Raw genomic sequence first — 55,405 nt, 5'->3', positions numbered from 1 at the left:
CAAAGCGTTCCGGTCGCTGACGGCATCGACCCATGGAAAGCCGGATTTGATCAGCACCGCGTTGCCGGGGCCATGGGCGCTGAGGTTCAGTGAGTCCCCGCCGCGGGCGTAATACATGTAGATGTGGCCACCGTCGAGAAACATCGCTTTGCGCTTTTCGGTGTAGCCGAGGGAGGAGTGGCTGCCTTTTTCGGCCAGGAAGTAGGCCTCGGTCTCGATGATCCGCGCCGCCAGCCAGTAGGGCCCTTGGCGGTGGCGGATGACCTTGCCGAGGAGTTCTCGGGCAACCAGCAGAGCATCGCGATCGAAAAAGGCATCGGGCAGGGGAGTTATAGCGGGCATGTCACCGACCGTTGGGGAAGTAAGGCAGATGATAGCAAGGCCACTGGAAAGGTTTCATCGCGTCAACGGCGCTTGTTTGTAACCATCTGCCCGGCACCGCTGTTAGTCATTACCCGTCGCAGCTATAATCAGCGGCTTTCCTCTTTTCCAAGCCGTGGAATCATGACTGAGCCTGTTCTCGACTACATGCACCGCCTCGGGCACGCCGCGCGCGATGCCGCGCGGGTCATCGCGCGTGCCAGCACGGGGGTCAAGAACCACGCCCTGCTGGCCACCGCCGAGGCGCTCGACAGCGCGCGCGCGGAACTGGCCGCCGCCAACCAGCTGGACCTGCAGAACGCCCGCGCCAATGGCCTGGAGCCTGCGCTGCTGGATCGCCTGGCGCTGACCCCGGCGCGTATCGACGGCATGATCGCCGGCCTGCGCCAGGTCGCTGCCTTGCCGGACCCTATCGGCGCCATCCGCGACATGAGCTACCGCCCGTCGGGCATCCAGGTCGGCAAAATGCGCGTGCCGCTCGGGGTGGTCGGGATCATCTATGAGTCCCGCCCCAATGTGACCATCGATGCCGCCAGCCTTTGCCTGAAGTCCGGCAACGCGACCATTCTGCGTGGCGGCTCCGAGGCGATTCATTCCAACCGCGCCATCGCTGCCTGCATCGGCCGCGGCCTCGAAGCCGCCGGCCTGCCCGCGGCGGTGGTACAGGTTGTGGAAACCACCGATCGCGCGGCCGTTGGCGCCCTGATCAGCATGCCCGAATACGTCGACATCATCGTGCCCCGTGGCGGCCGTGGGTTGATCGAGCGGATCAGCCGCGACGCGCGGGTTCCGGTGATCAAGCACCTCGATGGCATCTGCCATGTGTATGTGTCGGCCCATGCCGACCTGCCCAAGGCGCAGCGCATTGCCTTCAATGCCAAGACCTATCGCTACGGCATTTGCGGGGCGATGGAAACCCTGCTCGTAGACGCCGCCGTGGCTGCGGCCTTCCTGCCGGCCATGGCTGTGCAGTTGCGTGAGAAGGGCGTGGAGCTGCGCGGTTGCGAGCGCACCCGCGAGCTGATCGAGGCGTTGCCGGCCACCGATGAGGACTGGCGTACCGAGTACCTGGCCCCGGTGCTGGCGATCCGCGTGGTCAGCGGCCTGGATCAAGCCATCGAGCACATCAATCACTATGGTTCGCACCACACCGATGCGATCGTCAGTGAGCACCAAGGCGAAGCCCGGCGGTTCCTGGCCGAAGTGGATTCCGCCTCCGTCATGCTCAATGCGCCCACCTGCTTCGCCGATGGCTTCGAGTATGGCCTGGGCGCGGAGATCGGTATTTCCACGGACAAGCTACACGCCCGTGGCCCGGTTGGCCTGGACGGGCTGACCTGCGAGAAATATGTGGTCGTCGGTGATGGCCAACTGCGTGGCGAGTCGAGCGCCCATTGAGTGTTTCCGGGCTATCGAGGAGCGCGCCCAGGCGCGTAGGCCTACTGGGAGGGACGTTCGATCCCGTGCATATCGGGCATCTGCGCGGTGCATTGGAAGTGGCTGACATCCTTGCGCTGGATGAGCTGCGCGTAGTGCCCAACGCCCGCCCGCCACACCGTGGCCAGCCGCGGGTAAGCCCCGAACAGCGGTTGGCGATGGTCCAGCTGGCCGTACAGGGGGTGTCGCCGTTTCAGGTGGATGGGCGCGAGCTGCTCCGCGAGCGGCCGTCATGGACCATCGAAACCCTGGAGGCGGTGCGCGCCGAGCTGGCCACGGATGACCAGCTGTTCTTGCTGCTGGGGTGGGATGCGTTTTGCGGCCTGCCGGGCTGGCATCGCTGGAGCGAACTGCTCTGGCACTGCCATATCATCGTGCTGCAGCGGCCGGATGCCGACAGCGAGCCGCCCGATGCCTTGCGTAACCTGCTGGCCGCCCGTGCGGTCAGCGCTCCCGCGGCCCTGCACGGGCCGGCGGGGCAGATTGCTTTCGTCTGGCAGACACCCCTCGCGGTGTCCGCTACCCAGATCCGCCAGCTGCTGGCCAGTGGCAAGTCGGTTCGTTATCTGGTGCCGGACGCAGTATTGGCCTATATCGAGGCTCACGGGCTGTACCGTGAGCCGAATTGACCGGGCAGCGACGGAATACCCCGCGCCCCGAACACACGAGTTGATGAGTTTTATATGAAGAACCCTGTAATGAAGAGCGAAGACCTGGTCCAGCTGGCCACCGCGGCCCTGGAAGACATCAAAGGCCAGGACATCCTCAAGATCGATGTTCGCGACAAGACCAGCATCACCGACTACATGCTGATCGCCACCGGTACTTCCAACCGCCAGCTCAACGCCATGGTCGAGAAGGTCCGTGAGAGCGTGAAGGCGCAGGGCGTGCAGCCACTGAGCGAAGAAGGCAAGGGCGACAGCGACTGGGTGCTGCTGGACCTCGGCGACGTGGTAGTGCACGTGATGACCGCCGCCGCGCGCCAGTTCTACGACCTCGAGCGCCTATGGCAAGGGGCCGAGCAAAGCCGCGCGCTGCACGCCCCGGATCAGCACCTCTCCGACCAGGAGTAAGCGCCGCCGTGCGTTTGCGTCTGATCGCGGTCGGCTCGCGCATGCCGAAGTGGGTCGAGGATGGCTGGCAGGAATACGCCCGCCGGTTACCGGCGGAGCTGCCGCTGGAGCTGGTCGAGATTCCCCTCAACACCCGGGGCAAGAACGCCGACGTGGCGCGGTTGATACGCCAGGAAGGCGAGGCGATGTTGGCCAAGGTGCAGCCAGGCGAGCGCGTGGTCACCCTGGAGGTGCACGGCAAGCCCTGGAGCACCGAGCAGCTGGCCGTTGAGCTGGACCGCTGGCGGCTCGACGCGCGTACCGTGAATTTCATGGTCGGGGGGCCGGAAGGCCTGGCGCCGGAAGTGTGCGCGCGTGCCGACCAGCGCTGGTCGTTGTCGGCGCTGACGCTGCCGCATCCGCTGGTGCGGATTCTGATCGGCGAGCAGGTCTATCGGGCGTGGACGGTGTTGTCCGGTCATCCTTACCATAAATAAGCCTTACAAAGCCCTCGTCGATGTCGCAGCCGATCCGCCTCAAGGACCACGAAAAAGACGCCCGCCTCGTGCGTGGGCGCGTGGTGGTGGGCGCTATAGCGGTAATGGTGCTGATTTGCGTGCTGGTGGCACGCCTGTATTTCCTGCAGGTGGTGCAGTACGAGTATCACTCGACCCTCTCGGAGAACAACCGGGTCCACGTGCAGCCCATTCCGCCTAGCCGCGGGCTGATCTACGACCGCAACGGGGTCATCATTGCCAACAACCGTCCCAGCTTCAACCTGAGCGTCACCCGCGAGCGTGCCGGCGACTGGGAAGGCATCCTCGACCGAATCGTTGAAGTGCTGGAGCTGACCCCGGAAGACCGAGCGCTGTTCGAAAAGCGCATGCGCCAGGGCCGCCGCCCTTTCGAACCGGTGCCGGTGATGCAGGAACTGACCGAGGAGCAGATCGCGCGGATCGCCGTGAATCAGTTCCGCCTGCCGGGGGTAGAGGTGGTTGCCCAGCTTACCCGCCATTATCCCCAGGGAGCGCACTTCGCCCATTCGGTCGGCTATATGGGCCGCATCAACGAAAAAGAGCTGAAAACCCTCGATCCGGTCAATTACAGCGGCACCCACCAGATCGGCAAAACCGGCATAGAGCGATTCTACGAGGCCGAGTTGCATGGCCAGGTGGGCTACGAGGAAGTCGAAACCAACGCCCGGGGCAGGGTGCTGCGGGTGCTCAAACGCACTGACCCGGTGCCTGGCAAGGACATCGTGCTGACGCTGGATATCCAGTTGCAGCAAGCCGCTGAGGCGGCGCTGGGCGGGCGGCGTGGCGCGGTGGTGGCGCTGGACCCGAGCAACGGCGAAGTGCTCGCCATGGTCAGCCAGCCGAGCTTCGACCCCAACCTGTTCGTGACCGGCATTCCGTTCAAAACCTACTCCGAGCTGCGTGACTCGATCGACCGCCCGCTGTTCAACCGGGTGCTGCGGGGCCTGTACCCGCCCGGCTCCACGATCAAGCCGGCCGTGGCCATCGCGGGCCTGGACAGCGGCGTGGTGACCCCGACCACCCGTGTATTCGATCCCGGCTACTACACACTGCCCAATTACGACCACAAGTACCGTAACTGGAACCGCACCGGTGACGGCTTCGTCGACCTGGACACCGCGATCATGCGGTCCAACGACACCTACTTCTATGACCTGGCCCACAAGCTGGGTATCGACCGCCTGGGCGACTACCTGTCGCGGTTCGGCATCGGCCAAAAGGTATCCCTGGACATGTTCGAAGAATCCCCCGGGCTGATGCCGTCGCGGGAATGGAAGCGAATCACTCGCCGGCAGGTCTGGTACCCCGGCGAAACCCTGATCCTCGGGATCGGCCAGGGCTATATGCAGGCCACCCCTCTGCAACTGGCCCAGGCCACCGCGCTGATCGCCAACAAAGGGCGCTGGAATCGCCCGCACCTGGCCCGCACGATCGAGGACCAGCCGCCTCAGGACCCGAACCCGATGCCGGATATCGTGTTGCGTGACCATGCCGACTGGGCCCGGGTGACGCACGGCATGGAGCAGGTGATGCAGGGCGCCCGGGGCACCGCGCGCAAGGCGGCGCTGGGCTCGGTGTACCGGATTGCCGGCAAGAGCGGTACCGCCCAGGTGGTTGCTATTCGCCAGGGCGAGCGGTATGACCGCAACAAGCTGCAGGAGCGCCATCGTGACCATGCGCTGTTCGTAGGCTTCGCCCCGGCCGAAAGCCCGAAGATCGTGGTAGCGGTCATGGTCGAAAACGGCGAGTCCGGCTCTGGCGTGGCCGCCCCGGTGGTGCGCCAGGTCATGGACGCCTGGTTGCTGGGCCCGGACGGGCAGCTCAAACCTGAATACGCCAGCGCAACGGCCCCGGAGATTACGGCCCGTGAAGAATAATTTCGACCGCATCCTGTCCAGCGAAGACGTGATGCGGCGTCGCGCCACCCTTTTGCAACGCATCCACATCGATGGCCCGCTATTGATCCTGCTGCTCACCCTGGCGACCGGCAGCCTGTTCGTGCTGTATTCGGCCAGCGGCAAGAGCTGGGACCTGCTGATCAAGCAAGCCACCTCGTTTGGCATCGGCCTGGTGTCGATGTTCGTGATCGCCCAGCTGGAGCCACGCTTCATGGCGCGCTGGGTGCCGTTGGCCTACGTGATCGGCGTGGTGCTGCTGGTGGTAGTGGACGTCATGGGCCACAACGCCATGGGCGCTACCCGCTGGATCAACATCCCCGGGGTGATCCGCTTCCAACCGTCGGAGTTCATGAAGATCATCATGCCGGCGACCATTGCCTGGTACCTGTCCAAGCGCACGCTGCCGCCGCACCTCAAGCATGTGGTCATCAGCCTGGGGTTGATCGGGGTTCCGTTCGTGCTCATCGTGCGCCAGCCAGACCTGGGTACCTCGTTGCTGATCCTGGCGTCGGGTGCCTTCGTGCTGTTCATGGCCGGGCTGCGCTGGCGCTGGATCCTCAGCGTGATCGCCGCTGCCGTACCGGTGGCCGTGGCCATGTGGTTCTTCATCATGCACGACTACCAGAAGCAACGAATCCTCACCTTCCTCGACCCCGAAAGCGACCCGCTCGGCACCGGCTGGAACATCATCCAGTCCAAGGCGGCAATCGGTTCTGGCGGGGTGTTCGGCAAGGGCTGGCTGCTGGGCACCCAATCGCACCTGGATTTTTTGCCCGAGAGCCACACTGACTTTATTATCGCGGTCCTTGGCGAAGAATTCGGCCTGGTGGGGATCTGTGCGTTGCTGCTGATCTACCTGCTGTTGATCGGCCGCGGGCTGGTCATTACCGCGCAGGCCCAGACCCTGTACGGCAAGCTGCTCGCAGGCAGCCTGACGATGACGTTCTTCGTTTATGTGTTCGTGAACATCGGCATGGTAAGTGGCCTTCTACCCGTAGTTGGGGTGCCCTTACCCTTCATTAGTTACGGCGGAACTTCGCTTGTGACGCTACTGTCAGCGTTTGGGGTTTTGATGTCGATCCATACCCATCGCAAGTGGATCGCTCAGGTTTGATTAAGGTGATGATTTCAATGCAAGTAATGCGTGGCTGGGTCGCTCGATACGCTCCTTGGGTCGGCCTGGCGGGCATCCTTGGTAACCCCGCCTCCTCGGTGGCCGGGGACTATGAAGGTTCACCTCAGGTCGCTGAGTTCGTTGGCGAAATGACCCGCGACTATGGCTTCGCTGGCGAGCAGCTGATGGACATGTTCCGCGAGGTCGAGCGCAAGCAGCCGATACTCGATGCCATCTCGCGGCCCGCCGAGCGGGTCAAGCCCTGGAAGGAATATCGCCCGATCTTCATCACCGATGCGCGCATCGCCCGCGGCGTGGACTTCTGGCGCCAGCATGAGGCCGCCCTGGCCCGCGCCGAGCAGGAATACGGTGTGCCAGCGCAGGTGATAGTCGCGATCATCGGCGTGGAAACCTTCTTCGGCCGCAACACCGGCAACTACCGGGTGATAGACGCGCTGTCCACCCTGGGCTTCGACTATCCTCCCCGTGCCGATTTCTTCCGCAAGGAGCTGCGCGAGTACCTATTGCTGGCGCGGGACGAGCAGGTCGACCCGCTTTCACTCAAGGGCTCCTACGCCGGCGCGATGGGGCTGCCGCAGTTCATGCCGAGCAGCTTCCGCGCCTATGCGGTGGATTTCGACGGAGATGGGCATATCAATATCTGGAGCGACCCGGTCGATGCCATCGGCAGCGTTGCCAGCTATTTCTCCCGCCACGGCTGGGTCAATGGCGAAGCGGTAGTCAGCCGCGCCGACATACGCGGCGACCGTGCCGACGAGGGGCTCAGCCCTGGGCTGGATCCTTCCAAAACCGTCGGGGAGTTGCGAGCCCTGGGCTGGTCGAGTCATGATGCGCTGCGCGACGACCTGCCGGTCGTGGCCTTCAAGCTCGATGGCGAGGCCGGGCCGGAGTACTGGATGGGCCTGAAGAACTTCTACGTGATCACGCGGTACAACCGCAGCGCGATGTACGCCATGGCGGTTCACCAACTGGCGCAAATGCTGGTTCAAGCACGGGGCAACAAGTAAATGTGGGCTTTGCCGTTTCGCACACCACTGAAGCTGACGTTCTATGGGGCGATGGCCTTGCTGGTCGCCAGCTGCTCCAGCAGCCGCGCGCCCGAGCCCACTTATACGGTGCGCGCGCAACCAGGCCTGGACATCAACCGCGCCCACAAGGATGGCGCGCCCTGGTGGGACGTGGACGTGTCGCGCATCCCCGACGCCGTCCCCACCCTGCATACCGGCCCTTACAAGGCCAACCCCTACACGGTGCTGGGCAAGACCTACTTCCCTCTTCAGCAGGCCAGTAGCTACTCGGCCGTTGGCACCGCTTCCTGGTATGGGACCAAATTCCATGGCCAGAACACTGCCAACGGCGAAGTCTACGACCTGTATGGCATGAGTGCGGCGCACAAGACACTGCCGCTGCCCAGCTACGTGCGCGTCACCAACCTGGACAACAACCGCAGCGTCATCCTGCGGGTGAACGACCGTGGCCCCTTCTACTCCGACCGCATCATCGACCTCTCTTATGCCGCGGCGAAGAAGCTCGGCTATGCCGAAACCGGCACGGCCCGAGTCAAGGTCGAAGGGATCGACCCGCAACAGTGGTGGGCCCAGCGTGGCCAGCCGGCGCCAATGGTGCTGCAGCAGCCGCCGGTTGACGTCGCCCAGGCGCGCCCGGCGCTGACCCCTGATACCGGGACCATCGAACAGTACACCCCGCCGCCGCAGCAGCATGCCGTGGCGACGGCACCGGTCAGCATCGACCCAAAAAAAAACGCTTCTGCGCAGGCAACTGGCCTCTATCTCCAGGTGGGAGCCTTCGCCAACCCGGACGCTGCCGAACTGCTACGGTCGAAGCTGAGTACCATGGTCAAGGCCCCGGCCTTTACCAGCCCTACGGTCCGCAACCAGCAAACGCTTTATCGCGTGCGGCTGGGGCCGATCGGAACCCAGGGTGAAGCCCAGCAGGTGCAGAACAGCATTCGCCTGGCCAACCTAGGCTCCCCGAGCGTGGTCACCGCGGACTGACCTGTACTTGCATCCCCTGGTGCTCCATGCCAGCGGGCGCCACGGACGGCAACCCACGTAAGCCCTGACACGGCTTTGAAAAAAGATTTGCCCACAGGGCCTGTGCCATCAGTAATCTCGAGAGACGGATGAACATCACCAACTTTGCCAAACGCCTGTGCCTGCTTGTTCCCTTGCTTCTTTCGCCTGCCGCCTGGGCCGCCGACCAAATGGTTCCGGCCGCACCCCAGCTGGCCGCGCGTGCTTACGTGCTGATGGAAGCCTCCAGCGGCAACGTGCTGATCAACAGCGATGGCGACGAGCGCCTGCCGCCGGCCAGCCTGACCAAGCTGATGTCTGCCTACATCGCCACCTTGGAAATCCGGCGCGGCCAGATCGGCGAGAATGACCTGGTCACCGTCAGCGAGAACGCCTGGCGCACCGGCGGCTCGCGGATGTTCATCAAGGTCGGTTCGCAGGTGACCGTCAGTGACCTGCTGCACGGGATCATCATTCAGTCCGGGAACGACGCGACCGTCGCCCTGGCCGAGCATATCGCCGGCAGCGAAGACGCCTTCGCCGACATGATGAACGCCACGGCGAAGAAGCTGGGCATGGAAAACAGCCACTTCATGAACCCGACCGGCTTGCCGGACCCAGCCCATTACGCTTCGGCCCACGACATGGCAATCCTGGCGCGGGCGATCATCCACGAAGACCCAGCCCACTATGCGATCTACTCGCAGAAAGAGTTCTTCTGGAACAACATCAAGCAGCCCAACCGCAACCTGTTGCTGTGGCGTGACAAGACCGTCGACGGTCTGAAAACCGGTCACACCCAGGAAGCCGGCTACTGTATGGTGGCCTCGGCCGTGCGCGACGGCACCCGCCTGATCGCCGTAGTCTTCGGTACCGCCAGCGAAGCAGCCCGCGCGGCCGAAACCCAGAAGCTGCTGACCTACGGCTTCCGCTTCTTCGAAACCCAGACCTTCTACAAGGCAGGCACCGAGCTGAACAAGGCGCCGGTTTGGAAAGGCACCACCAATGAAGTCAAGGCCGGCCTGGCCGAAGACCTGACCATGACCCTGCCACGCGGCCAGCTGAAGAACCTGCAGGCGAGCATGAGCATGAACCCACAACTCACTGCGCCGATCGAAAAAGGCCAGGTCGTGGGCAAGGTGGAAGTGAAGAACGGTGACAAAGTGGTGGAGACCAAAGACCTTATCGCCCTCGAGGCGGTCGAGGAGGGTGGCATCTTCCGTCGGTTGTGGGATAGCATTCGCCTATTCTTCTACGGCTTGTTCAACTGACGCTCCGTCGGTTACCCCTCCCCAGCCCCTGGCTGCGGGAGGGGTAGCTTTTTTCCACGGCTTGATGAGGCCGTCACTGCCATGACAGACACAGATGTAAAGTCTCATATCATTGAGTTTCCTTGCCCCGATTACCCGATCAAGGTCATTGGCGACACCGGTGTTGGGTTCAAGGATCTCGTCATCGAAATTCTCGCCAAATACGCCAAGCTCGATATGAACACCCTGGCGGAACGGCAAAGCAGCAATGGCAAGTACACCACCATACAGCTGCACATCATCGCCACCGGTCAGGAGCAGCTGTACGACATCAACAGTGCGCTGCGTGCCACCGGTCACGTTCACATGGTGCTTTGATGCCAGGCTGCCTGGGCTTTCGCGAGCTCGGCCTGAAACCTTACGAACCGGTATGGCAGGCGATGCGCCGGGTGACCGACGAAGCCCGCGAGCGCAACGTGGGCGACGAGGTGTGGCTGGTTCAGCACCCTCCGGTATTCACCCAGGGGCAGGCCGGTAAGCCTGAACACCTGTTGCTGCCGGGGGACATTCCGGTGGTGCAGGTCGACCGTGGCGGCCAGGTGACCTACCACGGGCCAGGGCAACTGGTGGCCTACCTGCTGCTGGACCTGCGCGAGCGAGGCTTCGGCGTGCGTGAGCTGGTCAGCCGCATCGAGAACGCCCTGATCGCCGTGCTGGCGAGCTACAACGTAGCCGCCGCGGCCCGGCCCGACGCGCCAGGTGTTTACGTGAAGGGGGCGAAAATCGCCTCGCTGGGCCTGCGCATACGCCATGGCCGTTCGTTCCATGGCTTGGCCCTGAACGTGGACATGGACCTGCGCCCGTTCCAGAGAATCAACCCGTGCGGCTACGCCGGCCTTGCCATGACGCAACTGGTCGACCATGCCCCCGGGGCCGAATTTTCCGAGGTTTGTGCCCGGCTGCGTGCGCAGCTCGTCGAACACCTCGATTATGCTGAGCAGACGACCCTCACGGGCGGAATCGACTGATATGACTACTGCGCAAGACACTGTCGCCAGCCCCGAGGCGGCGCTTTTGAAGCCGCCCGCGCCGAAAAAGGTAGAAGCGGGCGTGAAATTGCGTGGCGCCGACAAGGTAGCCCGCATCCCGGTGAAGATCATCCCCACCGACGAGCTTCCGAAAAAACCAGACTGGATTCGCGTGCGCATTCCGGTATCGCCGGAAGTCGACCGTATCAAGCAATTATTGCGCAAGCACAAGCTGCATAGCGTGTGCGAAGAGGCTTCCTGCCCCAACCTAGGCGAGTGCTTCTCTGGCGGCACCGCGACCTTCATGATCATGGGGGACATCTGCACCCGGCGCTGCCCGTTCTGCGATGTTGGCCATGGTCGGCCGAAGCCGCTGGATGTAGACGAACCCCATAACCTGGCCGTCGCCATCGCCGACCTGCGCCTGAAGTACGTGGTCATCACCTCGGTGGACCGCGACGACTTGCGCGACGGCGGTGCCCAGCACTTCGCCGACTGCCTGCGGGAGATCCGCAAGCTGTCGCCGGGCGTTCAGCTCGAGACCTTGGTGCCCGATTACCGTGGCCGCATGGACATCGCCCTGGACATCACCGCGCAAGAGCCGCCGGACGTGTTCAACCACAACCTGGAAACCGTCCCGCGCCTCTATCGTGCTGCCCGTCCTGGCTCGGATTACGACTGGTCCCTGGACCTGCTGCAGAAATTCAAGCAGCGCGTGCCCCATGTGCCGACCAAATCCGGCCTGATGCTGGGCTTGGGCGAAACGGACGAAGAAGTCATCGAAGTGATGCACAAGATGCGTGAGCACGAGATCGACATGCTCACCCTGGGCCAATACTTGCAGCCGTCTCGTAGCCACTTGCCGGTGCAGCGCTTTGTTCACCCGGACACCTTCGCCTGGTTCGCCGAGGAAGGCTACCGGCTGGGCTTCAAGAACGTGGCGTCCGGCCCACTGGTGCGCTCGTCCTACCATGCCGATCAGCAAGCCCACGAGGCGAAGATCAAGCTTTGACCGGGGCATTCGGCAAGCCGGTGCCGGCGCTGCGGCCCGGCGATTGCCTGGGGCTGATCGCGCCCGCCGGCCCCGCTGAGTTCGATACCCAAGCCGCCCATGCCTGGGCGCATGGCCATGGCTATCACCTGAAAATCTTCCCGGGGGTCAGCCAGGCGACCGGTTACCTGGCGGGCAGCGATGCGGTACGCCTGGCGGACCTGCACGCAGCCTTCGCCGACCCCGCTATCGCCGCGGTGTTGTGCGTGCGCGGCGGCTACGGTAGCCCCCGTTTGCTCGACCAGATCGACTATTCCCTTATCGCCGCCAATCCCAAGCCATTCGTAGGCTACAGCGACCTTACCGCGCTGCATCAGGCGCTGTGGCAGGAAACAGGCTGCATCAGCTTTCATGGCCCCATGATGCGTCCAGACCTGCTAACGCCGCGCCTGGCGCCGACCGAGGCGCTGTTCCTGCAGATGTTGCGGGGGGACCTCAAAGAAGGCGATGCGATCAGCCATCCTCTGGCCTGGCCGCTTGCAACGCTGAGGGCGGGTGTGGCCCGAGGCCGGCTGGTAGGGGGCAACCTGACCATGATCGGGGCCTCGCTAGGCACGCCCTGGCCGATCGACACCGACGACGCCGTGCTGTTTATCGAAGACGTCAACGAGCCGCTGTTCCGCATAGACAGGACCCTCAACCAATTGCGGTTGGCCGGAAAGCTACGCGGGGTACGCGGGGTGCTGTTGGGGGATGTCGCCAAGGTGGAGCCGGGCCCGCTTTACGAGCTGGTCGGTGCTACATTCGCCGAGGCGGGCATCCCGGTGCTCGCCGGCTGGCGCAGCGGCCATTGCGACCCGAACCTGACGTTGCCGCTCGGTGCGCAGGTAATCCTTGACGCCGACAACCAGCGGCTGTTGCTGGCGCAAGCTATCACCCGTTAACGCATTGCTGCGGTAGGAGCTGCTGACGAAGCCTGCGAGGGCATACTCACAGGTGGCATCCTGTTCGAAAGCTTCTACCGCTCCTGCCTCTCATTGGCCCTGGCGTAGGCTGTCGAGCAACTTGTGCGTCGGGTAGCCATCCGCCGGCCAACCACGGGCTTGCTGGGCACTGCGGATTGCCTTGCGGGTATTGGCCCCGATAATCCCATCTGCGGTGCCAGCATCGTACTGAGCCGCGCTGAGCAGCGTTTGCAGTTCAATGCGCTCGGTTCGGCTCAAGGGCAGGTCATCCTTGGGCCAGCTGCCCAGCACGTAGCCGCCAGAAGCAAAGCGCTGCGACAGCAGGCTGACGCCCAGGGCGTAGGACGAAGAATTGTTGTACTTGAGGATCGCCCGGAAGTTGTCCAGCACCAGGAAGGCCGGGCCCCGATAACCGGCAGGGAGCAGCAGATTGGCCTGCAGCTGGGCTAGGCCGGGCTGCAGGACAGTGCCTGGCGGTAGCTTCACGCCTTGGGCTAGCCACTCACTCACCGGCTTGCGCAGGCTGCCGTCCGCCTGCGCGTAATCGAACCCCTGCGGCAGCTGCACCTCCAGACCCCATGGCTGGCCATGCTGCCAGCCGGATGCTTGAAGGTATTGCGCGGTGGATGCCAGTGCATCGACCGCGCTGTTCCAGATGTCGCGGCGGCCATCGCCGTCGAAGTCCACCGCATGGGCGTTGTAAGTCGTGGGGATGAACTGCGTCTGACCCATGGCGCCCGCCCAGGAACCGAGCATGTGTTCCGGGTCGATGTCGCCGTTTTGCAGGATCTGCAGTGCGGCGATCAATTGCTCTTGCGCAAAGGCCGGGCGTCGCCCTTCGTAACCGAGGGTCGCCAGGGAGCGGATCACGGACTTGTCGCCCTGGAACTGGCCGAAGCTACTCTCCATGCCCCAAACGGCTACCAGCGCCTGGCGGTCTACGCCGTAGCGCTGCTCGATGCGTTGCAGGGCGTCGGCGTATTGGCCGAGCAGCGCCTGGCCCTTGCGCACCCGTACGGGGGAAATCGCGCTGTCGAGGTATTCCCACACCGGCCGGGTGAACTCGGGCTGGCTGCGGTCGGCCTGGATCACCGAAGGGTCTGGGCTGACGCCATTGAACGCGCTGTCGATCACCTCGCCCCGGATGCCGGCCTGTAGTGCCTGGGCGCGGAAGGCTGCCTGCCATTGCTCGAAGCTTTGAGGCTGATCGGCCTGGGGGATGACCTCGGTAGCGGCCGCTGCCGGGCTGCCCGGGAGGGCATCGGCGGCGGTAGGGGCTTGCGAGCAGGCGGCGAGAAGAAACAGGCTGGAGGCGGCGACGAGCCGACTGGAGCGGCGGCGGCAGATACGGCTAACAAGCATGCAATTGCCCAAGCATTGAAAATATTGGAAAACCATAACACGGCGGGGCCGACGGCCGCCAAGGGGCTATTGCGCTGGAAGCGAGAAACGCTGGCCAGCCATCAACAGTACCAGCCTGGAAAGGCCTACCCAGACGGAGCCGGGCGCCTGCCCCTTGATCTGCGCATCGAGGGTTTGGGCGTCTTGTAACAAGTGGTTCCAGCGGGCGGCTGTATAGCGCTGCATGGCCTTGCTCACCAAAGGCCGGCGCTTGTCCCACACTGGCGGTTTCATCTGGCTGAAGGCTTTGTCCAGCGGCACGCCCTGGCTGAACTGCTGCGCTACGCCTGCGAGCGTGCGCAGCTCGCGCGCAAGCGCCCAGAGGATGACCGGCGCTTCGACACCTTCGCCACGCAGCCCTTCGAGCACTCGCAGGGCATGGGTGGCATCGCCAGCGAGCACGGCATCCACCAGCCCAAAAACGTCGAAGCGCGCGCTGTCGGCCACGGCAGCCTGCACCGTCTCCAGGGTGACCTGATTGCCTTCGGCGAGCAGCTTGAGTTTTTCGACCTCCTGAGCGGCAGCCAACAGGTTGCCCTCCACCCGGGCGGCGATCAGCTCAAGTGCTTCGGGCTGCGCCGCGAGGCCCGCCTGGGCCAGGCGTTGGCTGATCCACTGCGGCAATTGGCTGGCATCCACCGGCCATACCTGAACGAACTGTGCATGCTGGGCGTTGATCAGGGCCGATGCCCATTTGCTTTTCTGCGTGCTGGCGTCCAGTTTGGGCAGGCTGATCAGCAGCACCGTGTCTTCGGCCGGGCGCGCGCAATACTCGAGCAGAGCGGCGGCGCCTTTGTCTCCGGGCTTGGCGCCAGGCAGGCGCAATTCCAGCAGGCGCTTTTCAGCGAACAGCGAAAGGCTGGCGCTGGCTTGGAGCAGGCCGCCCCAATCGAAGTTGGCGTCGGCGTTGAACACCTGACGCTCGTCGAAGCCTTGCTTGCGGGCCGCGGCGCGAATGGCGTCCGCCGCTTCCTGGCACAACAGCGGCTCATCGCCGCTGACGATATAGATCGAGGCCAGGGTGCCCTGCAAGTGCTTGCCCAGTTGGGCAGGCGCCAGTTTCATCGCAGGGCCCGGCGGCAGTTACCAGCGGCAATCACTGGGCCGGAACTTCCACTGGCGATTGCTGAGGGGTTTCGTCGCGAATGCGCTGCGCTTCGGCTTCTGCCGCGGCATCGGCGCGGGCCTTGGCGTCGGCCTGTGCTTGCAGTTGCTCCAGTTGCGCGGGGGTGATCCGGCTCAGGCTCAGCATCATCCGCTGGATCAGCTCGCGATGCATTTCGGAGCGAACCCGGGCGGACTCCTGGTCGGAACCGGCCAGGTTGTTGCTGTCGTGCACGTAGATCTTCTGCACATCCATGTGATCGCCTATCAGCACCCGCTGCTGATCGCCGGTAATGGTGTAGTCCAGGCGCAAGCTGAGTTCGATCTCCGAGGAGCGAGCTGAACCGGTATAGGTCGCGCTGCGTTGGTTTTCGTCTTCCTTGGTCAGGTTAAGCGTGTAGGGGGCGCCGGCAACCACCTTCACACCGCTGCGCTCAAGGGCGCTGCGCAGGTCGTTAACGGTCTGGCCGTAGGCGTCGCGGGCCTTGATGTCCAGTTCCTTGATACCCATTTCATTGGTGCCGGTACCACGCAGGTGGAAACCGCAGGCGCTCAGCAACGTGGCGAGCCCCAGTACCAGCAGGTTACGTTTGATCATGCTTGTTGCTCCTTCAAACCTTTTTAGCCGAAGCACCCCGCGGCGCCCGATGGCGCCCGGGGCCGGGATCAGTTGGCGACGATATTGACCAGCTTGCCGGGGACCACGATGACCTTGCGGATGGTCTGGCCTTCGGTGAAGCGCAGCACGTTTTCGTTGGTGCGCGCGGCCGCTTCGACCTCCTCGCGGCTGGCGTCGGCGGGCATGTCGATCTGCCCACGCAACTTGCCGTTCACCTGGATCACCAGGGTGAGGGTGTCTTGCACCAACGCGGCTTCGTCATGGCTCGGCCACGCGGCATCGATCACCGCTTCGGCATGGCCGAGGCACTGCCACAGCTCGTGGGACAGGTGCGGAGTGATCGGCGCCAGCAGCAAGGTCACGGCCTCGAGGCCTTCTTGCAGCAGCGCGCGATCCTGCTCGTTGGCCTGGGGGGCCTTTTCCAACACGTTCATCAGCGTCATCACCTGGGCGATGGCGGTGTTGAACTTGTGATGCAGGCCCACATCCTGGCTGGCTTGGCGGATGGCCAGGTGGATGGCGCGACGCACCACCTTCTGCCCGTCGTCAAGGCCGGCGGCCTGCAACGGGCCGGGCAGGCCCTGAGCGACATGGGCCTGGGCCAGGCGCCAGACGCGCCGCAGGAAACGGTTGGCACCTTCAACGCCAGCGTCCGACCATTCGGCGCTCATGTCGGGCGGCGAGGCGAACATCATGAACAGGCGGCAGGTATCGGCGCCGAACTGGTCGATCATCGACTGTGGGTCTACGCCGTTGTTCTTGGACTTGGACATCTTCTCGGTGCCACCGATTTCCACCGGCAGGCCATCGCTGCGCAGCTTGGCGCTGATGACCTTGGCCTTGGCATCGCGCTCCAGGTCGACGTCGGCCGGGTTGAACCAGGTCTTGCCGCCATTGGCTTCGGTGCGGTAGTAGGTTTCGGCGATCACCATGCCCTGGGTCAGCAGGTTTTGGAACGGCTCGTCGGAGGTCACCAGGCCCTCGTCGCGCATCAGCTTGTGGAAGAAGCGCGCGTAGAGCAGGTGGAGGATCGCGTGTTCGATGCCGCCGATGTATTGATCCACCGGCAACCAATGGTTGGCCGCGGCAGGTGCGACCATGCCTTCCTGATAGTGCGGGGAGGCATAGCGGGCGTAGTACCAGGACGACTCCACGAAGGTGTCCATGGTGTCGGTCTCGCGCCGGGCTGGCTGGCCACAGCGCGGGCAGCTGCATTCGTAGAACTCGGGCATGCGCGCCAAGGGCGAGCCGGCGCCGTCTGGAACCACGTCCTCGGGGAGCACCACCGGCAGTTGGTCCTCGGGGACTGGAACGTCGCCGCAGGCATCGCAGTGGATGATCGGGATCGGGCAACCCCAATAGCGCTGGCGGCTGATGCCCCAGTCGCGCAGACGGTACTGCACCCGGGATTGGCCCAGGTTCTTCTTCAGCAGTGCCACTTCGATGGCATCGAACGCGCCTTCGAAATCAAGGCCATCGAATTCGCCCGAGTTGATCAATTGGCCGTGCTCGCCATACGCCGCCTGCCAAGGGGCAGGGGTAAGGTCGCCAGCGCTGGTGCGGACCACCGGCTTGATCGGCAGGTCGTACTTGCTGGCGAACTCGAAGTCGCGCTCGTCGTGGGCAGGCACTGCCATGACCGCGCCGTCACCGTAATGCATCAATACGTAGTTGGCGACCCACACCGGCAGCTTCTCGCCGGTCAGTGGATGTTCCACGAACAGCGCCGTGGCGCGACCCTTCTTCTCCTGGGTGGCCATGTCCGCCTCGGCGACGCTGCCTGCCTTGCATTCAGCGATGAACGCTTGCAGGTCTGCATCGTCGCGGGCGGCCAGGGTCGCCAGGGGATGTTCGGCGGCGACGGCTACGTAGGTGGCGCCCATTAGGGTGTCGGGGCGCGTGGTGAAGACCTTCAGCACGCCTTCTTCGCCAATCGACGCCTGGTCGTAAGGGAAGCGAACCTCCATCCCTTTGGACTTGCCGATCCAGTTGCGCTGCATGGTCTTGACCTGCTCGGGCCAGCCCGGCAGGTCGTCGAGGCCTTTGAGCAGCTCCTCGGCGTAGGCGGTGATCTTGAAGTAGTACATCGGGATTTCCCGCTTCTCGATCACTGCGCCGGAACGCCAGCCGCGGCCGTCGATCACCTGCTCGTTGGCCAGGACGGTCTGGTCGACCGGGTCCCAGTTCACAGTGCCGTTCTTGCGGTAGATCACGCCTTTTTCGAACAGGCGGGTGAACAGCCACTGCTCCCAGCGGTAGTAGTCAGGCTTGCAGGTGGTGACTTCCCGCGACCAGTCGATGGCCAGGCCCAGGCTCTTGAGCTGGGTCTTCATGTAGGCAATGTTTTCGTAGGTCCATTTGGCCGGGGCGACGTTGTTCTTCATCGCGGCGTTTTCCGCCGGCATGCCGAACGCGTCCCAGCCCATAGGCTGCAGTACGTTTTTGCCCAGCATGCGCTGGTAGCGAGCGATCACATCGCCGATGGTGTAGTTGCGCACGTGCCCCATGTGCAGCTTGCCGCTGGGGTAGGGGAACATCGACAGGCAGTAGTAGGTCGGCTTGCCGGGCTCTTCACTGACTTCGAAGGACTTGCGTGCGTCCCAGAAGGCTTGGGCGGCGGCTTCAATTTCGCGAGGCTGGTAGTGTTCGTGCATGGCTACTTTTGGCTGGGGAAGTGCAGGCTCGGGCTGGAGGGCGCAGCGGCCCACGATCCAGTGCGTTGATGAACGCCGTAGCATACATGACCCCCGCGGGGCCTGTGAAACGCTGATTTGCCCGGATTCTCCGTTGGTCGCAGCGCCGAGCCTGCGTGGCGGGCGGCGCTAAGCTGTTGGGTGGGGAATGAAGTTTCGTCAGCAGAGAGGTGAGCGGATGGTGGAAACACATCTCACAGCCATTAAACCGGAGCTTTACGACCGTTTGATCGACCGCCTGGGCTTGGCCCTGGATGCAATGCGCACCTCTGTACACCTGCGCAATGAAGTGCCGGCCGAGCTTGAGCTCAAAGGTCTTAGCCGTGCCGAATTCGATTGGCTCAAAGCCTACTTGCATGCGAGCGCCGCCAACGTTCCGGCCCCTGTGGTCCGGGCGGTCGCGGAGCGTGGCAGTAATGTGTTGTGGCTCAAGGACAGGCGTCGTCGGGGCAACCGAGGCGGCGCCCAGGCGATGCCGTTCGAGTAATGCTGTAGGCTTCGGGCACTCAACCAAGGAACGGTGCCCGATGCTTCCTCGCTACATCCTCAAGCAACTGTTCTTCCCCCCTGGCATTCTGATTCTTCTGCTGCTGCTCGGTTGGCTGCTGCGCCGTCGCGCACCGCGGGCGGCTGCCGGCTGTTTCGTGCTGGGCTTGCTGGGGCTTACGCTGATGAGCCTGCCGGTGGTGGTGCAACAAACAGCAACGGTGCTGGAAACCGAGCCGCCGCTGTCGCTCCAAGCCTGGCCGGGCCTGGCCCAGCGTGCCGAGGTCATTGTGGTGCTGGGTGCAGGCCGCGAGCGCGGCGACCCGGCCTGGGGCGGCGAAGACCAACCCACGGGTATCGCGCTGGAGCGTATGCGTTATGCAGCGGCCCTGGCCCGCGCCAGCGGATTGCCGCTGCTCACCTCTGGGGGCTTGCACTACGGTGAACCGCCGAGCGAGGCCGAGATCATGGCCAGGTCCCTCAAAAGCGACTTCAACGTGGACACCCGCTGGGTTGAACCGCGCAGCCGTACCACCTGGGAAAACGCCACCCTGAGCGCTGAACTGCTCAAGGCCCAGGGTATACACAAGGTGGTCGTCGTGACCCAGGCCTGGCATATGCCGCGTGCCCGCTGGAGCTTCGAGCGGGCGGGGCTGGAAGTAGTGAGCGCGCCGGTGGGCTTCCTCGGTCGTAGCAGCGGCCGGCCGCTGGGCGGCTGGGTGCCCGATGCCAAGGCCGTGTGGCAGAACGGCCAATTGCTCAACGAAGTGATTGGCCAGCTCGGCTACCGGTTGTTTTATTGAACAGCCGTGGCTGCAGGTAGCTGCTGCCCGGCTTTGCGGCGATGCCAGAGTGCCCAGCCGAAGATCACCGCGCACAGGCCGATCAGTGGCCACGACCGCCAATGCAGGTAAGGCGTGAGGCCCGCCATGGGCACAACCTCGCCATACATTACGCCGACTTCGAACGAGGGCAGGCGCTCGGTAATGCGCCCTTGCGGGTCGATCAGGGCAGTGACCCCACTATTGGTCGCGCGGATCATCCAGCGGCCCGCTTCCAGGGCGCGCATCTGCGCCATCTGCAGGTGTTGTAGCGGGCCGATGGAGGTGCCGAACCAGGTGTCATTGCTGATGGTCAGCAGCAGGTCGCTGCGGGCGGCCATGCCAGCGGCAAATTCCGGGTACACCACTTCGTAGCAGATGAACGGCGCTATCTGGTAACCCTTGGCCTGCAACAGAGGCTGGTCCGCCGGGCCGCGGGCGAAGTCTGACATTGGCAGGTCGAAGAAGGCGATCAGCCCACGCAGAAGCTCTTGCAGGGGCACGTACTCGCCGAAAGGCACCAGCTTTTGCTTGAGGTAGGTGCCTTCTCCAACCCCGGTGACGGTAATCCCGTTGAAGTACCGCCGCTGGTTGTCCACTTCCTGGCGGATCGGTACGCCGGTGATCAGCGCCGACTGACGATTGCTGGCGAAGTCTCCCAAGCGGCTTAGGTAGCCGCGGGCGTTGTCCAGCAGCACCGGCACTGCAGTCTCCGGCCAGATGACCAGGTCGGTGCGGCGCGCCCGCAGCGTGAGGTCTCGATAGAGCTCCAATTGGGCGTCGATCTGCGCGGGGTCCCACTTCAGGCTTTGGGCAATGTTGCCCTGGAGCGCGGCGACCGTCAGCGGTTTGCCGGCGGGTTGCGTCCAGGCCCTGCCTTGCAGCAGTTGGGCCGCCAGCCAAGGCGCCAGCAACAGCAGTGCGGCCGCTGTCAGCGAGCGCCTGTGGCTGCGCAGCCGTGGCAGGTTGCACAAGGCTGCGGCGCTCAAGGCCAGGCTGAAGGACACCAACCATAGGCCGCCCAGCGGAGCGAGCCCGGCGAGCGGGCCGTCAAGTTGGCTGTAACCCATGTACAGCCAGGGGAAACCGGTCAGGAACCAGCCGCGGAAGGCTTCCTGGCCCGCCCAGAGGGCGGCGAACCCGAGGGTATCGGCCAGTGGTGCTTCGTTGCGACGCAGCAGGCGCGCCCATAGCCACGCGGGCAGGGCGAAGAACAGCGCTACGCCGGCGATGAAGCCGAGCATCAACAGGCCCGCCAGCAGCGCCGAAGCGCCGCCGTAGGTGTGAATGCTCACGTAGATCCAGCTGGTACCGGCTGCGAAGGTGCCGAACCCGTAGCACCAGCCTCGCAGTAGGGCCTGGCGCGGGCTCAGGTGACGCAGGCCAACGTAGAACAAGGCAAGCGACACCACGGCCAGGGGCCAGATGTTGAATGGCGCCAGGGCCAGCGTCGTCAGGGCGCCGGCCACCGCGGCCAGCAGGTTACCGGGCCAGCCGGGGTGGGTAATCCAACGCATGTGTCTCGTGGCGTCCTTAGCGGTTGATCGGGGTCAGGCGCAGCAGGTGGATGCGCCGGCTGTCGGCGTTGAGGATGCGGAAACGGTAGTTGCCGATCTCGGTGGTCTCGTTGCGCTTGGGCAGGTGGCCGAAGGCGCTCATCACCAGGCCGCCGATGGTATCGAACTCGTCGTCGGAAAACCCGCTGTCGAAACACTCGTTGAAGTTCTCGATCGGCGTCAGTGCCTTGACCAGGAAGTCTCCGCTCGGCAGCGGCTTGATGTAGCTGTCTTCCTCAACGTCATGCTCATCTTCGATGTCGCCCACGATTTGCTCGAGCACGTCTTCGATGGTAACCAGGCCAGCGACTCCGCCGTATTCATCGATCACGATCGCCATGTGGTTGTGGTTGGCGCGGAATTCACGCAACAACACATTGAGGCGCTTGGACTCAGGCACGAAAGTGGCCGGGCGCAGCAGGTCCTTGATGTTGAAGCCGTCGGTGCTGCCCTGGAGGATCAGCGGCAGCAGGTCCTTGGCCAACAGCACGCCGAGCACCTCGTCATGGTTCTCGCCCATGACCGGGTAGCGCGAGTGGGCTGCCTCGATCACCGAGGGGAGAAAATCCTTGGGGGTTTGCACCGCCTTGATGGTGATCATCTGCGAGCGCGGGACCATGATGTCCCTGACCTGCAGGTCGGCGACCTGGATGGCGCCTTCAACGATGCTCAGGGCTTCGCTGTCCAGCAATTTATTGCTGTGGGCTTCTCGCAGGAGCTCCAGCAGCTCCTGACGGTTTTTCGGCTCATGGACAAAAGCCTGGGTGATTTTTTCCAGCCAGGACTTCTGCCCGTTGCTCGATCGATCTTCGCTCATGGCGTTGTTACTCGTGTTCCTTGATACAGCGGCTTAAGGGGTGAGGGGCGTGGTGACGGTTTCAGCATAGGGATCGGGATGCCCCAGTTCTGCAAGCAACTCCCGTTCCAGGCTTTCCATTTCCTCGGCTTCGTCGTCGTCGAGGTGGTCGTAGCCCAGCAAGTGCAAGCAGCCATGGATCACCATGTGCGCCCAGTGGGCTTCAGCCGGTTTGCCTTGTTCGGCCGCTTCGCGCTCGACCACCGCGGCACAGATCACCAGGTCGCCCAGCAGCGGGATGTCCAACAGATCGTCCGGCACATCTGCCGGGAACGACAATACGTTGGTGGGGTAGTCCCGCTGGCGGTAGGTCTTGTTCAGCGCCTGCCCTTCCGCTTCGTCAACGATGCGGATCGTGAGTTCCGAGTCGGCGGTGCGTTGGCGCAAGGCAAGCTCGCACCACCGGCGCAGCTGCGCCTCTGTAGGCGTCTGCCGCGAACTGGCTTGTTGCAGGTCGAGTTCAACCATGAGGGGCGGCATCCCGCGCCTTGGCGTCCTCGAAGCGCTCGTAGGCCTCCACGATTCGCTGCACCAGCGGGTGGCGAACCACGTCCTTGGGCTTGAAGTGCGTGAAGCTGATGCCCGGCACGTCCTTGAGCACTTCCATCACATGGGCCAAGCCCGAACGGGTGCCCTTGGGCAGGTCGACCTGGGTGATGTCACCGGTGATGACCGCAGTGGAGCCGAAGCCAATGCGGGTGAGGAACATCTTCATCTGCTCGGTGGTGGTGTTCTGGCTTTCGTCGAGGATGATGAAGCTGTTGTTCAGGGTACGCCCGCGCATATAGGCCAAAGGCGCGATTTCAATCACCTGGCGCTCGATCAGCTTGGCCACGTGCTCGAAGCCGAGCATCTCGTAGAGCGCATCGTAGAGCGGTCGCAGGTAGGGGTCGATCTTCTGCGCGAGGTCCCCGGGCAAGAAGCCAAGCTTTTCTCCGGCTTCCACGGCTGGCCGCACCAGCAGAATGCGCCGCACTTGTTCGCGCTCGAGCGCGTCCACCGCGCAGGCCACGGCCAGGTAAGTCTTGCCAGTGCCCGCCGGGCCAATGCCGAAGTTGATGTCGTTGGCGAGAATCGCCTTCACATACCGCTGCTGATTCAGCCCGCGTGGGCGAATCATCCCCTTGCGGGTACGCAGGGTGACGGCAACTTCATTGTTGGCGGGGTTGTCCAGCTCCTCTACCGCCGACTCCTGCAGGAACAGGTGAACCAGGTCAGGCGACAGCTCGGTCGCCTTGGTTTCCCGATACAGGCGGCGCAGAAGAAGCTCAGCGGAGTGGGTATGCCCGGGCTCGCCGATCAGCTCGAACTGGTTGCCCCGGTTGCGGATTTCCACATCCAGGCGCTGTTCGAGCAGGCGCAAGTGCTCGTCGAATTGGCCGCAGAGGTTGGCGAAGCGGCGAGCTTCAAAGGGCTCCAGGGTGAAACGATGGGGTTCTATGGGTGCGTTCAAGGTCGTTTTGTGGCCGCTCTACGGCGAAGAAAGTGGGGCCAAGGATAACCCCAGTAACCGGCAGGGGAAAGCGCAACGCTGTTTCCCGGCGACCGAGGGGGCTTCTCCATGAACACCGCTGAGTTCATTCGCAGGCGTTGCCCGGCCCTCAAGTGGCTGGCGTCGGCCTGCGAACCCTCGAGCGCAGCTGGTTCGCGGGCGTTGCCCGCCTCCCACAGGGCCAAGCCTGGATTCATGCTATGATCGCCGCCCTTTTCTTGTCCGATTGTTTCCCTGGCCCAACGATGACCAAGCGCGACGCACCCATTTTCAAAGTGATTTTCCTCAACCAGGGCCAGGTCTTCGAGATGTATGCCAAGCACATCTACCAGAGCGAGCTGTGGGGCTTTCTCGAGGTGGAGGAGTTCGTGTTCGGCGAGCGCACGCAGATGATCGTCGATCCCAGCGAAGAGAAGCTCAAGGCGCAGTTCGAGGGCGTGGTGCGCAGCTTCGTGCCGGTGCATTCGATCGTACGCATCGACGAGGTCGAGCGCCTGGGCATTGCGAAGATTTCCGAAGCCAGGGCGGTAGGGAACGTGATGCCATTCCCGGTACCGATGCCAGATAAATAAGCTGCAAGTGGCACGCTATGCGCCATAGCGTCACGGCAAGGGCGAGAAGGGGGTGCGACCGTCGGCGGTCTGCAGTTCCAGCAGGTATTTACGGAAAATCTGCCCCAGCACGAGCGTGGCTCGCTCCAGGTCTTCGTGGCTCATGCTGGCCGACACTTCGTCGGCTGAGTCCAGCGCGTCTTCAGCGCCGTTGACTGCCGCCATCTTCAGCACGATGTAAGCCTGCACGTTATTGGCTGGCACCCCTTCGCCGCGAAAGAACATCAACCCCAGGTGATATTGCGCCTCGGCATGCCCTTGCAACGAGGCTTGCTCGAAGTAGCTCAACGCCTGGTTGAGGTCGCGCTCGGTCTGCTTGCCGTCGTAATAGAACCGCCCCAGCTCGTACTGAGCCTGGGCGTCGCCCGCCGATGCCGATTGCTGGCAGGTCGCGATGGCCTGGGCCAGATCCGCCGCGGCGCCGTCGAGCGTGCAGCGGCTAGGCGCGGGCACCAGCAACGAGTTGCCGCCGGCCTGGGCCAGCAGCGGTTCGAGGAGCAACAGGCAGCCCATGGCGAGGGCGCGGCCGGTGCGGTTCATGGGGATCGATTTACCTCTGAGCGGGTGGGCGGGGCCACCCTCGGGATAACAATGCACACATTATGAAATAAGCCGGGGACACCTTACAAAGTGTTTACTAGGATTTTTCCTTGCAATAGCCGCGCCGGCCCCTTGCTGGCACCGGCGGCGCCCGGATTACAGGCGGGTGAACGCGCGTTCGGCGGCGTCCAGGGTGATCTTCAGCTCGGTCTCGCCATGGGCAATGGAGGTAAAGCCTGCCTCGAACGCGCTGGGTGCCAGGTAAACGCCACCTTCCAGCATCAGATGGAAGAAGCGCTTGAAACGTTCCGCGTCACTGGCCATCACGTCCTGGAAGGTCACGATGTCATCCGCACCGCTGAAGTAAAGGCCGAACATGCCTCCCGCCTGGGTCGTCACGAAGGGGATCTGTGCGGCGTCCGCGCGTTGTTGCAGGCCGTCGAGCAGGTTGCTGGTGTAGGTGCTCAGCTCGTCGTGGAAGCCTGGGCGGCTGATCAGCTTGAGCGTGGTGAGGCCGGCGGCCATGGCCAGCGGGTTACCCGAGAGGGTGCCGGCCTGGTACACCGGGCCTAGTGGCGCGATATACGACATGATCTCGCGCTTGCCACCGAAGCAGCCCACCGGCATGCCACCGCCGATGATCTTGCCGAACGTGGACAGGTCTGGGGTGACCCCGTAATACGCCTGGGCGCCGCCGAGCGCTACGCGAAAGCCGGTCATCACTTCATCGAAGATCAGCACTACGCCATGGCGGTCGCACAAGGTGCGCAGGCCTTCAAGGAAGCCTGGTGCAGGAGGCACGCAGTTCATGTTGCCGGCAACCGGCTCAACGATGATGCAGGCCACTTCCCCGCCTTGCTCGGCAAGGGTTTTCTCGACCTCTTCAAGGTCATTGAAGGGCAGGGTAAGGGTATGCCGGGCAAAGGCCGCCGGCACGCCGGGGGAGCTCGGTACGCCCAGGGTCAGCGCGCCGCTGCCCGCCTTGACCAGCAGGCTGTCGGAATGGCCGTGATAGCAGCCCTCGAACTTGATGATGCTGTCGCGACCGGTGTAGCCCCGGGCCAGGCGGATCGCGCTCATGGTTGCCTCGGTGCCGGAGCTGACCATGCGCACCATGTCCATGGAAGGCACCAGCGAGCAAACGAGCTCGGCCATGCGGGTTTCCATCTCGGTTGGGGCGCCATACGACAACCCGTGTTCGAGTTGATCGCGAACCGCCTGGAGCACGTCTGGATGGCTGTGGCCGAGAATCATCGGCCCCCACGAGCCTACGTAGTCGACATAACGCTTGTCGTCTTCGTCGGTGACATAGGCACCAGCGGCATGCTTGAAGAACAGCGGCGTGCCGCCAACGCTCTTGAAGGCGCGCACAGGCGAGTTGACGCCACCGGGGATGTGTTTCTGGGCGGCGGCGAAGAGGTTTTCGGAGCGGGACATGGGGCGGGTTCTCTCAAGTCGATTCAGGCGTTGAACAGCGCATTGAAGGCGCGGGCGCGACGGGTCACTTCAGCGGCGCTGTCGGCAGCGAAGAGCGCGTGCACCACGGCAAGCAGGTCGGCGCCGCGTTCGAGCAGCAGGGGCGCGTTTTCGAGGGTGATACCGCCGATCACGCAGATCGGCAGCTTCAACTGGCGGCGTGCGTCGCAGAGCAGATCGAGGCTCGCCGGCGGCGCTTCGGGTTTGGTCATCGAGCTGAAAAACCGCCCGAATGCCACATAACTCGCCCCATCGGCCGCGGCCTGGCTGGCGAGGTCGAGGCTGGCGTGGCAGGTCGCGCCAATGATTGCCTTGCGGCCAAGCAAGCTGCGCGCCGGGGGCAAGGGGCCATCGGTTTGGCCCAAGTGAACCCCTACGCCCAGGCGGGCGGCGAGCTCCGCGTCGTCGTTGATGATCAGCCGGGTGTTATACGCCTCGCACAGGCGGTTGAGCGCTTCGGCCTCACGTAGGCGACGGGCATCCTCGCGGCGCTTGTCGCGGTATTGCAGCAAGGTGATGCCACCGTCCAGCGCCGCTTTCACGTAATCGAGAAAGTGCCCATCGAGGAGCTGGTGGTCGGTGATGGCGTACAGGCCGCGTAGTTTCATCTCTTACCTCTCACGCCCGTGGCGGGCTCGGCGCGGCCGGGCAGGCATGGCCCGGCCAGCGCGGCTCAGGAGCAAAAATCCAGGGGCAGCCGACGCGGAACATATTGGCCTTGGCCGAGGCGCTCGGCGTCACGCAGCGTGCGCCAGGTGTAGTCCAGGGCCGAGTTCACTGCGCTGGCCAGGCCCTCGCCCAGGGCCAGGCGGCCGGCCAAGGCGCTGGCCAGGGTGCATCCAGAGCCATGGTAGCTGCCGGGTAGGCGCTCGCAAGTGCGGGTATCGCGCAGGCCATCGCGGCCATACAGCCGGTTATGGATCTGCTGTTCGTCGCCGTGGCCGCCGGTAATCAATACATTGGCGCAATGAACCAGCAGCTTCTGGGCGCAGGCCTCGGCGCTGCCCTCGGGCAGCTCGGCGAGGATCCGCGCCTCTGGGAGGTTGGGCGTGGTGATGGTCGCCAGCGGCAGGACCTTCTCGCGGATCGCATAACCGACTTCATCCTTGCCCAGGCGCCCGCCACCCCCGGCGCGCAGCACGGGGTCGCAGACCACCGGCACGCCCGGGTTGGCGAGGATCAGCTCGACCACCGTGTCGACCATCTCGAGCGAGCCAAGCATGCCCAGCTTGATCGCCGCGATCGGTGAGTCGGCCATCACCGCTTGAGCCTGGGCCAGCACCCAGGCACGGTCGAGCACGCGAAAATCCGTAACGTCCACGGTGTTTTGCACCGTCAACGCGGTCACGGCGGGCGCGGCATGGCAGCCTTGTGCAAGCAGCGCTTCGATATCGGCTTGAAGGCCGGCGCCACCGCTTGGGTCATGGCCGGAGAGGCAGAGAACGACAGGGCGAGAAGTGTAGGTATTCATGGGCCGCGAGCTTATCACCAAACCCTCGCCCGGGCCCATGGCGGCCGGGGAATTTCACCCCGTGAAAGCAGCGCGACCGACGGCTGCGCGATGGCCGTCGGCAATTGTAGCAAGCAGGATGCAGAGGCCAGCGGCTATGGTAGGATGCGGCAAAATTGATAACAGGTTGCCAGCACGTCGACTCAAAGGGAAATTGGGGGCTTCCCGATGCTGCAGGTGGCTTTGGCCGGGGCCGTATGCGCTACATTCTCCTTTTGCTGCTGTGCTGGTTGCCGTCGCTGGCAACCGCTATCGACTTCGACGACAGTACCCGTAATCTCCCTCTGGGGCAGGAACTGACGTATTTCGAAGACAAAACCGGTGCCGCTACCCTAGACCAGGTGCTGGCTCAACCGTTCCGCGCCAATACCACCAGTGTGCTCAACGCGGGGTATTCCAGCTCGGCATTCTGGCTGAAAGCAGACCTGCGTTACCTGCCCCGCCACGACCAAAGCGGTGCGCGCACCTGGCTGCTGGAGCTGGCCTATCCGCCAATGGACCACGTGGACCTCTACCTGCCCGATGGCGACGGTGGCTGGCACTTGGAGGCACAGACCGGGGACGAACTGCCCTGGGCCAGCCGGCCCATCCGGCAGAACAACTATGTGTTCAACCTGGCCTTCAAGCCCGGCGAAGCGCGCACGGTCTTGCTGCGCGTGCAGAGCGAGGGCTCGGTACAGGTACCGCTGTCGCTGTGGTCGGCCGAAGCCTTCCTCGAGGCGCAGCCAGAGCGGTTCTACGTCTTCGGGCTGATCTACGGCGTGCTGCTGGTGATGCTGGTTTACAACCTGTTCATTTACCTGAGCGTGCGAGACACCAGCTACCTTTATTACATCCTCTATATCGCCTCGTTCGGTTTGTATCAGGTGTCGGTCAATGGCGCCGGCATACAGTTCTTCTGGCCGAACAACCCCTGGTGGGCGAACGCCGCCACGCCGTTTTTGATCGGCGCGGCCGCCTTCTTTGGCTGCCAGTTCTCGCGCACGTTCCTGCGTACCGCTAAGCACGGGCGCTGGCTGGACCGCCTGCTCAAGCTGTTGATGGGCGCGGGCGTCGTGGTGATGGCGATGTCGCTGATGGCCGGTTACGGCCTTGCCCTGCGGCTCGCCACCGCGCTGGCGCTGGTTTTCACCGTGGTGATCTTCAGCGCGGGTATCACCGCCTGGCTCAAGGGGCAGCGCCAGGCTCGGTATTTCATGATCGCCTGGTCGGCCTTCCTGCTGGGCGGCATCGTCAATACGCTGATGGTGCTCGGGCTGCTGCCCAATATGTTCCTGACCATGTACGCCAGCCAGTTGGGCTCCGCGCTGGAGGTGGCACTGCTGTCGTTGGCACTGGCAGACCGCATTAACGCTATGCGCGAACAACAGGCCCAGGTGCTCCTCGACGCCGGGCACAAGCTTGAAGTGCTCAACCAGCAACTCTCGGAAAGCAACCGCTTGAAAGATGAGTTCCTGGCCACGGTGACGCATGAACTGCGCACCCCGATGAATGGCGTGATCGGCTCGCTCGAACTGATGCAGACCGTGCCCATGAATGGCGAGCTGACTTCGTACCAGCAAACCGCGTCGCGTTCGGCCCGGGACATGATGCGCATGGTCGACGACATTCTGATCCTCACCGAGCTGCAGGCTGGCCGCTTGAAACCACGGGTCGAGCCGTTCCGCCTGCAGGTGCTGCTCGACAGCCTGCACATGCAGTTCATTGGCCAGGCCAACGAAAAGGGCCTGGCATTGCGCAGCGAGGTGGTGCCGGGCGTTCCCGATATCCTGCGTGGTGACCTGAAGAAAATGGCCCTGTGCCTTGGGCGCTTGCTGGACAACGCCATCAAGTTCACCCGTGAAGGGTCGGTGACCCTCGCCGTGGAAGCGGTCGAGCACCAGTACAGCGAAGTGCGGGTGGTGTTCCGGGTAATCGACACCGGCATCGGCTTGAGCCTGCCTGGGGATTCGCTGTATCAGCAGTTCTATCAAGTGGATGGCTCCATGACCCGCGAGCATGGCGGGCTGGGTATCGGGCTTGCCATTTGCCGGCAGTTGGCGACGCTGCTCGACGGCACGCTCAGCCACCAATCCACGCCCGGCCAGGGCAGTTGCTTTGAGCTGGCGGTCAGCCTGGGCGTGGAGGACGTACCAGTCATCGAACCTGTGCGGCCTCGCCCTACGGCGTCGGCAGCGGGCCGCCAGCCTGGTGAGTGCACGGTGGTGTTGATCGAGAGTGAGCGGGTCGACCAACTGGTGATCCGCGGCATGCTCTTGCGGCTTGGCTATCAAGTGCGCGGCGTCGTCAACGAAATCGCCGCGGTGGAGGCACTGCGCTCGCTCCCTGGGGCGGCCCTGCTGCTCGATGGCAGCGGACCTTTGCCCGCGCTGCTGGAGCAGGTACAGCGCCTGCGGCAATCGGCCGGGGCGATAGAGTTCGGCATGGTCGCGGTCATTGACGGCGCGCCGAGCAGCGAGCGCCAGCGTTGCCTGGACGCAGGCCTGAGCGCCGTGATCGCGCGCCCGGTGCGCTTCGAGACATTCCAGGCGCTGCTCGCCGAGGTGTTGCTCGAACCCTGCCTGATGCTGGAGGGCTAGCAGGGTTACAGCGTTCGGCGCTTTTGCCGCTTTGTGGGCGGGCATGGGCATGCTTCACTTCAAGCATTGCCGATGCCTGTGGAGCCCAGCATGAACCTGCAACAGTTCGCCGAAACGCACCAGGTCAGCAACCAGCCGCCGAGCCTTGATGGTGCCAACCTGTACCGCCTGGACGTGCCATTGCAGGAGTGGTCGCGGCGCTTCGGGGCGGGCTGGGCCCAGGCGCGGATCGACGCTTACGGCGCGTTGGCGGGCGGGCCGCTGATGGCCGCGGGCTTTCTCGCCAATGAGCATCCGCCGGTGTTCCACAGCCATGACCGATATGGCAACCGCCTCGATACCGTGGAGTTTCACCCCGCTTACCATCAGCTGATGGCCACGGCCATCAAGCATGGCCTGCACGCGCTGCCATGGCTCGAGCCGCAGCCCGGCGCGCATGTGGCACGCGCGGCGATGACCTACCTGCACAGCCAGGCGGAGGCCGGTAGCGGATGCCCCTTGACCATGACCTTCGCCAGCGTGCCCGCCTTGCGGCTGCAACCCGACCTCGCCGAGCGCTGGCTGCCCAAGGTGCTGGCCACCGAATACGACCCGCGCAACCTGGAAATAAGCCACAAGGCGGGCGCGACCATCGGCATGGCCATGACCGAGAAACAGGGCGGCACCGATGTGCGCGCCAACACCACCCGAGCCTTTGCGGTGGGCCAGCCAGGCCCGGGGCAGGCTTACGAGCTGCTGGGCCATAAATGGTTTTGCTCGGCGCCCATGTGCGATGCCTTCCTTACCCTGGCGTATACCGACGAGGGGCTGAGCTGTTTCCTGCTGCCGCGGCACCGCCCGGATGGCAGTCGCAATGCCTTTTATATTCAGCGGCTGAAGCACAAGCTGGGTAATCGCTCCAATGCCTCCAGCGAGGTGGAATACCGTGGCGCCCTGGCCTGGATGATCGGCGAGCCAGGGCGTGGCGTACCCACCATCCTCGAAATGGTGGCGATGACCCGTTTCGATTGCATGGTCGGCTCCAGTGCGCTGATGCGCCAGGCGCTGACCCAGGCGATTCACCACTGCACACACCGTAGCGTGGGTGGCCGGCCGTTGGTGGAGCAGCCGTTGATGCAGAATGTGCTCGCCGACCTCGCGCTGGAAAGCGAAGCGGCGCTGGCGCTGAGCTTGCGCATGGGCCAGGCGCTGGACCAGCTCGCCGACCCTGGCCAGGCGCTGTTTGCCCGCCTGGTGACTGCCGTGGGCAAGTACTGGATCTGCAAACGGGCGCCGGGAATGATCAATGAAGCCGCCGAGTGCCTGGGCGGCGCAGGCTATGTGGAGGACAGCATCCTGCCCCGGCTGTACCGCGAGGCGCCGGTGAACTCGACCTGGGAGGGGTCTGGCAACGTGCAGTGCCTGGACGTGCTTCGCGCGCTGTCCAAGGAGCCGGGAGTAGTGGAGGCCTTATTCGCCGAACTGGGGGACGGCCACGGCGATCGCCGCCTGGCCGCCGCGATCCAGCGCTTGCAGGCGGACCTGCGAAACACCGCCGAGCTTCCTTATCGCGCGCGGCAACTGACCGAAGACTTGGCCCTGACCCTGCAAGCCAAGCTGTTGCTCGAAGCCGGTAATAGCGCGGTGAGCGACGGCTTTATGGCCAGCCGCCTGGAACATCGCGCCGGCGCTTACGGCGCCTTGCCGCGTGGCGTGGAGGTACAGGCGCTGGTGCAGCGGTCGGCACCGGGGTTGTGAGCCCAGCGGCCCGGACCATCGCTGGCGCACCGGTTCGTTGTAGGGCTGGGCGATAGCCCGGTGGCCGGATGTTCACTGCCTGCCTGAACATTTCGCACATCCTGTTCGCAGGCTTTGCCTGTTCCTACAGGCTGCTGGGGTCCACCTCCCGCCACTCCCCCGGGCCCAGGCCATCCAGGCTGAACGAGCCAATGCAGGCACGTACCAGGCGCAAGGTAGGCAAGCCCACCGCCGCAGTCATGCGCCGTACCTGGCGGTTGCGGCCCTCGCGGATGGTCAGCTCCAGCCAGGCGGTGGGCACGCTCTTGCGAAAACGAACCGGAGGGTTGCGCGGCCATAGCTCGGGCGCTTCGATCTGCCGCGCCTGTGCCGGAAGGGTGGGGCCGTCGTTGAGCACCACGCCCGTGCGTAGCTGCGCCAGCTGTGCTTCCTGCGGCTCGCCCTCGACCTGCACCCAATAGGTTTTCGCCAACTTGTGCTTGGGGTCGGCGATGCGCGCCTGCAAGCGCCCGTCGTTGGTCAACAGCAGCAGCCCTTCGCTGTCGCGATCCAGCCGCCCGGCGGGATAGACCCCGGGAAGGTCGAGGTAGTCCTTGAGCGTTGCCCGCCCTTGGTCGTCGCTGAACTGGGTGAGCACATCGTACGGCTTGTTCAGCACGATCAGCCGAGGCGCGGCGGGCGCCGCTTTCGGTACGCGGCGGGGAAGGGGGCGGCGAGGTGGAGCAGGCATGGCAGGCAACCGGTTGCAGCGGGGCCGATAGCATACCAGCCCCGCTGCGAGCGATCAGCGGAAGGGCGGCTCGTCGAAACTGCGCAGCTTGCGCGAGTGCAGCGCGTTGAGTTGGGTGCGCAGCAGGTCCAGGGCAGCGATGCCGATGGTCAGGTGCTGGCTGACAGCGCGGTTATAGAAGGCGTTGGCCGAGCCCGGTAGCTTGATCTCGCTGTGCAGGGGTTTGTCCGACACGCACAACAGGGTGCCGTAGGGCACGCGCAGCCGGTAGCCTTGGGCGGCGATGGTGCCGCTTTCCATGTCCACGGCAACCGCCCGGGACAGGTTGATCAGCGGCCGCTCCTGGGCCCAGCGCAGTTCCCAGTTGCGGTCGTCGTAAGTGAGCACGGTGCCGGTGCGCAGGCGTTTTTTCAGCTCGTCGCCGCGCTCGCCGGTAACTTGCGCCGCGGCCTCTTGCAGCGCCAACTGCACCTCGGCCAGCGCCGGGATTGGAATATGCGGCGGCACCAGGCGGTCGAGAATGCCGTCGCGGCGCATGTAAGCATGTGCCAGCACATAGTCGCCGATGGTCTGGGACGCGCGCAGGCCGCCGCAGTGCCCGATCATCAGCCAGCAGTGCGGGCGCAGCACGGCCAGGTGGTCGGTGATGTTCTTGGCGTTGGACGGGCCCACGCCGATGTTCACCAAGGTAATGCCGTCGCCGTCCGCGGCGATCAGGTGATAGGCCGGCATCTGGTAGCGATGCCACACCACGCTCGCTACCAGTGCCTGGGCTTCGCTGTGGTCCATGCCTTTTTCGATCACCACGTTGCCGGGCATCACCAGGCGTACGAAGCGCGGGTCGCTGTGCAGCTGCTCCAGGCCATGAGCGACGAATTGGTCCACGTAACGGTGATAGTTGGTGAGTAGGATCCACGGCTGCACGTGGCGCCAGTCACTGCCGGTGTAGTGCACCAGCCGGCGCAGGCTGAAGTCCACCCGGGCGGCGTCGAACAGCGCCAGCGGCAATGGGTCGGCGTTGGCCCAGTCGTACAGGCCATCGGCGATGCCGTCGGTGGCGGCGGACAGGTCCGTGCTGGGGAACACTCGGGCCAGGGCAGCGGCGGTGATTCCGCTGCCGGCCAGTTCGTCACCCTGCTCCACGATATAGGGGTAGGGAATGTTCTGTTGGCTGACGCCGACTTCCAGTTGCACGTCGAAATCGCGCATCAGCGGAACCAGCTGTTCGAGGAGGTATTTGCGGAAGGCGCCGGGCTGGGTCACGGTGACCGAATAAGTGCCTGGGAGCTGCAGCTTGGCATACGCCCGGGTGGTGCTCGGCACTTCGCCGTGGGAATGGTAGGTCAGGCGCAGCTCGGGGTAGCGAAACAGCGCCCGCTCGTCCGGGCTCGGTTCGGTGCGGTCTTTCAGGTAACGCTTGAGGGCCTGGCTGAGCGCGACGGTAGCGCGCTCATGCAGCCAGGCCAGACGATCCACGGCCTGTTCGGGGGTGTTGAGGGTAACGAACGCATCGACATCGGGGGTCACAGGCGGATCCTTCTCTTTCTGGCAAGCGTTCATCTTGCCTGTTCCAGAGCTTTTTACCACCCCCGTGCGACGCGCTCGTGACGGCTCAACTGCGCAGGTGCGCCAAGGGTAGCTCCGAGCTTGCGAGTACCTGGTTGAGCACGAAGCTCGAGCGAACGCTGGTAACGCCCTCGATCCGCGTGAGATGGCCCAGCAGCAGTTGCTGGTAGTGATCCATGTCCTGCACCACGACCTTGAGCTGGTAGTCCGCTTCCATGCCCGTGACCAGGCTGCATTCGAGCACCTGTGGAAGGTTGCGAACAGACGCTTCGAAGTTCTCGAAGCGCTCGGGGGTGTGCCGGTCCATGCCGATCAGCACATAGGCCGTGAGGTTAAGGCCGAGCTTCTTGCGATCCAGCAGCGCTACCTGACGGGTGATGTAGCCGTCGTCCTCGAGCTGCTTCACCCGGCGCGAGCAGGGCGAGGGCGAGAGGCCGATGCGCTCGGCCAGCTCTTGGTTGGAAATGCGCGCATCACGCTGCAATTCAGCAAGGATGCTCAGGTCGTAACGGTCCAGCTTGCCCATGGCTCGCACTCTGATGAAGGGAATTGCGGAGGATTATCACCTTTCGGTTTTAAATTGCGCAATAGACCGCCATGAAGACAATCTTCGCAATCCTGTGCCGCACTCTGCGCGATAAGCTTTACCCCATGATCACCGCCCGGACACGAGTCCACTGCGAGCCGCCCAATCAGGCCGCTTGCGGCCACCGCCCCCACAGGGGAGAGCTGGCCACCGGGTTGACGCTGGCTCAATCAGGCCGGCCGTAGTGAGCCGCCGCCACAAGCGACGCGCTTGGACGCAGTTCATCAAGGGAGGCCTGAACAGGCCTCCTTTTTTTATGCGCGCTCGGTGCCTCATGAGATCCTCCGCCAGGCCGATAGCAAGCGAAGCGGACGGATGCATGGCCGCGAACCGCCTACGGTTTTTCCAGTCAAAACCTGCGTGCCCCCGCGCTAATGAGGATTCCCATGAAAACGCGCACCTGGTGCCTCGCCAGTGCGTCCGTGTTGTGCCTGTGCCTGGGCGCCCCGACGTTCGCTGACAATAATTCCAACGCGGACCAACTGCGCGGCGCTTCGCCACGTGGCCAGGACCGCGGCGGCCAGCAAGGGCAGGGCGGTAGCCCTTCACGCGGCCAGGAACGGCCCGGAAACTATGGCGGGGGGAACCAGGCGCCGCAGTGGCAACCGCAGCCAGGCTACAACCGCCCGGATTACGGCCGCCCCAGCCAAGGCTGGCAGAACAACCCCAACGGCAATGACCGGCCCCAACCGCAGCGCCCGGATAACACCCCGCCGATCCAACCCAAGCCGGGCGAAGTACGGCAAACCCAGTCCCCATTGCGTGGCAGTTATCCAGACCTGCCGCGGCCCAATGGCAATCACCAGTGGCAGGCGGGGGGTGATCGAGATCATGGCTGGGATCCGCATGGGCATGGCAACGGCTGGGGGCCGGGGCCGCAATACCGGCCCGGCCAGCGCATCGACCGGTTTCCCGGGGATAACTATCGAGTGCCTTACCGAGGCAACGATTACTTCTATTCCAGCGGTTACTGGTATCGCCCAAACGGCCCTGGCTATGTAGTAGTCGCACCGCCGCGCGGCATCCGCGTGCGCTACCTGCCTGACTACGCTACCCGGGTGTGGATCGGCAGCGGCATGTTCTTCATGGCCGCTGGCACTTACTACCAGTGGGTCAACGACACCCAAGAGTACGTTGTGGTAGATCCACCTACCGCCCCGGTCCAGTCCCAGCCCCAGCCTGTGCCGCAACCGGTAGCGGCGCCCAGCGGCTACGACGTGGCGTTCTACCCGGCCAATGGGCAAACCCCCTCGCAAATGGAGCGCGACCGCTATGACTGCCAGCGTTGGGCGGCCCAGCAAACCGGCTTCGACCCTGCCACCGCTACCTACGCGCCAGCGGACGAAGTGGTGTATCTGTTCCGGCAAAACATGGCCAACTGCCTGAGCAGCCGAGGCTACGGCCTTAACTGAGGGTGGGGAACGGCTTCCTCTGGGTCGGCATGCACCAGCACTTCGGCCTGAGGGAACTGCTTCACGATGGCCGCCTCTGCCTGCTCGCACAGGGCATGGGCGGCCGAGAGAGTAAGCTGCCCGGGCAGTTCCAGGTGAAGCTGAACGAACCAGTGCTGGCCCGACTTGCGCGTGCGCAAATCGTGGGCACCCAGCACGCCGGGAACGGCGCAGGCGAGGGCAAGCATTTCTGCGCCTACGCTCGGGGCAAGCTCCTGGTCCATCAGGATGGCCGAACTCTCACTGGCGATCTGGAACGCGCTCCACAGGATATACAGCGCTATACCTAGGCCGAACAGGGCGTCCAGCTGTGGATAACCCAGGCGGGCGAGCACCAGGGCCAGCAAAATGCTGCCGTTTAGCATCAGGTCTGAACGGTAGTGAAGGGAGTCTGCGCGTACTGCGGTCGAGCCGGTTTCTTTGACCACTTTGTGCTGCAAGGCCAGCAAGCCAACGGTCAGCACCAGTGACAGGATCATCACCGCAATGCCCAGGCCCGCTTCGCCTACGGGTTCTGGCGTGCGCAGGCGCTCGATCGCTTGCACCGTAATGAACACAGCGCTCACCCCGATGAACAAAGCCTGGCCCATGCCGGCCATGGCCTCGGCCTTGCCATGACCGTAGCGGTGATCGTCGTCTGCCGGGCGCAGTGAATACTGCACTGCCAACAGGTTGAGGAAGGAGGCGGCGCCGTCGAGCACCGAGTCGGTCAGCCCGGCCAGCAGGCTGACCGAGCCGCTCAGGTACCAGGCCACCGCCTTGCACACGATCAGCACGGTTGCCACGCCTAGCGACGCTCGGGTCGCCAGGTGCAGCAAGCGGCGGTGGCGCGGGTCGACGACCATGCTCAGGCAGCCGGCCGCAGGCCGAACGCGGCCAGTTGTTCCACACTGCCGTGGTGTTGGATCAGGCGTGGGTCATCCAGCGGCAGGTGCTTGCCCAGCTGGGCTTCCAGAATGGCCTGCAGGCGCTTGTTATCCACGCTGCCGTCCGGGTTTACCGCAGGCTTGAGCAACTCGGGCGCCACTTGCGCGTGCGTGCCGCCGGGAAGGTAGATAGCGCCTGTGGCGAAGTCCACGCCGAAGGCAATCAACCCGGGAATCACATAAAACAGAATGCCCACGGCATCGAGCGCGGCGACCACGGGGTCGATCTTGCCTTCGATCTGCCCGCGGCGGTCTGGCCAGAACAACGTGCCGCAGGCGGTAAGCTGAGTCAGGACCGAGACAACCAGAACACTGCCGATCATACGGGAAGCGATACGCATGAAATTCTCCTGGAAGGTGGGGGCGCAGCCATTCGCATAAATGGCCGTAACCGACAACTACGACCGTGGCCGGCCCGTTGCGGTTCGCCGTTATACCGTGCGGCCGAGCCTTGAGCCAGCGGTGAGCAGGGCGGGCCTCACCGGATGATGGCATTACAGGGTAAGATCCGCCCTTTGCCCGGGGACTGCCGGGTGCCGAGACCAACCTGTGCGTAGCCCAAAATAATGAAATCCGAGCTGAGTATCCTGCGTGTGTCCATCGCCGTCACCGTGCTGGTGGCCAGTTTCGGGATCGCCTTCGGGCTGTTATCCGGTTCGTTTTCCATCGTGTTCGATGGGGTGTACTCGCTGGCCGACGCCAGCATGAGCGGGCTGGCGCTAGTGGTCGCGACTTTGATCCGCCGCCACACCAGCGAGGGTTTCGCCAGTCAACGCTTGGCCGCGCGCTTCAACATGGGTTTCTGGCATCTGGAACCGATGGTGCTGGGGCTCAATGGCACCTTGCTCTGTGGCGTGACGCTCTACGCCTTGATCAACGCCGTAGGTAGCCTGCTCAGCGGCGGGCGCACCCTGGAATTCGGCTTCGCCATTGTGTATGCCGCGCTGACCACGGTGGCCTGTTTTTCGCTGGCCGCCCTGGAATTTCGAGCCAACAAACGCATTGCCTCGGACTTCGTCGCGCTGGATGCACGCTCTTGGGTGATGTCCGGCAGCATCAGCCTGGCGCTGCTGTTGGCGTTTATCGTCGGCTCGCTGGCACAAGGGTCCGCCTATGCCTGGATCGGCCCCTATGTGGACCCCGCGGTGCTGGCCGGTATCTGCTTGGTGATCCTGCCGCTGCCGTTACGCACCATTCGGCAGGCGCTGTCGGATGTGCTGATGGTCACACCGCTGGCGTTGAAGCAACGGGTCGATAGCGTAGCGGCGGGCATCGTTGAGCAATATGGCTTCGAGGCTTACCAGGCCTACGTGGCCAAGGTCGGCCGCGCCCAGCAGATCGAGCTGTACTTCATCGTGCCGGCGGGCTGGCCCGCGCGGACGCTGGAGGAGTGGGACGCCTTGCGTAATGTGATCGGCGACGCCATCGGCGGCGAGGGGCCGAACCGCTGGCTGACCATTGCCTTCACCTCGGACCCCGAATGGGCGCGATAAGCCCCCTCAATAAAAGGCCCCAGCCTTGCGGCCAGGGCTTTTAGCAACCTGAGGCGCGCTACAACATCGCCTTCACTGCAAGCAATTACTTCTTCGCTTTCATCGTGGCCGCTTGGTTGCCGCCTTGCTCAGCGATGGCCGACAGCTTTTCATCCGCGCCTTTTTCTTCCGCCAGGGTAGCGGCCAGCAGCTCACCGGCTTCGGTCATGCCCAAGTGCTTGGCCATCGCCACCAACGTGCCGTAGGCGGCGATCTCGTAGTGCTCGATCTTCTGGCAAGCGCCGATCAGGGCTGCATCCAGTACTTCGCCTTTCTCGATTTCCTCGAGCAGCTCTTTGCCTTCTTCGATCAGCCCTTCGGTCGCTACGCATTTCATGCGTTTGAGCTTCAGGCCGGTCAGCTCGACGATCTGGTCGATACGCTCGATCTGCCCCTGGGTTTCTTCCAGGTGAGACTTGAACGCTTCTGCCAGCAGGGGGTTGGTGGAAGCACGTGCCATGCGCGGCAGGGCCTTGGTGATTTGTTTTTCAGCGCTGTAAATATCTGACAGCTCATGAACAAACAGGTCTTCAACTGTAGTACGGGCCATGTGACACCTCTTCGTGGTGGTATTAGTGCCATTTCAGCACGTGCGTGTTCAGAGCTTCAGAGGGCTACAAGCGGCGAAGGTATCAAAGAAGTTTTACACCGATGGACGAGCGGCGTTTCGCTTAAAGTTCCGTCAAATCGCCGGCGTTTCTGGGGCGAGCTGGGCTGACTGTAGGCCGGCGCACCGGATCGTTATACTTCCCGGCCTATCGGGGAGTGACCATGAGTTCTTTGCCAATCGACGCCGTGCTGCCGGCCCTTGTTCAAGCCTTGACGGACCGCCACGAAGTTGTGCTTCAAGCCCCGCCCGGGGCCGGTAAAACCACCCGGGTGCCCCTGGCGCTGCTGGATCAGCCCTGGCTGCGAGGGCAAACCATCGTGATGCTCGAACCCCGCCGGCTGGCCGCCCGGGCCGCAGCGGAGCGCCTGGCCAGTGAGCTGGGGGAGAAAGTTGGCGAGACGGTCGGCTACCGCATTCGGCTGGAAAGCCGTGTGGGCCCGCGGACCCGTATCGAAGTGGTGACCGAAGGCATCCTCGCCCGTCGGCTGCAGGACGACCCCGCGCTGGAAGGGGTGGGGCTGGTGATTTTCGACGAATTCCACGAACGCAGCCTGGATGCGGACCTGGCCCTGGCGCTGGTGCTCAACGGCCGCGACGTGCTCCGCGACGACCCGCCGCTCAAGGTGCTGTTGATGTCTGCCACGCTGGAGGGAGAGCGGCTGGCCGCGCTGCTCGAGGATGCTCCAGTCGTCAGCAGCGAAGGGCGCATGTACCCGGTAGCTATGCGCTGGGGGCGCCCGGCACAGCAGGGAGAACAGCTCGATGCGCGGGTGGAGAGCACGGTGCTGCAAGCCTTGGATGAGGAGCCTGGCAGTGTGCTGGTGTTCCTGCCAGGGCAGGCGGAGATCCGTCGCGTACAACAGCGGCTGGAGAGCGCCCTTGCGGCTTATCCGGCCGTGCGCCTGTGCCCGCTGCACGGCGAGCTGGACCTCACCGCTCAACGCGCGGCCATCGAGCCGGCGGCGCCCGGCGAGCGCAAGGTCGTGCTGGCCACCAACATCGCTGAGACCAGCCTCACCATCGAAAGCGTACGGGTGGTGGTCGATACGGGCCTGGCCCGGGTGCCGCGGTTCGACCCCGGCACCGGCATGACCCGCCTGGACACTCAGCGCATCTCCCGCGCTAGCGCTACCCAGCGCGCAGGTCGGGCGGGGCGGTTGGAGCCCGGCGTATGTTATCGCCTGTGGTCCGAAGGGCAGCACGAGCAACTGCCGGCGTACGACAGCGCGGAAATCCTCCAGGCGGACCTGGCCGGCCTGGCCCTGCAACTGCACCGCTGGGGTGCAACGCCGGCGCAGTTGCGATGGCTCGACACTCCGCCTGCCGCGGCCATGGCCCAGGCTGATGACCTGCTGGGCCGGCTTGGCGCGTTGAGCCTGGAAGGCCGGCTGACCGCTCACGGGCAGGCCATGGCCGTGTTGCCGGCTCATCCGCGCATCGCCCACGTGTTGCTCCGTGCTAAAGCCCTTGGCCTTGAGGCGCTGGGCTGCGACCTGGCCGCCTTGCTTGGCGAGCGAGACATCGCCCGCGACACCGGCAAAGACCTGCACAGCCGCATGGCCTTGCTGCACGGTGGCGGTCGCGCGGCGTCGCGGATAAAACAACTGGCCAAACAGTACCGAGGGCTGCTCAGTGCGCAGCCAATAACTGCTCACCCGGTTGCCGACCCGCAGGGGGACCACTGGCTCGGTGCTTTGCTCGCCCTGGCCTACCCCGACCGAGTAGCCCAGCAGCGGCGCCCAGGTGGCGCTGACTATCGCTTGGCCAACGGCCGCGCCGCGCAGTTTGGCGAGGCCGACGCGCTGATGAAGCACCCCTGGCTGGTGATCGCTGATTTGGGCAGCCGCCAGGGCCAACGCGAGGAACGCATTTATCTGGCCGCAGATCTCGACCCTGCGCTGTTCGATACGGTGCTAGCCGAGCAAGTGCGGCGCCGCGACGTACTGGAATGGGATGAGAAGGAGGGCACGCTGCGCGCCGAAGCGCAGTGGCGGGTAGGCGACCTGGTGCTGCGCCGTGAACCGCTGGCCGGGCTGGACGAACAGGCCCGCTGCAGCGCGCTGGTCGAGCTGGTACGGCGCAAGGGGCTGGAGCTGTTGCCCTGGACGCCTGAATTGCGCCAGTGGCAAGCCCGGGTGCAGGTGTTGCGCGGGCTGGATGGGGCGACTGGCAGCAGCGAATGGCCGGATGTGAGCGACGAAGCCCTGCTGGCGACCCTGGACACCTGGCTTGCCCCCTACCTGGGCAAAGTCAGCCGCCTGGCCCACTTCGCCCAGCTGGACCTGCCGCAGATCCTCCAAGGGCTGTTGCCCTGGCCTCTGCCACAGCGCTTGAACGAGCTGGCGCCGACCCATCTCGCCGTGCCTTCGGGCTCGTCCATCCGCCTGGACTACAGCGAGCAACCTCCGGTGTTGGCGGTGCGCCTGCAAGAGCTGTTTGGCCTTGCCGACACCCCGCGCATCGCTGGCGGCCGCTTGCAGATCAAGCTGCACCTGCTATCCCCAGCTCGCCGGCCGGTACAGGTCACCCAAGATTTGGCCAACTTCTGGCGCAGCACCTATGCGGACGTAAAAAAAGACCTGAAGGGCAGGTACCCCAAGCATTACTGGCCGGACGACCCATTGGTGGCCGAGGCAACAGCCCGGGCCAAGCCGCGAGGGACGTAGGCGGCGTTGGTCGCCTACCCCATAACACAGCCATACGCCTGTGGGCCCGGGCAATGTCTCTCAACACGCGGCTGCCGTTCAAGTTCGCAAACGTTTGCACAACGCCCGCGTTTTGCGAGACAAACGGTCATTGCGCTCTATATCAAGGCTTACAACGCACCTTGCCGCCTCTTGTCGACCTCATTTGATTTGTATTTCAACGCGCGCCACAAAAAAAGGTTGAATGATCACACGTGATGTTATTTAAATAACAAAAATAACAACGCTGTGGTCCATGGCATTGGCGCGGCAGAGGTAGGCATTCATGAACAAAATCGCGGTCATCGGCAGCAACATGGTGGACCTGATCACTTATGTGGATCGGATGCCCAGCCAGGGCGAAACGCTCGAGGCTCCGGGCTTTGCCATGGGTTGTGGCGGCAAGGGCGCGAACCAGGCGGTGGCCGCGGCCAAGCTCGGCGCCGGGGTGTTGATGGTGAGCAAAGTGGGCGAAGACATGTTCGCCGCGAACACCCTGGCAAACTTCCAGCGGTTCGGGATCGATTCGCGCTTTGTTACCCAGGTGCCGGGCGTTTCCAGTGGCGTGGCGCCGATCTTCGTGCAGAGCGACTCCCACAACAGCATCCTAATCGTCAAAGGCGCCAACGCGCATTTGAAGCCCGCCGATATCGACGTGGCCGAGGCCGCCCTGCGCGACTGCCAGCTGATCGTGCTGCAGTTGGAGATCGACCTGGCGACCGTCTACTACGCCATTGCCTTCGCCAAGCGCAACGGCATCCCTGTGTTGCTCAATCCCGCCCCCGCCATTGCCGGCCTTAGCCGTGAGCACCTGTCGCAGCTGGACTTCTTCATCCCCAATGAGGGCGAGCTGGCGCTGATCACCGGCAGGGTGGTCGATGGCGCTGAAACCGCGCTCATTGCGGCACGTCAGCTAACTGCCGAGGGGGTTCGCCACGTGATCGTCACCCTGGGCGAAAAAGGCGCGCTCTATGTGGGCGAGGAAGGCGAGTTCCACGTGCCTGGGCACAAGGTCGCTGCGCGCGACACCACCGGCGCCGGTGACGCCTTCATTGGCTGTTTCGCCCATTACTGGACCCGCAACGGCGACATGCGCAACGCAATTACCCAGGCCGTGGCCTATTCCGCCTGCTCCGTCACAGGCCTGGGCACCCAGAGCTCATACCCGGACGCTACCCAGTTCGCGCAGTTCCTCGACCACCTCTGAGCCGCCGAGACCTGGCCGCTGCCCTTGCGGGGCGCGGCCTAAGCACTTCATGGAGAACAACAATGACAAAACCCGCGCTCCAACAAACCCCAGACGGTTTTTACCTAAACCGGACGCCCTGGTTCGCTTTCTTGCTGTTGTGCTGCATCTTTGCCCTCTGGGCCGCCGCGGCAAGCATGAATGATGTGCTCATCGCGCATTTCAAGAAGGCGTTCCTGCTGAGCGACTTCCAGACCGCGTTCGTGCAGTCGGCGTTTTACCTGGGCTACTTCTTCGTGGCGATTCCAGCGGCAATGGTGGTGCGGCGGTTCAGCTACAAGACCACCATTCTGATCGGCCTGATGCTCTACATGGGCGGCTGCATGTTGTTCTTCCCGGCGGCATCGACCGCCAAGTACGGCATGTTCCTGATGGCCCTGTTCGTGATCGCGGCGGGGCTGTCCTTTCTCGAGACCGCCTGCAACACCTATTCAACCCTCATGGGACCGCGTGAAACCGGTACCCGCCGCCTGAACATCTCCCAGACCTTCCACCCGTTCGGCGCGATGGCCGGGGTGTACGTGGGCAGCTTCGTGATGTTCAAAGACTCGGACGCCACCCGTGAACAGTTGACCCAGATGAGCGCCTCGGACGCCGCCGTCCAGCAGTTGGCGATGATCCAGTCGACCCTGCTGCCGTACAAATGGATGATCGCGGTTCTGATCTTGGTGTTCGTTCTGGTTGCTATCACCCGTTATCCCGCATGCAAGGGCACGGCCACGGCCGACGTTAAAACCCGAAGCATCGGCCAGAGCCTGGCTCGCCTGGCGCGAAATCCGCGTTTCACCTTCGGGGTGCTGGCGCAGTTTCTGTATGTGGGGGCTCAAGTGGGGGTGTGGAGCTTCACCATCCGCCTGGCGATGCAAATGGGCGGGATGAACGAGCGCAGCGCGTCTTGGTTCCTGCTGGGCACATTCGCTGCCTATTTCGTGGGCAAGATGGTCGCGAACCTGTTGATGCGCAAACTGCACCCTGCGCAGGTGCTGGCGCTTTATGGCGTACTGACCATCGTATTGCTGGCCTACACCATCCTGGTACCGAACATCAGCGCGGTATATGCGGCAGTAGGCGTGAGCGTCTTCCTCGGGCCGTGCTGGCCAACTATCTATGGCTTGACCATCGACGGCCTTGGCGAAGACACCGGCGTGGGCGGTTCGCTGCTGGTGATGAGCATCGTGGGCGGCGGGGTGATTCCGATCTTCCAGGGCCTGTTGTCGGACGCCACCCATGGCAATATGCAAATCGCTTATACGGTCCCGTTGCTGTGCTTCGTGGTCATCGTTGCCTATGCGGTCAGCCGCATGCGCCATAGCCGCGGCGCTCAAGTGTCGGCAAACGCAGTGGTCGCCTCATGAAAACCTTCACGATTGCCTTGTTCCCCGAGCTGTTCGCCGGGGCGGAAAAAACCTTGGTGGAGTCCGCCGATTTTCGTGTGCGGGCCTGGACCTACCCGAGCGGTGTAAAGGCACTGGCGCTAGAGAATGCCCGCGGGCGCGTTATCGCCTTGCCGTATCAGGGCCAGATGATCTGGGCCGCCGAGTTCGACGGCTGCGACCTGACCATGCGCAGCCTGTTCGACCAGCCGCGGCCCACCCCGACCATCCTTGGCACCTACGGCTGCTTCATGTTCCACGCAGGCTTGCTGCGCAACGGCTGCCCTGCGCCGGATGACGACCATCCGCTGCACGGGGAGATGCCCTGCGCTCCCATGGACAGCGCCTGGCTCGACGTGGGAGAAGACGAAACAGGCGCCTATGTGCGCCTCGGTGGGTTGTATGAGTACGTGCAGGGCTTTGGCGATCATTACCACGCCAGGCCCAGCGTGACCTTGCACGCAGGCTCGGGGCTGTTCGACATTGGCATGCAGGTGACTAACCTGGCCGGCAAGCCGATGGACCTGATGTACATGGCCCATATGAACCACGCCTACGTCCCGGGAGGGCGTTTCGTTGAGCCGCTGGGCATCGCTGGCATGCGCGTTCGCCAGAGCGTGCCGGCCCACGTGAAGCCGACGCCCGAGTGGGCCACGTATATCGCTGAGCTGAGCAAGGACCCTTCACGCTTGCAGGCACTCGACACCCCGGAGTTGTACGACCCTGAAATCGTGTGCTTCCCCCAAGGCGTGCAGGCCGATGCCCGGGGCAATGCCCATTTTCTGCTCGAGCACCCAACTGGCGCGGCGTTCTACACCCGCTATCGGCCCGATCAGTTCTCCCATGCGACGCGTTGGGTACTGAACAACGCCGATCACGCCGTGGCCGCCTTCGTATTGCCCGCCACCTGCGAGCCGGAGGGGTATCTGGCGGAAAAAGCCAAAGGCACTGTGAGGTCATTGGCCTCGGGAGAAACGACCTCGTTCAGCCTAACCACGGGGTATTTGTCCGCCCAGGAAAGGCAGCGGCTCGGAGGCCAGTTCGATAGCTGATCAGATGGCCAACTGCGCGCCGTTGCCGAGGATCAATTCCCGGTAGGCCTTGGGCAGCTTCTTGTCCGATACCACCACATGAAACTGCGCCAGGGTCGCGAAATGCGCGGTGCGCACGGCATCGAACTTGCTGTGGTCGGCGAGCAGCATGCTGCGTTGCGCCTGGCGCAGAACCTTCTGCTTGACCTCGATTTCATTGAAGTTGAAGCAGGTCACGCCATGGGTTTCGCTGACCCCAGCAGCGGAGATGATTGCCCAGGTCAGGCGCACGCTGTCGAGCACACTGCTTTCGTCGCGGTGCTCGAACACTTGGTTCTTACGGTGGAAGGTGCCGCCGCACAGCACGATGTTGCAGTTGGGTTTTTGCTGCAGCTTGAGCAACACGTTGAGTGAGTTGCACACGCCGGTGAACTCCAACTCGTCGGGAATGAAGTCGATGACAAAGGGCACGGTGGTACCGCAGTCGAAGAACACGGTGTCGCCACCTTGGATGAACGCGGCCGCGAGTTTGCCGATCCGCCGTTTTTCCTCCACATGCCGGGTGCCTTGTTCGGTGACTTTGTAATCGCTCGCCGCCGCAGGGTCGAAGGCCAGGGTGATGTGGCCGCCGAGCAACTGAAATTTGTCTGGATGGCGGTTCAGATCCCGGCGCAGGGTCATTTCAGACACGTCCAGCAATGCCGCCATTTCCCGTAAATGGATGGCCTTCTGATCCTGCAAGGCTTGTTGAATCAGTTTGATGCGTTCCAGTTTTTTGCTGTCCACAGGCGTTCCGATCGTCAATGCATGTTGTACATATACCATTAATTGGTAATCTATTAACACATGATGGGCAGGCTTCCCTTGTCTCTCGTTGCTTCATTTATCAGGACCGAACGTAAATGACTTCTATCGAACCTGCAGCACTTGCCCAGTATATCGACCATACGTTGCTGGCGGCTGACGCGAGCCGCCAGCAGATCGCCGCACTGTGCAAAGAGGCGCAGGAACACGGTTTCTATTCCGTGTGCGTGAATTCCGGCCAGGTCCCTTACGCCGCGCAGTTGCTCACCGGGCAGCAGGTAAAGGTCTGTGCGGTGGTCGGGTTCCCGCTTGGGGCCGGGCTGACCGAGAGCAAGGCCTTCGAAGCCAAACAGGCCATCGAGGCAGGCGCTGGCGAAATCGACATGGTGCTGAATATCGGCGCGCTCCGGGATGGGCTGTTCGATAGCGTGCGCGACGATATCGCCGCTGTGCAGCGCGCCTGCGGGCCGGTGCCGCTCAAGGTGATTCTCGAAACCTGCCTGTTGAACGAGGCGCAGAAGATCCGCGCTTGCGAGATCTGCCGAGACCTGGGCGTGGCCTTCGTCAAAACCTCCACGGGCTTCAGCCGCGGGGGCGCTACCCTTGAAGACGTCGCCCTGATGCGTAAAACCGTCGGGGCCCAAGTGGGCGTCAAGGCTTCCGGTGGCGTGCGCGATTACGCAACGGCGGTGGCGATGATCGAAGCGGGTGCTACCCGCTTGGGCACCAGCTCGGGCATCACCATTGTCAGCGGCGGGGCAGGTCCAGCCTCGGCCTACTGAGTGTCACTGGCCGAACCCTTACCTCGGCGGCGTGCCGGCTGGCAGCAGAAACCGGCCCATCAGCGGCAGGTGGTCGGAGATCCCCAGGGTATCTTCCTGCCGCACCCGCGCTTCGAGTCGTTGCAACCGGGGGCTGTGCACCAGGTAATCCAGGGTGCGGTCCGGGCCGCTGGCGGAGGCGGGGAAGTGGGTGAACCAGCCGGCCCGGTCGCTGCCACCCGCCTGGGCGTTACTGGGGATGATCGGGTAATGCTCCCATAGCAAGTGCAGATCGTCAGCGGCGGAGTAATGGTCCTGTTGGCTGGGTTCCAGGCGGCGGTATTGGCCCAGCGGCAGCAGGTTGAAATCGCCGCCGAGTAGCCAGGGTGCGCCCAGCCCTTCCAGGCGATCCACCCGGGCGGCGACGGCTTGCAGCTGGCGGGCTTGGGCATCGGAGCCATGGTGATACGGTTCGAGCCGGGTATTGAGCACGGCCAAGTGCTCACCGCCAGCGATTGGCAGGTAGGCGCCAAGCAGTACCCGTTGCGGGCGGAACAGGCTGAACCGGCTGCCGGCACGCGGCAGTTGCCAGCGCTCCGCCTCATCGATCCGATAGCGGCTAAGGGTGGCGAGCTTGCGCCCCACGCTGCCGAGCACATGTGGGTCGGGTACGAATTCGGCTTTCCAATCGAAGGCGTCCACGCTGCAAGGGTAGAGGTCGATCAGGCGCTCTTGAAGCAGTGCGAGCTGGTTCTGGTAGCCGGTGGCCTTGGCGCCGTCATCCAGTTCTTGCAGCAGCACCAGGTCCGGCTGCTCCTCGCGGATAACCCGCACCACCTCGTCGAGGTCGTGGGCGATGTCTTCTGGGGTGGGCTGGTCATCGTGGCTGCGCCCTTCGGGCGCGTCATACCAGAACAGGTAGCGTTTGCCGGCGAGGAATTGCACGTTCCAGGTCATCACCTTGAGCGCCTGGCCAGGCGCCAGCGACGGTGGGTTGCCCCTGCACGCGGGCGTTACCGCCGCGTGGGGCTTGGGGTGCCAGGAGAGATGCCAGGCCAGCGCGGCCAGGGCAGCGGTACCCAGCAGCACGACCAGCAAAGCAGTACGCAATCCTCGGATCATCGGCTCGGCTACGGCGTTGCGAAGCCTGTGAGCATAACCGAGGGCGCCCGCGCGCCCAAGTTATGCGCGTGAGTCGCGCAGGGTCGGGTCGGTGACCAGCATGAACAGGCGGAACAGCACCACAGTGGTGAGCAGCTGCAGCAGGCCATTGACGCAGTCCACCGCCAGCGAGAGCGCCAGGTTGTCTTCGTCTGGCAGCAGCGCGGCGCTGGCGTAATCGATCAGCCACAGCGGCACCAATATCGCCAGTACACAGCCCAGCACGCGCCAGAATGGCCCGCGGGTGAGCTCGAAGCTTTGCTTGATCGCTGCCCACGGCCCCAGGCCGCGCAGCACCAGCAGGTATTCGGCGAACGCCAGGCGCGCCATGAGCCACAGGCCAGGCAACAGGTACAGCGCCATGCCCAACAGGATGGCCAGGGAAGAAATCGCCGCCAGCAGGGCGAAACGTGGCCACAGCCGCAAGCCCATGGCGAGCAGCAGCTTGAGCGGCGGCTGCTCGCCATTGCTGCGTGAATCCAGGTAGAGGATGAGCGCGCCGGTGTAGATCGGATAGAACAGCAACCCCACCAGAATGTCGAAAGCTCCACGAGCCTCGCTTTCTACGTGTTGGTCCACCAGCTGTTCGGCCAGCGACTGCAGCACGAGCAGCGGCAGGCACAGCCGCACGATGGCGAACAGGTGAGTGCGAAAGAAGTAGAGGGAATCTTGAACGATAGTAAGCGGGTTCATCGCGCCGATATCTTGGGCCAGGCAAGGCCCCACACTCTACCGGATGGCTTCGGCCGGGCAAACGGTCACCTGGGTGATTAATAATCTTTCACCACCAATGGCCGTTGAAACCCTAAGGCCGACCCTCATAATGGTTTGCAGCAGGCCCCAATGGGCCGAACCTATACGGCAATTGACGAGGTCGCCATGAACAGCGAAGAGCAAAGCCTGATCGACGGACTGTTTTCCCGGCTCAAACAAGCCGAAGCGGACGGTAGCCCGCGTGACGTTCAAGCTGAGCAGCGGATCCGCGAGCACGTGGCCAACCAGCCAGCCGCTGCCTATTACATGGCCCAGGCGATCCTGGTGCAAGAAGCGGCGGTCAAGCGCCTGGATGAAATGAACCGCCAGCTCAAGGCTGAGCTCGAGCAAGCCCGGGCTGCCAAGGCGCCTGCGCAGAGCGGCGGTTTCCTCTCCGGGCTGTTCGGCGGGCCTCGGGAGCCGGCGCCGGTGCCTTCGAGCGGTGGCGGTTGGCGCGAGCCGGGGCGCAGCTACGCACCGCCACCCGCGCCGCCGCAATACCAGCCCGCTGGCCAGCCTGGGTATCAGCCTGGTTATGCCCAGCCGCAACAAGCCCCGGGCGGCGGCTTCATGCGTGGCGCGTTGCAGACGGCCGCTGGTGTGGCGGGCGGGGTGATGCTCGCCGAAGGGCTGAGCAGCTTGTTCCACCACAACAATGCGCCGCAGGAAATCGTCGAGATCATCCGCGAGGAGCCGTCACCTGCCTCGGACATGACCTCTGATCATGGTGGCTGGGGCAGCGACAACCCGCAGCCGGTCAGCGACAGCGACTGGAACAACGACCGTGGTGGCTTCTCCGACGCCGACTTCAATGGCGGCGACAGCGGAGGGTTCTTCTCGGATGACGACGACTACGTCTGACCCAGTGGCGCTGCCCTCCGGCGGGCGGCGCATCGCGCTGTTCGCCGATGTGCAGAACCTCTACTACACCGTGCGCCAGGTGCATGGCTGCCACTTCAACTACGCCGCGCTTTGGGCCCAGTTGGCCAAGCGCGGCGAGATCGTGGTGGCCTTTGCCTACGCCATCGACCGTGGCGACCCCAAGCAGCAGCAATTCCAGCGCATCCTTCGCCAGCTGGGCTTCGAAGTGAAGCTCAAGCCGTATATCCAGCGCAGCGATGGCTCGGCCAAGGGCGACTGGGATGTGGGCATCACCATCGACGTGCTCGAGGCTGCCGCGGACGTGGATGAGGTGGTGCTCGCGTCCGGCGACGGGGACTTTGACCTGTTGCTGCAACGTATTCACCAGCGCCACGGGGTTCACACCACGGTATACGGCACCCCGGGGCTGACGGCCGGCTCGTTGATTCGTGCCGCCACCAGCTACGTGCCTATCGAAGGGGAGCTGCTGTTGCGGCATTGAACGGGTTTGCATAAAGCCTGGACGGCCGCGGTTTGGGTCGTACAATGGATCCCCTTTTCTCGGTTTCGAGCGCCTGCCATGCCTTCCCGCCCCGTGCCCGCCTTGCTGATAGGCGCCTTCCTGGCGCTCTATCTGGTTTGGGGGTCGACCTACCTGTTTATCCGTATCGGTATCGAGTCCTGGCCGCCGTTGACCATGGCCGGCATTCGCTTTCTGGTCGCTGGGGCCATCCTGTATGGGTTCCTGCGCCTGCGCGGGGCGCCACGGCCCACGGCGCCACAATGGCGCGCCGGTGGCTTGGTGGGTTTGTTGCTACTGGGGTTGGGCAATGGCGGCGTAACCCTGGCCGAACACGCTGGCGTCGCTTCCGGGGTTGCCGCCCTGGCCGTGGCCACCGTGCCGCTGTTCACGCTGCTGTTCGGCCTCTGTTGGGGCCAGCATAACTCCCGCCTGGAGTGGGCCGGGATCCTCCTCGGGCTTGCCGGTATCGGCCTGCTGAACATGGGCTCGAACCTTCAGGGCAGCCCGGGCGGCGCGGCCCTGCTGGTGTTCGCCGCGGCGGCCTGGGCCTTTGGCTCGGTGTGGAGCCGCCGCCTGCCGTTGCCTGCGGGGGCCATGGCCAGTGCGGTCGAGATGCTGATCGCCGGCGCCGCGTTGCTTTTGGTGGGCCTGATCAGTGGCGAACGCATGACTGCCTGGCCGAGCCTTACCGGCTGGCTGGCGCTCGGCTATCTGGTGCTGTTTGGCTCGATCCTGGCCTTCAACGCCTATATGTACTTGCTCAAGCACGTGCGCCCGGCCGCGGCTACCAGTTACGCCTACGTCAACCCGGTGGTGGCGGTGCTGCTGGGGATCGGTTTTGCCGGGGAACATATCGGGGCCTGGGAAGTGCTGGCCATGCTGGTGATCATCGGCGCGGTGGTGCTGATCGGCGTACCGCAATGGCGGCGGCGCTGATCCGGGGTAAACTGCGCGCCTTGCCAGTTATTTTTCAGGTACACCCCGATGACTTTCGCTTCACTGGGCTTGATCGAGCCGCTGTTGATCCGGCTGCAAAGCCTGGGCTACGAGAAGCCTACGCCCGTTCAAGAAAGGGCGATCCCCGCCGTGCTCGCCGGCCGAGACTTGATGGCCGCGGCACAAACCGGCACCGGCAAGACCGCAGGCTTCGCCCTGCCGCTGCTGCAACGCCTCACGCTGGAAGGCAGCCAGGTCGCCAGCAATAGCGTGCGCGCGCTGGTGCTGGTGCCTACCCGGGAGCTGGCCGAGCAGGTGCACGCCAACATCAAGGATTACGCCAGCGAGCTGCCGCTGCGCACTTACGCGGTGTACGGCGGGGTGAGCATCAACCCGCAGATGATGGCGCTGCGCCGAGGGGTGGATGTACTGGTCGCCACGCCCGGCCGGCTGCTCGACCTGCACCGGCAGAACGCGGTGAAATTCGGCCAGGTCGAAACCCTGGTGCTCGACGAAGCCGACCGCATGCTCGACCTAGGCTTTGCCGAGGAACTGCGCAGCCTGTATGCAGCCCTGCCAAAGCGCCGGCAGACACTGCTGTTTTCGGCAACCTTCTCGGACGACATTCGCCTGCTGGCCGGGCAGATGCTCAATGACCCGTTGAGTATTGAGGTCAGCCCGCGCAACCAGGCTGCGACCACAGTGCGCCAGTCCGTGGTGCCTGTGGATAAGAAGCGCAAGGTCGAACTCTTCTGCCATCTGCTGCGCCAGCGCCGCTGGAAGCAAGTGTTGGTGTTCGCTAAAACCCGCAATGGCGTGGACCAGCTCGTGGAGCGGCTGCAAGGGCAGGGCGTGGCCGCCGACGGGATTCATGGCGACAAGCCACAGGCCACCCGGCAGCGCGCGTTGGATACGTTCAAGGCCGGCGAGTTGAAGGTGCTGGTGGCCACCGACGTGGCCGCCCGTGGCCTGGACATCCTGGACCTGCCCCTGGTGGTTAACCTGGACCTGCCCATTGTCGCCGAGGACTACGTGCATCGCATTGGCCGTACCGGCCGCGCAGGCGCGACTGGCGAAGCGATTTCCATGGTGTGTGCCGATGAAGTGGACCAGCTGGCCGCCATCGAAGCCCTGACCCGGCAGGTCCTCAAGCGCGTGGAAGAGCCGGACTTCGAACCCGACCACCGGGTGCCGGAGACCACCGCCGGCGGGCAGGTGCTGAAAAAACCGAAGAAGCCAAAAAAGCCCAAGACCACCGGTGGCAAGGCGACCCTCGGGCGCTGGACCGAAAGCCGCGAGGCTCCTGCCGCGGAGCCGGCGATCAAGCCAGTGCGCAAGGTTCCCGCGTTCAACACCGGGCCGCGCAAGCGTAAACCTTGAGGTCGAGCTTGCCTCCCCGTCAGGCACCGAATGCGCCCTGGGGAATCGTATGGCGCCCTGTCGGAGCAGGCGCCAGCCGGCGAATCAGGCTCGCCCCAAATAACGCAGCACACCCTCTGCCGCCCGGCGGCCGCTGGCAAAGCACGCGGTGAGCAGGTAACCGCCGGTGGGTGCTTCCCAGTCCAGCATCTCTCCGGCGCAGAACACCCCCGGCACCGCTTGCAGCATCAGGCCTTCATCCAGGGCCGCGCGGCATACCCCACCGGCACTGCTGATAGCCTCTGCCAACGGCCGCGGGCGGACCAACGTCAACGGCAATGCCTTGATAGCACGGGCCAGGGATGCTGGCGCCTGATAGGCCTGAGCGTCGGTGAGTTCTCGCAGCAGCGCTGCTTTGACCCCGTCCAGGCGTAACTGGCCTTGCAGGTGGCGTGCCATGGAGCGCGACCCCCGCGGCTTGCTCAGTGCGGCCTCGACCTGCGCCAGGCTGCGCGCTGGCAGGAGGTCGAGCAGCAGCGCGCAATGGCCGTCGCGGTTGATGGCTTCGCGGATCTGCGCGGACAGCGCATAGACCAGGCTGCCTTCAACCCCGCCTTCAGTGATCACGCATTCGCCGGCCCGGGGGGAGGCCCCCGCCAAGTACATGGCGATGTTCTTCAATGGCGCGCCGGCGAAGCGCTCCTTGATCAGCGGGCTCCAGGCTTGCACTTCGAAGCCGCAGTTGGCCGGCTGCAGCTCGGCCAAGGCGACTCCTCGCGCGGCGAGCCACGGCAGCCAGATGCCGTCCGACCCCAGCCGTGGCCAGCTGCCGCCACCTAGGGCCAGCACTGTGGCTGCGGGGTGGATCACCGCCTGGCTGGTGCCGTGTTCAATCAGCAGGCCACCGTCGCTGGCCCAACCGAGCCAGCGATGGCGGGTGTGGATAACCACGCCTTGGTCACGCAGGCGCTTGAGCCAGGCACGGAGCAAAGGCGCGGCCTTCATATCGGTGGGGAACACTCGCCCTGAACTGCCCACGAAGGTGTCGATGCCCAGGCCGTGAATCCAGGCGCGCAGCGCATCGGCACCGAATGCCGCCAGCCAATCGCCCACCCAGCCCGCCTGCTCGGCGTACCGGCCAATGAAGGCCGGGGTCGGTTCCGCGTGGGTGATGTTCATGCCGCCGACCCCCGCCAGGAGGAACTTGCGCCCTACCGAAGGCATGGCGTCGTACACCGCCACGGCAAGGCCCGCCTGGCTGAGCACTTCGGCCGCCATCAGCCCGGCTGGGCCGCCGCCGATGATGGCTATCGAGGGGGCAGGGGACGTTACAGCCATGAAGGTCGCCAGGTTATGAAGGGGGGCATAGTGTAGCTAAGCAAGCGCAAAGGCGGTTGCGCAAAAAATGATCAGCGGCGCCGCGCCCCTGTGTATAAAGGGCGCCTATGCCTTTCGCGCAGGTTATCCACAGGCCGCTCCACAGCGAATGTGGGTAAATCCTTGATTCCGAACGCTAACCGCAGTGCTCGGCCCACACCCGCGTGGCCACTTGGTGAAGGATGCCGTGACGGCGGGCGAGGGCGTGGCGGTCCTTGCTATACCCGCCGCCGATGACTCCCATCACTGGGATGCCACGCCCCAGGCACTGGCGCATCACATGTTCGTCGCGGGCGGCCACGCCGGCATCGGTCAGCTGCAGGTAACCCAGGGCGTCGTCCTTATGCACATCCACGCCGGCGTCATAGAGCACCAGGTCTGGTTGGTAAAGGGGCAGCAGGTAATTGAGAGCGTCATCCACTGTTTGCAAATAAGCCTTGTCGCCCATGCCCAGCGGCAAGGGAATATCCCAATCGCTGTGCGCCTTGCGTACTGGAAAATTCTTTTCACAATGCAGCGAAACCGTGACCGCTTCGGGGGTATCGGCCAGTATCCGCGCGGTACCATCGCCTTGGTGCACATCGCAGTCGAAGATCAGCACCCGCTGCACCCGCCCGGCTTCCAACAGGTAGCGGCTGACCACGGCCAGGTCGTTGAAAATGCAAAAGCCCGCCGGGTAGTCATAGTGAGCGTGATGGGTGCCGCCGGCGAGATGACAGGCCAGGCCGTGGCGCAGCGCCAGTTCGGCGGTCAACAGCGACCCGCCCACCGCGCGCACGGTGCGCCGGGCCAAGGCTTCACTCCAAGGCAGGCCCAGCCGCCGCTGGTCTTCGCGGGACAACTCGCCGGCCATGTAGCGCTCTATGTAGTCGGGCGCATGGGCAAGCGCGAGGATCTCCGGCGGGCACAGCGCAGGCCGGTGCAGGTCTTGGGAAGCCGCTACGCCGA

General features: G+C 64.1%; 53 protein-coding genes (1 of these 53 cut by a window edge). 29 read left to right on the top strand and 24 right to left on the bottom strand.

Annotated elements, in window-relative coordinates; translation table 11 throughout:
• Positions 1–342 carry the 5' portion of a DNA-3-methyladenine glycosylase gene (locus tag OGL93_RS20695; RefSeq protein ID WP_263264835.1) on the bottom strand. 336 nt of this gene lie to the left of the window's left edge, so only the first 342 of its 678 coding nucleotides appear in the window; it begins with the start codon at positions 340–342; its stop codon lies off the left edge, out of view.
• A 162-nt stretch (positions 343–504) separates the two neighbouring features.
• Here OGL93_RS20695 and OGL93_RS20690 point away from each other — a divergent pair, with 162 nt between their 5' ends.
• From OGL93_RS20690 to OGL93_RS20630, 13 genes are all read left to right on the top strand, one after another.
• On the top strand, positions 505–1,779 hold the full coding sequence (locus tag OGL93_RS20690; RefSeq protein ID WP_263264834.1) for a glutamate-5-semialdehyde dehydrogenase: 1,275 nt from the start codon (positions 505–507) through the stop codon (positions 1,777–1,779).
• Positions 1,776–2,447, top strand: coding sequence for a nicotinate-nucleotide adenylyltransferase (nadD, locus tag OGL93_RS20685; RefSeq protein WP_263264833.1), 672 nt, complete (start codon positions 1,776–1,778; stop codon positions 2,445–2,447). Before OGL93_RS20690 ends, nadD begins: the two co-directional genes overlap by 4 nt.
• 54 nt (positions 2,448–2,501) lie before the next feature.
• Positions 2,502–2,891 (top strand): ribosome silencing factor, encoded by a 390-nt coding sequence (rsfS, locus tag OGL93_RS20680; RefSeq protein ID WP_263264832.1) that lies wholly within the window; start codon positions 2,502–2,504, stop codon positions 2,889–2,891.
• Positions 2,892–2,899: 8 nt separating this feature from the next.
• Positions 2,900–3,367, top strand: coding sequence for a 23S rRNA (pseudouridine(1915)-N(3))-methyltransferase RlmH (gene rlmH, locus OGL93_RS20675; protein ID WP_263264831.1), 468 nt, complete (start codon positions 2,900–2,902; stop codon positions 3,365–3,367).
• A 20-nt stretch (positions 3,368–3,387) separates the two neighbouring features.
• Positions 3,388–5,283, top strand: a complete 1,896-nt coding sequence (gene mrdA / locus OGL93_RS20670; protein WP_263264829.1) for a penicillin-binding protein 2 — start codon at positions 3,388–3,390, stop codon at positions 5,281–5,283.
• A gap of 31 nt (positions 5,284–5,314) precedes the next feature.
• On the top strand, positions 5,315–6,418 hold the full coding sequence (gene rodA, locus OGL93_RS20665; protein WP_263264874.1) for a rod shape-determining protein RodA: 1,104 nt from the start codon (positions 5,315–5,317) through the stop codon (positions 6,416–6,418).
• A gap of 17 nt (positions 6,419–6,435) precedes the next feature.
• Positions 6,436–7,446, top strand: coding sequence for a lytic murein transglycosylase B (mltB, locus tag OGL93_RS20660; RefSeq protein ID WP_263264827.1), 1,011 nt, complete (start codon positions 6,436–6,438; stop codon positions 7,444–7,446).
• On the top strand, positions 7,447–8,454 hold the full coding sequence (locus OGL93_RS20655; RefSeq protein ID WP_263264826.1) for a septal ring lytic transglycosylase RlpA family protein: 1,008 nt from the start codon (positions 7,447–7,449) through the stop codon (positions 8,452–8,454).
• 128 nt (positions 8,455–8,582) lie between these two features.
• Complete coding sequence (locus OGL93_RS20650) at positions 8,583–9,743, top strand: D-alanyl-D-alanine carboxypeptidase family protein (RefSeq protein ID WP_263264825.1); 1,161 nt, start codon at positions 8,583–8,585, stop codon at positions 9,741–9,743.
• Between the two features lie 81 nt (positions 9,744–9,824).
• Positions 9,825–10,100: a DUF493 domain-containing protein gene (locus OGL93_RS20645; protein WP_263264824.1), complete on the top strand. Its 276-nt coding sequence runs from the start codon at positions 9,825–9,827 to the stop codon at positions 10,098–10,100.
• On the top strand, positions 10,100–10,750 hold the full coding sequence (gene lipB / locus OGL93_RS20640; RefSeq protein WP_263264823.1) for a lipoyl(octanoyl) transferase LipB: 651 nt from the start codon (positions 10,100–10,102) through the stop codon (positions 10,748–10,750). Before OGL93_RS20645 ends, lipB begins: the two co-directional genes overlap by 1 nt.
• 1 nt (position 10,751) lies before the next feature.
• A complete protein-coding gene (lipA, locus tag OGL93_RS20635; protein WP_263264821.1) occupies positions 10,752–11,762 on the top strand; it encodes a lipoyl synthase in 1,011 nt (336 codons plus the stop codon).
• Positions 11,759–12,685: an LD-carboxypeptidase gene (locus OGL93_RS20630; RefSeq protein WP_263264819.1), complete on the top strand. Its 927-nt coding sequence runs from the start codon at positions 11,759–11,761 to the stop codon at positions 12,683–12,685. The genes lipA and OGL93_RS20630 overlap by 4 nt, the downstream gene beginning before the upstream one ends.
• Before the next feature lie 90 nt (positions 12,686–12,775).
• On the opposite strand, the gene OGL93_RS20625 is transcribed toward OGL93_RS20630, so the two are convergent.
• The 4 genes from OGL93_RS20625 to leuS form a co-directional block, all read right to left on the bottom strand.
• Positions 12,776–14,068, bottom strand: a complete 1,293-nt coding sequence (locus tag OGL93_RS20625) for a lytic murein transglycosylase (RefSeq protein ID WP_263264817.1) — start codon at positions 14,066–14,068, stop codon at positions 12,776–12,778.
• A 66-nt stretch (positions 14,069–14,134) separates the two neighbouring features.
• Positions 14,135–15,172: a DNA polymerase III subunit delta gene (gene holA / locus OGL93_RS20620; RefSeq protein ID WP_263264815.1), complete on the bottom strand. Its 1,038-nt coding sequence runs from the start codon at positions 15,170–15,172 to the stop codon at positions 14,135–14,137.
• 31 nt (positions 15,173–15,203) lie between these two features.
• Complete coding sequence (gene lptE, locus OGL93_RS20615; protein ID WP_263264813.1) at positions 15,204–15,809, bottom strand: LPS assembly lipoprotein LptE; 606 nt, start codon at positions 15,807–15,809, stop codon at positions 15,204–15,206.
• A 68-nt stretch (positions 15,810–15,877) separates the two neighbouring features.
• Positions 15,878–18,484, bottom strand: a complete 2,607-nt coding sequence (gene leuS, locus OGL93_RS20610) for a leucine--tRNA ligase (protein ID WP_263264812.1) — start codon at positions 18,482–18,484, stop codon at positions 15,878–15,880.
• A gap of 217 nt (positions 18,485–18,701) precedes the next feature.
• Between leuS and OGL93_RS20605 the strand changes: the two genes are divergently transcribed.
• Together OGL93_RS20605 and OGL93_RS20600 are read left to right on the top strand one after the other, a co-directional pair.
• Positions 18,702–19,010 carry a hypothetical protein gene (locus OGL93_RS20605; protein ID WP_263264811.1) on the top strand — a complete coding sequence of 103 codons (309 nt, stop codon included), beginning with the start codon at positions 18,702–18,704 and terminating at the stop codon, positions 19,008–19,010.
• Between the two features lie 40 nt (positions 19,011–19,050).
• Entirely contained in the window at positions 19,051–19,812 is a 762-nt protein-coding gene (locus OGL93_RS20600; RefSeq protein ID WP_263264810.1) for a YdcF family protein, read from the top strand.
• Here the strand turns inward: OGL93_RS20600 and lnt are convergent.
• From lnt to OGL93_RS20580, 4 genes are read right to left on the bottom strand one after another with little or no spacing between them, the layout of a single operon-like run.
• Complete coding sequence (gene lnt, locus OGL93_RS20595; RefSeq protein WP_263264809.1) at positions 19,806–21,347, bottom strand: apolipoprotein N-acyltransferase; 1,542 nt, start codon at positions 21,345–21,347, stop codon at positions 19,806–19,808. The genes OGL93_RS20600 and lnt overlap by 7 nt on opposite strands.
• A 16-nt stretch (positions 21,348–21,363) precedes the next feature.
• Entirely contained in the window at positions 21,364–22,203 is an 840-nt protein-coding gene (locus OGL93_RS20590) for an HlyC/CorC family transporter (RefSeq protein WP_263264808.1), read from the bottom strand.
• 33 nt (positions 22,204–22,236) lie between these two features.
• On the bottom strand, positions 22,237–22,710 hold the full coding sequence (gene ybeY / locus OGL93_RS20585) for an rRNA maturation RNase YbeY (RefSeq protein WP_263264807.1): 474 nt from the start codon (positions 22,708–22,710) through the stop codon (positions 22,237–22,239).
• Positions 22,703–23,695, bottom strand: coding sequence for a PhoH family protein (locus OGL93_RS20580; RefSeq protein WP_263264806.1), 993 nt, complete (start codon positions 23,693–23,695; stop codon positions 22,703–22,705). Before OGL93_RS20580 ends, ybeY begins: the two co-directional genes overlap by 8 nt.
• 284 nt (positions 23,696–23,979) lie before the next feature.
• On the opposite strand from OGL93_RS20580, the gene OGL93_RS20575 reads away from it, so the two are divergent.
• The gene (locus OGL93_RS20575) at positions 23,980–24,306 is read left to right on the top strand and encodes a DUF1820 family protein (RefSeq protein ID WP_263264873.1); all 327 of its coding nucleotides are present in this window, start codon (positions 23,980–23,982) and stop codon (positions 24,304–24,306) included.
• Positions 24,307–24,336: 30 nt separating this feature from the next.
• Here OGL93_RS20575 and OGL93_RS20570 read toward each other — a convergent pair whose 3' ends face one another.
• The 4 genes from OGL93_RS20570 to OGL93_RS20555 form a co-directional block, all read right to left on the bottom strand.
• Positions 24,337–24,885 (bottom strand): tetratricopeptide repeat protein, encoded by a 549-nt coding sequence (locus OGL93_RS20570; RefSeq protein WP_263264804.1) that lies wholly within the window; start codon positions 24,883–24,885, stop codon positions 24,337–24,339.
• Between the two features lie 156 nt (positions 24,886–25,041).
• Entirely contained in the window at positions 25,042–26,322 is a 1,281-nt protein-coding gene (gene hemL, locus OGL93_RS20565) for a glutamate-1-semialdehyde 2,1-aminomutase (RefSeq protein ID WP_263264802.1), read from the bottom strand.
• Positions 26,323–26,345: 23 nt separating this feature from the next.
• A complete protein-coding gene (gene thiE / locus OGL93_RS20560) occupies positions 26,346–26,969 on the bottom strand; it encodes a thiamine phosphate synthase (RefSeq protein WP_263264800.1) in 624 nt (207 codons plus the stop codon).
• 65 nt (positions 26,970–27,034) lie between these two features.
• On the bottom strand, positions 27,035–27,832 hold the full coding sequence (locus tag OGL93_RS20555; protein ID WP_263264798.1) for a bifunctional hydroxymethylpyrimidine kinase/phosphomethylpyrimidine kinase: 798 nt from the start codon (positions 27,830–27,832) through the stop codon (positions 27,035–27,037).
• Between the two features lie 236 nt (positions 27,833–28,068).
• On the opposite strand from OGL93_RS20555, the gene OGL93_RS20550 reads away from it, so the two are divergent.
• Positions 28,069–30,450, top strand: a complete 2,382-nt coding sequence (locus tag OGL93_RS20550; protein WP_263264796.1) for a 7TM diverse intracellular signaling domain-containing protein — start codon at positions 28,069–28,071, stop codon at positions 30,448–30,450.
• A 90-nt stretch (positions 30,451–30,540) separates the two neighbouring features.
• Positions 30,541–32,187, top strand: a complete 1,647-nt coding sequence (locus OGL93_RS20545) for an acyl-CoA dehydrogenase family protein (protein ID WP_263264794.1) — start codon at positions 30,541–30,543, stop codon at positions 32,185–32,187.
• A gap of 124 nt (positions 32,188–32,311) precedes the next feature.
• Here the strand turns inward: OGL93_RS20545 and OGL93_RS20540 are convergent, their stop codons facing one another.
• From OGL93_RS20540 to OGL93_RS20530, 3 genes are read right to left on the bottom strand one after another with little or no spacing between them, the layout of a single operon-like run.
• The gene (locus tag OGL93_RS20540; RefSeq protein WP_263264793.1) at positions 32,312–32,917 is read right to left on the bottom strand and encodes a pseudouridine synthase; all 606 of its coding nucleotides are present in this window, start codon (positions 32,915–32,917) and stop codon (positions 32,312–32,314) included.
• Between the two features lie 54 nt (positions 32,918–32,971).
• Positions 32,972–34,477: an AMP nucleosidase gene (gene amn / locus OGL93_RS20535; RefSeq protein WP_263264792.1), complete on the bottom strand. Its 1,506-nt coding sequence runs from the start codon at positions 34,475–34,477 to the stop codon at positions 32,972–32,974.
• A gap of 52 nt (positions 34,478–34,529) precedes the next feature.
• A complete protein-coding gene (locus OGL93_RS20530) occupies positions 34,530–35,009 on the bottom strand; it encodes an Lrp/AsnC family transcriptional regulator (protein WP_263264791.1) in 480 nt (159 codons plus the stop codon).
• 446 nt (positions 35,010–35,455) lie between these two features.
• Here OGL93_RS20530 and OGL93_RS20525 point away from each other — a divergent pair, with 446 nt between their 5' ends.
• Positions 35,456–36,481 (top strand): DUF6515 family protein, encoded by a 1,026-nt coding sequence (locus OGL93_RS20525; RefSeq protein ID WP_263264790.1) that lies wholly within the window; start codon positions 35,456–35,458, stop codon positions 36,479–36,481.
• Here OGL93_RS20525 and OGL93_RS20520 read toward each other — a convergent pair.
• Both OGL93_RS20520 and OGL93_RS20515 read right to left on the bottom strand, forming a co-directional pair.
• Positions 36,466–37,365 (bottom strand): cation diffusion facilitator family transporter, encoded by a 900-nt coding sequence (locus tag OGL93_RS20520; protein WP_263264789.1) that lies wholly within the window; start codon positions 37,363–37,365, stop codon positions 36,466–36,468. The genes OGL93_RS20525 and OGL93_RS20520 overlap by 16 nt on opposite strands.
• 2 nt (positions 37,366–37,367) lie before the next feature.
• The gene (locus tag OGL93_RS20515) at positions 37,368–37,787 is read right to left on the bottom strand and encodes a polyribonucleotide nucleotidyltransferase (protein ID WP_263264788.1); all 420 of its coding nucleotides are present in this window, start codon (positions 37,785–37,787) and stop codon (positions 37,368–37,370) included.
• Positions 37,788–38,012: 225 nt separating this feature from the next.
• Between OGL93_RS20515 and OGL93_RS20510 the strand changes: the two genes are divergently transcribed.
• Positions 38,013–38,939 (top strand): cation transporter, encoded by a 927-nt coding sequence (locus OGL93_RS20510; RefSeq protein WP_263264787.1) that lies wholly within the window; start codon positions 38,013–38,015, stop codon positions 38,937–38,939.
• Positions 38,940–39,024: 85 nt separating this feature from the next.
• On the opposite strand, the gene OGL93_RS20505 is transcribed toward OGL93_RS20510, so the two are convergent.
• The gene (locus OGL93_RS20505; RefSeq protein WP_263264786.1) at positions 39,025–39,528 is read right to left on the bottom strand and encodes a ferritin-like domain-containing protein; all 504 of its coding nucleotides are present in this window, start codon (positions 39,526–39,528) and stop codon (positions 39,025–39,027) included.
• A 221-nt stretch (positions 39,529–39,749) separates the two neighbouring features.
• Between OGL93_RS20505 and hrpB the strand changes: the two genes are divergently transcribed.
• From hrpB to OGL93_RS20485, 4 genes are all read left to right on the top strand, one after another.
• On the top strand, positions 39,750–42,254 hold the full coding sequence (gene hrpB / locus OGL93_RS20500) for an ATP-dependent helicase HrpB (RefSeq protein WP_263264785.1): 2,505 nt from the start codon (positions 39,750–39,752) through the stop codon (positions 42,252–42,254).
• 304 nt (positions 42,255–42,558) lie between these two features.
• A complete protein-coding gene (gene rbsK, locus OGL93_RS20495; RefSeq protein WP_263264784.1) occupies positions 42,559–43,479 on the top strand; it encodes a ribokinase in 921 nt (306 codons plus the stop codon).
• Between the two features lie 62 nt (positions 43,480–43,541).
• Positions 43,542–44,873, top strand: a complete 1,332-nt coding sequence (gene fucP / locus OGL93_RS20490; protein WP_263264783.1) for an L-fucose:H+ symporter permease — start codon at positions 43,542–43,544, stop codon at positions 44,871–44,873.
• Positions 44,870–45,943 (top strand): aldose 1-epimerase family protein, encoded by a 1,074-nt coding sequence (locus OGL93_RS20485; RefSeq protein WP_263264781.1) that lies wholly within the window; start codon positions 44,870–44,872, stop codon positions 45,941–45,943. The genes fucP and OGL93_RS20485 overlap by 4 nt, the downstream gene beginning before the upstream one ends.
• Here the strand turns inward: OGL93_RS20485 and deoR are convergent, their stop codons facing one another.
• On the bottom strand, positions 45,944–46,708 hold the full coding sequence (gene deoR / locus OGL93_RS20480; protein WP_263264779.1) for a DNA-binding transcriptional repressor DeoR: 765 nt from the start codon (positions 46,706–46,708) through the stop codon (positions 45,944–45,946).
• Positions 46,709–46,824: 116 nt separating this feature from the next.
• On the opposite strand from deoR, the gene deoC reads away from it, so the two are divergent.
• Complete coding sequence (gene deoC / locus OGL93_RS20475) at positions 46,825–47,508, top strand: deoxyribose-phosphate aldolase (RefSeq protein ID WP_263264777.1); 684 nt, start codon at positions 46,825–46,827, stop codon at positions 47,506–47,508.
• 18 nt (positions 47,509–47,526) lie between these two features.
• Here the strand turns inward: deoC and OGL93_RS20470 are convergent, their stop codons facing one another.
• Together OGL93_RS20470 and OGL93_RS20465 are read right to left on the bottom strand one after the other, a co-directional pair.
• On the bottom strand, positions 47,527–48,609 hold the full coding sequence (locus tag OGL93_RS20470) for an endonuclease/exonuclease/phosphatase family protein (RefSeq protein ID WP_263264775.1): 1,083 nt from the start codon (positions 48,607–48,609) through the stop codon (positions 47,527–47,529).
• 60 nt (positions 48,610–48,669) lie between these two features.
• On the bottom strand, positions 48,670–49,341 hold the full coding sequence (locus OGL93_RS20465) for a YciC family protein (RefSeq protein WP_263264774.1): 672 nt from the start codon (positions 49,339–49,341) through the stop codon (positions 48,670–48,672).
• A 186-nt stretch (positions 49,342–49,527) separates the two neighbouring features.
• Between OGL93_RS20465 and OGL93_RS20460 the strand changes: the two genes are divergently transcribed.
• The 4 genes from OGL93_RS20460 to OGL93_RS20445 all read left to right on the top strand — a co-directional run bounded on the left by OGL93_RS20460 (position 49,528) and on the right by OGL93_RS20445 (position 53,101).
• Positions 49,528–50,262: a DUF2076 domain-containing protein gene (locus tag OGL93_RS20460; protein WP_263264773.1), complete on the top strand. Its 735-nt coding sequence runs from the start codon at positions 49,528–49,530 to the stop codon at positions 50,260–50,262.
• The gene (locus OGL93_RS20455; RefSeq protein ID WP_263264772.1) at positions 50,243–50,764 is read left to right on the top strand and encodes an NYN domain-containing protein; all 522 of its coding nucleotides are present in this window, start codon (positions 50,243–50,245) and stop codon (positions 50,762–50,764) included. The genes OGL93_RS20460 and OGL93_RS20455 overlap by 20 nt, the downstream gene beginning before the upstream one ends.
• Before the next feature lie 78 nt (positions 50,765–50,842).
• Entirely contained in the window at positions 50,843–51,721 is an 879-nt protein-coding gene (gene yedA / locus OGL93_RS20450; RefSeq protein ID WP_263264771.1) for a drug/metabolite exporter YedA, read from the top strand.
• Between the two features lie 48 nt (positions 51,722–51,769).
• Positions 51,770–53,101 (top strand): DEAD/DEAH box helicase, encoded by a 1,332-nt coding sequence (locus tag OGL93_RS20445; protein WP_263264770.1) that lies wholly within the window; start codon positions 51,770–51,772, stop codon positions 53,099–53,101.
• 84 nt (positions 53,102–53,185) lie between these two features.
• On the opposite strand, the gene OGL93_RS20440 is transcribed toward OGL93_RS20445, so the two are convergent.
• On the bottom strand, positions 53,186–54,418 hold the full coding sequence (locus OGL93_RS20440) for a TIGR03862 family flavoprotein (RefSeq protein WP_263264769.1): 1,233 nt from the start codon (positions 54,416–54,418) through the stop codon (positions 53,186–53,188).
• Between the two features lie 175 nt (positions 54,419–54,593).
• Positions 54,594–55,405, bottom strand: an 812-nt coding sequence (locus tag OGL93_RS20435; RefSeq protein ID WP_263264768.1) for a histone deacetylase, incomplete at its 5' end; no start/stop codon positions are given.

Origin of the sequence: Pseudomonas sp. RIT-PI-S, assembly GCF_025642975.1 — a bacterium.
Lineage (GTDB): Bacteria > Pseudomonadota > Gammaproteobacteria > Pseudomonadales > Pseudomonadaceae > Aquipseudomonas.
Note: the sequence above shows the minus strand (reverse complement) of the source record. Positions and strands in the feature narration are given on the sequence as shown.

What these genes read in the sequence shown, in the direction of transcription:
- OGL93_RS20690 (WP_263264834.1), top strand. Translation starts at nt 505, where the DNA reads ATGACTGAGCCTGTTCTCGACTACATGCACCGCCTCGGGCACGCCGCG.
- rsfS (WP_263264832.1), top strand. Translation starts at nt 2,502, where the DNA reads ATGAAGAACCCTGTAATGAAGAGCGAAGACCTGGTCCAGCTGGCCACC.
- mrdA (WP_263264829.1), top strand. Translation starts at nt 3,388, where the DNA reads ATGTCGCAGCCGATCCGCCTCAAGGACCACGAAAAAGACGCCCGCCTC.
- rodA (WP_263264874.1), top strand. Translation starts at nt 5,315, where the DNA reads ATGCGGCGTCGCGCCACCCTTTTGCAACGCATCCACATCGATGGCCCG.
- mltB (WP_263264827.1), top strand. Translation starts at nt 6,436, where the DNA reads ATGCAAGTAATGCGTGGCTGGGTCGCTCGATACGCTCCTTGGGTCGGC.
- OGL93_RS20655 (WP_263264826.1), top strand. Translation starts at nt 7,447, where the DNA reads ATGTGGGCTTTGCCGTTTCGCACACCACTGAAGCTGACGTTCTATGGG.
- OGL93_RS20650 (WP_263264825.1), top strand. Translation starts at nt 8,583, where the DNA reads ATGAACATCACCAACTTTGCCAAACGCCTGTGCCTGCTTGTTCCCTTG.
- OGL93_RS20645 (WP_263264824.1), top strand. Translation starts at nt 9,825, where the DNA reads ATGACAGACACAGATGTAAAGTCTCATATCATTGAGTTTCCTTGCCCC.
- lipB (WP_263264823.1), top strand. Translation starts at nt 10,100, where the DNA reads ATGCCAGGCTGCCTGGGCTTTCGCGAGCTCGGCCTGAAACCTTACGAA.
- lipA (WP_263264821.1), top strand. Translation starts at nt 10,752, where the DNA reads ATGACTACTGCGCAAGACACTGTCGCCAGCCCCGAGGCGGCGCTTTTG.
- OGL93_RS20625 (WP_263264817.1), bottom strand. Translation starts at nt 14,068, where the DNA reads ATGCTTGTTAGCCGTATCTGCCGCCGCCGCTCCAGTCGGCTCGTCGCC.
- holA (WP_263264815.1), bottom strand. Translation starts at nt 15,172, where the DNA reads ATGAAACTGGCGCCTGCCCAACTGGGCAAGCACTTGCAGGGCACCCTG.
- lptE (WP_263264813.1), bottom strand. Translation starts at nt 15,809, where the DNA reads ATGATCAAACGTAACCTGCTGGTACTGGGGCTCGCCACGTTGCTGAGC.
- leuS (WP_263264812.1), bottom strand. Translation starts at nt 18,484, where the DNA reads ATGCACGAACACTACCAGCCTCGCGAAATTGAAGCCGCCGCCCAAGCC.
- OGL93_RS20605 (WP_263264811.1), top strand. Translation starts at nt 18,702, where the DNA reads ATGGTGGAAACACATCTCACAGCCATTAAACCGGAGCTTTACGACCGT.
- OGL93_RS20600 (WP_263264810.1), top strand. Translation starts at nt 19,051, where the DNA reads ATGCTTCCTCGCTACATCCTCAAGCAACTGTTCTTCCCCCCTGGCATT.
- lnt (WP_263264809.1), bottom strand. Translation starts at nt 21,347, where the DNA reads ATGCGTTGGATTACCCACCCCGGCTGGCCCGGTAACCTGCTGGCCGCG.
- OGL93_RS20590 (WP_263264808.1), bottom strand. Translation starts at nt 22,203, where the DNA reads ATGAGCGAAGATCGATCGAGCAACGGGCAGAAGTCCTGGCTGGAAAAA.
- ybeY (WP_263264807.1), bottom strand. Translation starts at nt 22,710, where the DNA reads ATGGTTGAACTCGACCTGCAACAAGCCAGTTCGCGGCAGACGCCTACA.
- OGL93_RS20575 (WP_263264873.1), top strand. Translation starts at nt 23,980, where the DNA reads ATGACCAAGCGCGACGCACCCATTTTCAAAGTGATTTTCCTCAACCAG.
- OGL93_RS20570 (WP_263264804.1), bottom strand. Translation starts at nt 24,885, where the DNA reads ATGAACCGCACCGGCCGCGCCCTCGCCATGGGCTGCCTGTTGCTCCTC.
- hemL (WP_263264802.1), bottom strand. Translation starts at nt 26,322, where the DNA reads ATGTCCCGCTCCGAAAACCTCTTCGCCGCCGCCCAGAAACACATCCCC.
- thiE (WP_263264800.1), bottom strand. Translation starts at nt 26,969, where the DNA reads ATGAAACTACGCGGCCTGTACGCCATCACCGACCACCAGCTCCTCGAT.
- OGL93_RS20555 (WP_263264798.1), bottom strand. Translation starts at nt 27,832, where the DNA reads ATGAATACCTACACTTCTCGCCCTGTCGTTCTCTGCCTCTCCGGCCAT.
- OGL93_RS20550 (WP_263264796.1), top strand. Translation starts at nt 28,069, where the DNA reads ATGCGCTACATTCTCCTTTTGCTGCTGTGCTGGTTGCCGTCGCTGGCA.
- OGL93_RS20545 (WP_263264794.1), top strand. Translation starts at nt 30,541, where the DNA reads ATGAACCTGCAACAGTTCGCCGAAACGCACCAGGTCAGCAACCAGCCG.
- OGL93_RS20540 (WP_263264793.1), bottom strand. Translation starts at nt 32,917, where the DNA reads ATGCCTGCTCCACCTCGCCGCCCCCTTCCCCGCCGCGTACCGAAAGCG.
- amn (WP_263264792.1), bottom strand. Translation starts at nt 34,477, where the DNA reads ATGAACGCTTGCCAGAAAGAGAAGGATCCGCCTGTGACCCCCGATGTC.
- OGL93_RS20530 (WP_263264791.1), bottom strand. Translation starts at nt 35,009, where the DNA reads ATGGGCAAGCTGGACCGTTACGACCTGAGCATCCTTGCTGAATTGCAG.
- OGL93_RS20525 (WP_263264790.1), top strand. Translation starts at nt 35,456, where the DNA reads ATGAAAACGCGCACCTGGTGCCTCGCCAGTGCGTCCGTGTTGTGCCTG.
- OGL93_RS20520 (WP_263264789.1), bottom strand. Translation starts at nt 37,365, where the DNA reads ATGGTCGTCGACCCGCGCCACCGCCGCTTGCTGCACCTGGCGACCCGA.
- OGL93_RS20515 (WP_263264788.1), bottom strand. Translation starts at nt 37,787, where the DNA reads ATGCGTATCGCTTCCCGTATGATCGGCAGTGTTCTGGTTGTCTCGGTC.
- OGL93_RS20510 (WP_263264787.1), top strand. Translation starts at nt 38,013, where the DNA reads ATGAAATCCGAGCTGAGTATCCTGCGTGTGTCCATCGCCGTCACCGTG.
- OGL93_RS20505 (WP_263264786.1), bottom strand. Translation starts at nt 39,528, where the DNA reads ATGGCCCGTACTACAGTTGAAGACCTGTTTGTTCATGAGCTGTCAGAT.
- hrpB (WP_263264785.1), top strand. Translation starts at nt 39,750, where the DNA reads ATGAGTTCTTTGCCAATCGACGCCGTGCTGCCGGCCCTTGTTCAAGCC.
- rbsK (WP_263264784.1), top strand. Translation starts at nt 42,559, where the DNA reads ATGAACAAAATCGCGGTCATCGGCAGCAACATGGTGGACCTGATCACT.
- fucP (WP_263264783.1), top strand. Translation starts at nt 43,542, where the DNA reads ATGACAAAACCCGCGCTCCAACAAACCCCAGACGGTTTTTACCTAAAC.
- OGL93_RS20485 (WP_263264781.1), top strand. Translation starts at nt 44,870, where the DNA reads ATGAAAACCTTCACGATTGCCTTGTTCCCCGAGCTGTTCGCCGGGGCG.
- deoC (WP_263264777.1), top strand. Translation starts at nt 46,825, where the DNA reads ATGACTTCTATCGAACCTGCAGCACTTGCCCAGTATATCGACCATACG.
- OGL93_RS20470 (WP_263264775.1), bottom strand. Translation starts at nt 48,609, where the DNA reads ATGATCCGAGGATTGCGTACTGCTTTGCTGGTCGTGCTGCTGGGTACC.
- OGL93_RS20465 (WP_263264774.1), bottom strand. Translation starts at nt 49,341, where the DNA reads ATGAACCCGCTTACTATCGTTCAAGATTCCCTCTACTTCTTTCGCACT.
- OGL93_RS20460 (WP_263264773.1), top strand. Translation starts at nt 49,528, where the DNA reads ATGAACAGCGAAGAGCAAAGCCTGATCGACGGACTGTTTTCCCGGCTC.
- OGL93_RS20455 (WP_263264772.1), top strand. Translation starts at nt 50,243, where the DNA reads ATGACGACGACTACGTCTGACCCAGTGGCGCTGCCCTCCGGCGGGCGG.
- yedA (WP_263264771.1), top strand. Translation starts at nt 50,843, where the DNA reads ATGCCTTCCCGCCCCGTGCCCGCCTTGCTGATAGGCGCCTTCCTGGCG.
- OGL93_RS20445 (WP_263264770.1), top strand. Translation starts at nt 51,770, where the DNA reads ATGACTTTCGCTTCACTGGGCTTGATCGAGCCGCTGTTGATCCGGCTG.
- OGL93_RS20440 (WP_263264769.1), bottom strand. Translation starts at nt 54,418, where the DNA reads ATGGCTGTAACGTCCCCTGCCCCCTCGATAGCCATCATCGGCGGCGGC.